This window comes from Pseudarthrobacter quantipunctorum (assembly GCF_045291495.1).
GTDB lineage: Bacteria > Actinomycetota > Actinomycetes > Actinomycetales > Micrococcaceae > Arthrobacter > Arthrobacter quantipunctorum.
In genome coordinates this window covers 623,406-680,776 of the sequence record NZ_CP148033.1, presented here as the reverse complement: position 1 = coordinate 680,776, position 57,371 = coordinate 623,406, and the positions used below count along the sequence as shown (strand labels likewise).

Below are 57,371 nucleotides of genomic sequence, written 5' to 3'. Positions count from 1 at the left end.
GTCCACGATGCGGGTGGCCGTATCAAGGTCGCCGTTGGCCGCCGCGGCCTGGGCCCGCCGGGCAGCTGTGGCCTTCTCGCCGGCGCCAGCCAGCAGGGCCTCGTCGTAGAGCTGGTACGCCAGTGCGGGATCGCGTTCAAGCGCCTTGTCCGCCGCATTCTCCAGCTCGGTTGCCACCCGCGGATCGGCAAGTCCGGTGCGTGCCAACTCCCGGGCAAGATCGCCCAGCGGCTGCCCGTTGGCCGCGTAGACGCCCACCAGCTCCCGCTGGAGCGCATGCACCTTGGTTGTAGGGGCGACCGAGAGCAGCGCGTGCCGGGCCGGTCCCACCACGGCACCGTCAGGAGTCAAGAGGCCTGATGACTCTGCCCGGTGTACCAGGGCGTCAAGGCCCTCCCCGTTTCCATCGATCTTGCGCTGCAGGCCTGAAGGCAGCGGTCCCGGGAGGGCAAAACCCACGGACAACGCCAGCAGCAGTTCCCGTACTGCCGCGTTCTCACCGTTGAGCTGGCTGGCCATGAGTTCTGCGCCTTGCAGCGCCGGCCCCGGATGGTTCGGCTCCGGATGGCGGAACGCGGTGTTCTGCGTGTGGGGCTGGTAGCTGACCATGTCAGGCCGCCGGTGCCGTGGTGGCCGTGGCTGTGTCGGTAGCCGTCTCCGTGCCGGACAAACCGGAGCCCAGGGACTCCTCAGCTGGGGACGTGAACCCGCTGGTGCCTGTCGGTGACGCCGATACCTGGACCGTCGGCGAAGGGGAAGCCGTGAGATCCCGCGACTTCGAACCCTTCACCGGTTTAAGCCATCGGCCGGATTCCGTCGGTGTGGCTGCCGTGTCCGTTGGCGTGGGCTCCGCCGTGCTGGAGTCGCGGGTAGGTTCCGGCGTGCTGGAATCCGTTGAAGAAGGTGTCGGTGTTTCGCTGCCAGATTCCGTGGGGGAAGGGCTTGCTGTGCCGGACTGATCGCCGGAATCCGTGGGGGACGTGGTTGTCGTATCGCCAGTGGCCGGCGTGCCGGTGGACGTGGCTGTATCCGTAGGCGTCCCAGTGGTCGCCGTATCCCCTGGCGCCGGGCTGCCGGTGTCGCCTGCCGCGGCAGCGCTGGTGGAGGGTCCTTCGGAGGCGCCCTTCTCGATGGCCCGGATGGACGCCACCTTCCCGTCCGCCAAAGGGCCTGGTGCCTGGGAGGCAGCGGCCCGCTGCATGCCCGGCTCGATGCCTGCCACCGGGATCTGGACATCTCCGGCGGCGCCGGCCCCGTTGCCGCCGTCACTGTTGCCGCCGTCGCTGTTGCCGCCTCCTGCGGACCCGGTGGCGGGGACCGCGGGCCGGTCGTTGGAAGCCCCGGCCGGCGGGACGAACACCGAGGTCAGGCTGTTGAATCCTGCCGGGCTCTGGGCTGCGGTGGCAGTAAGGACGGTCAACAGGACGGCGGTGGCCGCCACAGCAGTAAGCCGCACCCGCGGTTTCGGCCCGTGTACTCCGCCCTTGTCCCCCTTGCCCTGGCTAAGGGCTGCTGCCGCCAGGGAACCCGGGGCAGGAGTGGGGTTCCGGGACCAGCTGGCCAGCCTCAGCGGCGCCTGCGCACGTTCCGGGGCCGGGCTGGGAACAACGTCATCTGAAGCGTCAGCTGAAGATTCCGCCGCAGCAGCAATAGCCGCCCGTCCCAGCACCGCGGACACGGCGGCGCCCATGCAGATGGAGGACTTGGGGTCTGCGTCCACCGCGATGGGACGGTCAAGCTGTTCCGAGATCAACTGGGCAACAAGGGGGATCCGGGAGGACCCGCCAATCAGCAGCACGGCGGTGAGGTCCGCCGGCTCCAGGCCGAGCTGCCCCAGCGATTGTTCCAGGGCATCCACGGTGTCCCGGACGGGGTCTTCGATCAGGGACTCGAACTCGGGGCGGACCAGGCGTATCTGCTGCTGGATCCCGGGCAGGAGTACGGAGATGTTGGCTTCGCTGTCGCTGGAGAGCGCTTCTTTGGCTTCAACGCACTCCCGCCGCAGCCGGGAAAGTGCGGCCAGCACTCCAGGGCCGGCCGGGTCCAGCGCGGCCAGGGCGCCGTCCGTATGGTCGGCCACATAGCGGAAAAGGGCGGCATCGAAATCGGCGCCGCCCATGTGTTCAAAGCCTTCCGGTTTCCCCAATAGTTCAAACCGGTTGCTGGCCTCTTTGCGGAGGACAGCGGTATCGAAGGTTCCGCCGCCAAGGTCGTAGACGGCGATGATGCTGCCGTCCTCCACGCGCACCTGCGACGCATAATGGAGGGCTGCGGCTTCCGGCTCGGTCAGGAGGGTGACGTTCCCAAGCCCCTTGGCGGCGAGGGCGTCCTTGATGAGGGACGTGCGGTGGAAGCCCCAGGCAGCGGGGTACGTCAGGATGATTTCCGACGGCGGCGCCCCCTGGCGTTCCTCCGCCCGGTCTGCCACCCAGCGGGCCATGGTTGCGAACACGTCCTCGGCGGCGAGGGACAGCGTGCCCACGGAGATCGGCACGGCGTCGCCCACCCGGCGCTTGAATTCCCGCACAACCCGCCCGGGGGAATCCAGGCCGCGGCGTTCAGCGGCCTCCCCCACCAGGACGGATCCGTCGTCGGGGTAAAAAAGAACAGAGGGTACCGAGGTTCCACGGAGTCCCAGCGGCAGGCACTCGGGAGAAGAAGCTCCCTGGTCAAAACGGGCTATGGCAGCAGCTGTGAAGCTGGTTCCCACATCAACGGCGAGAACGTAGCTCATGGGTACCTCAGGAAAAACTGTTGTTCCGCCAGCAAACTTCATCACGGGCGCACGAAACCAAAGTAGCATTACCGGCTGACCGGGAACAGCCCTGTTGCTACATCGATTTTATAGATGCCCCCTGGCGCGCGGGGACCTTCCAGAATCCCTGCTCAGAGGCCTGAATACGAGTGGAGCCCGTTGAAGAACTGGTTCACGATGGTGAAGTTGAAAACCACGCAGAGGTAGCCCACGATCGAAAGCCAGGCAGCCCGCGTGCCGGTCCAGCCACGCGTTGCGCGCGCGTGGAGGTATCCGGCGTAGACAACCCAGATCACGAAGGTCCACACCTCTTTGGTGTCCCAGCCCCAGAACCGTCCCCAGGCCTTTTCTGCCCAGATGGCGCCGAACATGAGGGTGAACGTCCAGCCGATGAAGGCGATGGCGTTGATGCGGTAGGACAGGTTCTCCAGGCTCAGCGCGGACGGCACCAGGCGCATGAAGCCAAGCTTGTCCGCACCGCCGGCAGCCGCCGTCTTCTGGCGGTGGGACTGGACCAGCTGCAGGGCGGACATCGCGAAGGTCAGGGTGAAGAGGGCGGAGGACAGCACGGCGATGGACACATGGATGATCAGCCAGTAGCTCTGGAGGGCGGGAACCAGGTGCCCCACGGGGGTCCAGTAGGCCACGGACGCGGCCACCAGCATGATGATGGCCAGGCCCACCACGAACGTACCCAGGAAGCGGAGGTCGCGGCGGACCAGCACCAGCAGGAACACCGCCACCGCCACGAACGCGCCGGTGGTGAGGAACTCGTACATGTTGCCCCAGGGCACCCGGCCGGCACCCAGCGCACGGGTCACCACGCCGGCGGCGTGGATCAGGGCGCCGAGGATGGTCAGGGCCACTGCCACGCGTGCGGGCGCGCGGCGTTCCGCGGCATAGCGCATGTCGGCGTCGGCGGTGATGGCTCCCCCGGCACCCGCGCTTGGGGCCTTGGTGGTGGACGACGACGGCCGCTCGGCCCTGCCGGCCGGCCCGCCGAGGTGCGTCCCGGCGTCGGCACGGGAGCCTTCAGCTGACGCAGCGCGTTCCCCCATCCCGGCTGCCACCGGAATCTTGGCCCCGCCGTGGGCCTGGCCTGCTTCGGAAGCCTGGGCCGCTTTGAGGTCGATAGCGCGGAGCGCCCTGCTGCTCTTGGCCAGGTCCCAGGCGAAAGCGATGAAGGCGACGGTGTACGTGCCGGCCGCCAGCAGCATAAAGAGCTCGCTGTACTGGCCCATGGTTTCGTTGATTCCGTACGGCATTACTGGTCCTTTTCGGGCCCGGTGGGGCCGGCTGGGGTGGTGACTGGGCCTGTGGTTGAGGCGGTTCCGGTGCTATTGTCCCCCGGGCTGCCGGGAGTTTCCTGTGAGGTCCGGGGCGGGCCCTGGCCAGGATCCAGCTGCCACTCTTCGGTCAGCAGCTTGCGGAGGGCTGCAGCTTCGCCGGCGAGCCGGTGGTCCTCGCCGCGGGCCAGGAGCCCGTACTCGACCATGGTGCGGCCGTCCTCGTGGGTGCCGGTACGGACCCACACGCGGCGGCGGTTGACGTAAAGCGACAGGACCAGGCCGGCCACGGCCAGCAGCGCGAAGATCAGGGCATAGAGCTGGCCGGGATTGTGGTGGATGTCCACGCCGATGTACCGCTTGACGCCGTCGAAGCTGATGGTGCCCTTCCCGTCAGGGAGGGTATAGCTGGTCCCGGGAGAAAGGGTGATGCCGCCGGCGTCCAGGTTGCGGGCGTTCAGCGGGGTCAGGTCCTTGACGTCCAGTTCGAAGACGTTCTGCGGCGCTCCGTCATCCAGGCCCAGGTCCCCGTAGTACGAGTTAAGCGTCAGCTGCGGATTGAAGAGTTCCGGGTCCCCGCTGAAGGAGACCCCTTCATCGCTGACGAACGCTGTGGGCAGGAAGAACCCGGCGAAACCCAGCTGGTCGGGCGCGGCGTCCGGGACCTTGATCACCACCGAGGAGTAGTAGTTGTCCCCCTGCAGCTTGGCCACCACGGGACCCTGCATGGCCACGTTGCCTGCGCCGTCCCGGATGGTCACCACGGGGGCGTAGCCGTTGCCGGTGAGGTAGATGCTGGTGCCGCCCAGGGTGACGGGGTCGTTGACCTTGAGGGTTTCCTGCTGCGCCGGGGCGTCCGGGTTTTCCTTGGTGGTCACTGCGGCGGAGAAGTCGATGGGCTGGCCAAACTTGCCCTCGGACTCGCGGTCGAACGTGATGTCGAACTTGTCCAGCTGGATGGAATAGGGCTGCAGCTGGCTGGACTGGAAATTGGTGCCGGGGGTGAACTGGTCATAGCCCACCAGGGTGTTCACGAAGGTGTCGCCCTCCACCAGGATCCGCTGGCCGCTGTAGCCGAACAGGCCGCCGATGGCCACGGACACCAGCACGCCAATGAGGGACGTGTGGAAGACGAGGTTGCCCACTTCCTTGAGGAAGCCGCGCTCGGCACCCAAAGACGGCCGCGCGCCGTCGTCGTCCCTGACCTCGACGCGGTAGCCGCGCTTCTTCAGCAGCCCGGCGGCGTTGTGGATGGCGTCCGACGCCGGGATCCCGGCACCGGCGGGAATGACCAGTGTGCCGTACTCGGGAAGGCGGGAGAGGCGTTTGGGGGTGCGCGGCGGCTGGGACCGCATCGCCTTGTAGTGGGCGATGGCGCGGGGTACCACGCAGCCAATCAGGGAGATGAACAGCAGCAGGTAGATGGCGGAGAACCAGGCCGAAGAGTAGACGTCGTACAGCTGCAGGGTGTCCAGCAGCTTGCCGTAGTCCGGGTTGTCCTTGATGTACTGCGTAACCACCGACGGGTTTGCCGGACGCTGCGGGAACAGCGAGCCGGGAACGGCGGCAACAGCCAGGAGCAGCAGCAGGAAGAGCGCCGTGCGCATGCTGGTCAGCTGGGTCCAGGCCCAGCGCAGCATCTCCTTGGGACCCAGGGCGGGCAGCGCGGCGTCGGCCTTGGCCTCTGACACCTTGCCGGCGGCCGGGTTGGAGGATTTTTTCTCTACGTTCACGCGCTCGCTCATCAGATCGGCAACTTCACATCGGTTTGGAACCAGTACTGCAGCTCGGTCACCCAGGTGCCCCAGACGCCGCTGGCCATCAGCAGGCCCAGCACCACCAGGATGCCCCCGCCGGTGCGCTGGATGGCCAGCCGGTGCTTGCGGAAGAACGCCATCACGCCCATCCCGCGGCGGACCGCCAGTGCGATCAGCAGGAAGGGTATGCCCAGGCCCAGGCTGTAGACGAAGGCCAGGAAGGCGCCCTTGGCAGCGGAGGATCCCCCGGAAAGGCTCAGCAGCTGCACGGCCGAGTAGGTGGGGCCAATGCACGGGGCCCAGCCCAGCCCGAAAGTCAGGCCCAGCAGCGGCGCTCCCCAGAGCCCGGCCGGCGGCCTGGCCGAGATTTTGGCGTCGCGCTGCAGCCAGCTGAAGCCGCCCATGAAGACCACGCCCATCACGATCACCAGGATGCCCAGGACCTGGGTGATCCAGGCGTTCTGGGAACCCGTGATGAGGGTCCCCAACTGGCCGAAAGCGCCGCCCAGGAGGACGAAAATGACGGAAAAACCGAGGACGAACAGCCCGATTCCCACCAGCATCCGGCCGCGCTTCTGCTTCTGCAGGTCCACGCCGCTGAGTCCCGTGACGTAGCCCAGGTATCCGGGGACCAGGGGCAGCACGCATGGAGAGAGGAAGGAAACCAGTCCGGCCAGCAGGGCCACCGGGATGGCAAGCAGGAGCGAGCCGTTCAGGATGGCTTCGGCAAAGGGGCTGTTCACGGTCCGGACCGCCGCTACTCTGCCACGGCGGCAGCGATGAGGGCCTTCAGGGTGCCTTTTTGGACTTCGCCCAGGACACGGGAGGCCACGCGGCCCTGCTTGTCCAGCACCAGGGTTGTGGGGACCGCGCCCGGCGGGACCAGCCCGGAAACCGCCAGGAGGACACCGCCGTCCTTGTCGTCAAAACTGGGGTAGGTCAGGTTGAAGGTCTTTTCGAAGGCCTCGGCGGTGGCTTTCTCGTCCCGCAGGTTGACGCCGTAGAACTGCACGCCCTGGTCCTTGAACTCCTGGTGCAGCTCTTCGAGGATGGGGGCTTCCACCCGGCACGGGGCGCAGGCGGCGAACCAGAAGTTCAGCACGGTCACCTTGCCCTGGAAGTCAGCCGGGGCCACTGCCGTGCCGTTGAAGAGCGTGCCGTTGACCTGGACGGCCGACTTGCGGTCCGCCGCGGCGAACTCAGTGACGGATCCGTCCCCGGCGACATAGTTCTTGTTGTCTCCGGCCTTCGCCTGCTGCGCAAGGGCATCCTCCTGGGCGCAGCCGGACAGGCCCAAGGTCACAGCAGTCAGGACCAGGCCGCCGGCAGCCAGCAGGCTGCGGCGGGAGGTCACGAAATTACTGTCGGTCACAACTAGGCTCCAGGGGTGCTGGACGCACCCGGAAGAAGGGAAGCGGCCGGTTCGCTGTACTGCACGCGCAGGAGCGTGCCGGCGTCGTCGAACACCAGGGACGTGATGGACGTCAGGGTGCATTCGCGTTTCCGCGGGTCATGCCACAGCGGCTTTCCCTCGGCGCTGAGGCGCGTGGCCCAAATGGGGAGCTGGTGGCTGACCATGATGGCCTCAGGCCCCTCCGTTCCAAAGTCCCCGGCTGCCAGCTCGATGGCGCGCAGCCGCGCGTCCTGGACAGCTTCCATGACCCGGGACGCCTGGTTCTTGTACGGCTCGCCCCAGGAGGGCCGCAGGGGGTTGACCAACCGCGGCCAGTGCTTCGGGCGGCGCAGCTCGGCCTTGGTGACCTTCATGCCCTCAAAGTAGTTCTCTGCCTCGATGATCCGCTCGTCCGTGTGGATCTGCAGCTTCAGGGCGTCCGACGTCGGCCGGGCAGTTTCCTGCGCACGGTCCAGCGGAGAGGCGGCCAGGTAGGTGATCCGGGCACCGCCGGCGGCGCGGCGACTGAAGTGCTCGGCGAGCGTACGCGCCATCTCCTGCCCCAGTTCGGAGAGGTGGAATTCGGGCAGCCGTCCGTAGAGAACGCCGTCGGGATTGTGGACCTCGCCGTGGCGGAGCAAATGGACAGTGGCTTGGGGCATGTTTACCAGTTTCTCAAAGATGGCGTGCGATCCGAAATCTCCCGGCGAAGCTTCTACAAAGAGTAGAACTGAAGTTTTTGAAGAAATGTTCCGAAGCCGGGAACAAAACATGCAAATGCATGTTTATACTGGATGCAGCAGTTAGTTGAGACTTCAACAGATGAAGTTTCAACAGCAACCCGCCAATACGCATACACAAGGAGCATCACCATGGCACTTCCCGCAGACGTCACCACCGGCACCTGGACCCTGGACAACTCACACAGCGAGATCGGCTTCACGGTCCGCCACGCAGGCATCAGCAAGGTCCGCGGCCAGTTCACCGAAGCCGCCGCCACCCTGGACCTCCCCGAAGACGTCACCGGCGCCAGGATCAACGCCACCATCAACACCGCCAGCTTCGATTCCGGCGACGTCAACCGCGATGGACACGTCAAGGGCGAGGACTTCTTCGACGTGGAGAAGTTCCCCGAAATCTCCTTCGTCTCCAACGGCCTCGTGGCCAAGGGCAACAGCTACGAACTGACCGGCGACCTGACCATCAAGGGTGTCACCCGCCCCGTCACCCTGGAGACCGAGTTCAACGGCGTGGCTGTTGACCCCTTCGGCAACACCCGGGCAGGCGTTTCCGCCGAGACCACCATCAGCCGCAAGGACTTCGGCCTGACCTGGAACGCCATCCTGGAGACCGGCGGCGTCCTGGTCAGCGACAAGGTTGCCATCAACCTCGAACTCGCCTTCATCGCTCCCGCGGCATAATTCCTTCCCGCTCCGGCACCCCGGCCCTGGACTCCCGCAGTCCGGTGCCGGGGTGCCGTCCTTTAAGCGCACTGGGACCCGCGGGGTTTACAGTGAACGCCATGAGCCACTCTCCCAGCGGACCGCGGAACGGTTTCGCCGAGCTGTTTTCCGTTACCGCCCGGCCCACCGAGATTAAGGTCTCGTTCTGGATCTGGTTTATAGGCGGGGTCCTTGCCTTGATGGGCGGGCTCCTGGGGATGCTGGCGTCCCTGGTGCTCTTTGCCGCCGCGCCCGCGGCCGCTGCAGCCGTCGTCGCACTGATGCTGCTGGGCGCTGCCGTGGGCGCCGCGCAGATGGTTTTAGCGGTCAAGATGAAGGCCGGCCGGCAGTGGGCGCGGGTCGCCCTGACGGTGCTGGCCGGGATCACCCTGGTCCTGGCAGCGGTTAATACGGCGGCAGGCATGGGGCAGGGCGCCGGAAACTGGACAGCCTTCCTTATCAGCCTGGCAGCAGCGGTCCTTCTGTGGCTGCCAAATTCCCAGGCATGGTTCGCAGCGGTTTCGGGCCGGAATACCTCTTCCGAATGACCCACAAGGTGCCTGCCCGGGGGTACGGTGGACTTAAGTGATGCTGGGGGTAGGGGACAGGACCGAGCCCGGCGACCTACCTGGAACCCGACACGCAAAAGGACCGCCCATGAGCACTCCCCCCGTCCCGCCTCCCGTTCCCAACGATCCCGAGTCCGGCGGCGAGACTCCGCGCTACGGCCAGAACGCACCCCAGTATGGCCAAAACCAGCCCCAGTACGGGCAGCAGTCCGGAACCCCGCAGTATGGACAGAATGCCCCGCAGTACGGGCAGAACCCGCCGCCGCAGTACGGCCAGAACCCGCCGGCGCAGTACGGCCAGTCCGGCGCTCCCCAGTACGGCCAGCAGCCGTATGGCCAGTCCCCCTACGCGCAGTATCCGTCCGAGCAGCCGCAACCGTCCGGCAGCACTGGCGTTCCCCAGATGGTCAACATCTCCTTCTGGCTGCTGATCGCCTCCGCCGCGATCTTTGTCATTTCGATGCTGACCGGCCTGACCACGCTGGACGATCCCATGTTCCGCGACGCCTTTGAGACCCAGATCGAGGGCAGCGGGGCGGGAGTGACGTACGAGGACATGAAGGGCGTCATCGCCGGAACCCTGGTGGTGTTCGCCATCATTGGCCTGGCCCTCTACCTGCTGGTGGCGTTCTTCGTCCGCAAGGGCAAGAACTGGGCACGGATCCTGGGCACGGTCTTCGCGGCACTGTCCATCTTCGGCCTCTTCGGCCCGCCCAGCTTCGCAACCATCGGTACGCTGCTGGGGATTGCGGCCATTGTGTTGCTCTACCTGCCGGCCTCGGCTCCGTATTTCCGGCGCCAGCAGCCGTTCGCCAACCCTTACGGCGGCAACATGGGGAACCCGTACGGCCGGTAACTCCAGCACTCCCACCCTTCGGGCGTGGGCACCGGGACCAGCCGCTGACGGAATCTAGGCGGTCTGCCCCGGGGCCTGCGCCCGTTGTGCGTGGTAGGCCAGGATCTGCAGTTCCGTTGCCATGTCCACCTTGCGGAGGTTCACGCCCTCCGGGACCTGGAGCATGATGGGGGCGAAACTCAGGACGCTGCGGACCCCGGCCGCCACCACGCGGTCGCACACATCCTGGGCCACCGAGGCGGGAAGGGCCAGGACCACCATATTGGCCCCGGTCCGGTGCAGCACCGTTTCCAGGTCCGCCACATCGCTGACGCGCAGCCAGCCCACCTCGTTGCCCACCACCATCTGGTCAGCATCAAAGATGGCCACGACGTCGAAGCCCCGGGATTCGAAGCCTCCATACCGTGCGAGGGCCTTGCCAAGGTTGCCGGCGCCGACGATCGCCACTTTCCAGTCGTGGGTGAGTCCCAGTGCAGCCGCGATGTGCCGGCTCAGGTACTGCACCTCGTAACCGACTCCGCGGGTGCCGTAGGAGCCCACGTGGGAGAGGTCCTTGCGGAGCGTTGCAGAGCTGACGCCGGAGGCCTCGGCAAGGGATTCAGAGGAGACCCGCTCCACTCCCTCTGCCAGGAGTGTATTAAGGGCACGCAGGTAGAGGGTCAGCCGGGCCACTGCAGCGGGCGGAATCTGTTTGGCTGCCGTGCCCGCAGGTCCCGGCAGGTCCGGGACAGCCTGGGGGGTTGAATCCAGCGAAGCCACCAGCCCCTCCCTCGCATCGCGTTGTGACTCCACTCTAGGGCCCAACCGGCAATGCCATCAAAGCAGGAGCCACCGATGCGGAGAAGACTCGGGACCGCGCCATATCGGGTGCTGCTCCCCTACTGTGCCATGGCCCGCTGGAGCACGCGTCCCAGCCGGGCTTCATCGATTTTCCAGAAATCGCGCTGCACCCCGTCCACCAGCACCACCGGAATTTCCTCCGCATAGCGTTCACGGAGTTCCGGCTGGTTGTCCACCAACTCCTCGCTCCACTCAAGTCCCAGCGAAGACGTAACCCGGCCGACGGCGTCGCGCGCGTCTTCGCAAAGGTGGCAGTCTGCCTTGGTGATCAGGACAACGCGGGGTGTGGCCATGCCTTAACCGTAGCCCCGTTCCCACGGCTCCCGCGACGCCGGGCCCGTGGGAACAAGGCTAAACGGGGATTGAACAGCGGATTGACTAGACTCGACTGCATGCCCGAGGAGAAGTACGTTGCCGTAGTCACCAAGCCGGTTGCTGCGCCGCAACCGGGTGAGGCGGCGTTCTTCGATGTGGACAACACCCTGATGCGCGGGGCCAGCCTCTTCCACGTTGCCAGGAAGATGCACCAGCGCGGGGCGTTCACCATGGCCCAGGCTGCCGGCTTCGCGTGGAAGCAGTTCAAGTTCGTGGCCCGCGGGGAGAACATGGACGATGTCCATGCCGTCCGTGACTCCGCACTGACGCTGGCCGCAGGCATAACGGTGGATGACATCAAGGCGCTCGGCGAAGAGGTCTACGACGAGATGATCGCCTCCCGCATCTGGCCGGGCGCCAAAGCTCTGGCGGAGCAGCACCTGCGCGTGGGCCGGCGGGTGTGGCTGGTGACCGCCACACCTATCGAGGTGGCCACCGTGATCTCCACCAGGCTTGGACTGACCGGCGCCCTGGGGACCGTAGGCGAAATTTCCGAAGGCATGTACACCGGGCGCCTGGTGGGTGACATCCTGCACGGTTCGGCCAAGGCGGTTGCCGTCCAGGCCGTGGCCGATGCCGAGGACCTGGACCTCAGGCGCTGCTGGGCGTACAGCGACTCCTACAACGACATTCCGCTGCTCACCCTGGTGGGCCACCCGGTGGCCATCAACCCGGATGCCCGCCTGCGCCGGCACGCACGGGACAACAACTGGCCGGTCTACGATTTCCGGTCCGGCCGGCGCGCGGCCACCTTCGGCCTCAAAGCCGCAACGGCCGGCGGCGCCGTCTACGGGCTCTGGAAGGGCTTCGCCCGCATCCGCGGCCCGCGCATCTAGCTCCACCGCCGCTGGTTCCACCGGCCACCCCGACCCCCGTTACCAAGCTTGTTTGCGCATCCGAACCTTCAAGGCGCGGATCCGCGAACAAGGCCAGGAAACCCCGGTCACACCCCATCCAGCACAAAGAAAATGCCCGCCGCCTCGGAAGGCGACGGGCATTTCTGCGCTGTTCGAAGTATCTCTACTTCTTGTTGCGGCGCTGGTGACGGGTCTTGCGAAGCAGCTTGCGGTGCTTCTTCTTGGCCATACGCTTGCGACGCTTCTTAATAACTGAACCCACGTAAGTTCCTTACAAACTAGATGCAGTACCTGTCTGATGGAAATTGTTCGTGGACAGAGCTACGAACTGAACAACTGACAGATTCTTACAATGACGTAAAACGTTCCTTAACAGGGTACCGCTTCCGGGAGGCGGCTACGGACAGCTGCTCAGGCCGTCTCGGTGTGACCGTCCACTACGGCACCTTTGAGGTACTGTTCGACGGCTTGTTCCGGAACCCGGTAGGAGCGGCCGAAGCGCACTGCCGGCATCTCGCCGGAGTGCACCAGCCGGTACACGGTCATTTTGGAGACGCGCATGACCTGGGCTACTTCAGCCACGGTCAGGAACTTCGCGTTGGAGAAGTTCTGTTCTGCCGACATTTCCCTATATTCCTTTGCTGACGGATGGACAACAGTGACCCCAGGTACGTGCCAATGCGGTGTTCCGATGCTGAGCCATCCACCAACCACCTATCTAGATACTCTAGATGTTCCTGTGGCAGAAGTGAAAGTAGTAGATCCCCCTATTTCGCTTCCCGCCGCTTGCGCGCGGAGGCCGCCAGCTGGTCCAGGACAGATACCGAAACGTCCCAGTCCATGCACGCATCGGTGACGCTCTGCCCGTACACCAGCTCGGCCCGGCCGGCCGCGTGCTCTGCAACATCCAGGTTCTGCGCTCCGCCCACCAGGAAGCTTTCGAGCATGACGCCGGCAATCGCCTGCGCGGACGTGCCGCCGTCCTCCAGCTGCGCACCGATCTCCAGGGCCACCTCCGCCTGCCGGTGGTGGCTCTTGCCGCTGTTGGCGTGGCTGGCATCCACGATCAGGCGCGGGTTCAGCTGCTTGCCGGCAAGCGTGGCAGACGCCGCCCCGACGTCGGCAGCAGAGTAGTTGGGTCCCTTTCGTCCGCCGCGGAGGATTACATGGGTGTCCGGGTTTCCGGCGGTGGACACCAGCGCCGCCCGGCCGTCACCGTCAATGCCGAGGAAAGACTGGGCCGCAGCCGCTGCACCGCAGGCGTCGATGGCCACCTGGAGGTCGCCGTCGGTCCCGTTCTTGAAGCCGATGGGCATCGACAGTCCGGACGCGAGCTGCCGGTGGATCTGGCTTTCGGTGGTGCGCGCCCCGATGGCGCCCCACGAGATCAGGTCGGCCATGTACTGCGGGCTGATGGGCTCGAGGAACTCGGTTGCGGTGGGGAGGCCCAGGGCGGTCACCTGCTGGAGGAACTGCCGGGCGGTGCGGAGTCCAGTGACCATGTCGTGGCTGCCGTCCAGGCGGGGATCGTTGATCAGGCCCTTCCAGCCCACGGTGGTGCGGGGCTTTTCGAAGTACGTCCGCATCACGATCAGCAGGTCTTCCCTGTGCTTCTCGGCCTGGCTGACCAGCCGGCGGGCGTACTCCAGCCCGGCTTTGGGATCGTGGATGGAGCAGGGCCCCACAATCACCAGCAGGCGGTCGTCCACGCCGTCCATGATGGCCCGGACTTCATCGCGTCCGCGTTCGACGACGTCCGCCACCCGGGCGTCCAGCGGGAGTTCCGCGATGAGTTCGGACGGGGTGGGCAGCGCCGTGAATTCGCTGACGCGCAGGTTCGAGGTCGACTTGGCCGCGGCTTCAGTGCGGGAGATGCCGGCGTTGGCGCTTGCGGGGGCTGTTGCGGTGCTCATGGTGGGGTCCTGTTCCAGATGGGAAGCGGGCCCGGATCAGAACCCGCCGGAGAAACGGCGAAGGGCAGAGAATGATCTCTGCCCTGTTGGCTCTGAAGGAAAGTTGGATGCGTGTCAGTTAGACGCAGGCCCCTCCAGAGCCAACGAAAAATACGCATACCAACGGTTTGTCATGCCATGAACCATAACCGCAGGTTCCGCGGATTGGCAAAACGGTTACGTTGCGTCACGGGACAGGCTCGCCACCAGCTCTGCATGCTTCCGGTCCGTGAGGCGGTACCAGTACATGATGCCCACGGCCGCCAGGACCAGGGCGCCGGGAAGCAGTCCCGCCGCGGCCCTGATGGCAAGGGTCGCGGATTCCGGCTGCCCCGCCGCACCCGAGGCGTAGCCGCCCCAGGCCAGGCAAAAGGCCACCACTCCGGCACCGAAGCCCATGCCCAGCTTCCTGGTGGCCGCCAGGAGCGCGTAATTGATGCCCTGCACCCGGACCCCGGTCTTCCACTCGCCGTATTCCACGGTGTCCGCAATCAGGGCCCAGGTGACAATGCTGACCGACGCGGACGCAAGCAGTCCCAGCACCAGGCCTGCCACGCCAAGCAGGGGCACTTCGGCGGGGGCCAGGAAAACCAGCACACCGCCAACGGCACCAAGGCTGGCGCCGGCGCTGTACACGGCACGCTTGCCCCAGCGCGCCACCGGACGCGGAATGAGGACCGCCAGGGTGAGCGTGATGACCACCTGCGCGGCGGCCATGAGGGGGAACAGGTCCACCCGGGACAGCACATCCCGGAGGTAGTAGAACTGGGATGCTCCCGTGGCGGATGTGCCGGTGACAAAAAGCACCGAGCTGACGCAGAGGATGACCAGCGGCGAGTTGGCCTTCAGGGCCGCCATGCTCTGCCTGAGGGTGATCCTGGGGACGCTGCCGGGAACCTGCTCCACGCAGGCGGCACCCGTAAAGGCGTAGAGGGCAGAGCCCACGACGGCGAACGTGATGGTCAGCCAGGTGAAGACTTGCTGCATGTCCTGCCCGGCCCCCAGGAGCGGCGCGATGAAGAAGCCCAGCGTGGCACCAACGGAGAGTCCGCCAAGGGTCCGTGCACCGCCCAGCCGGGCGCGCTGCGTGGCGTCCTGCGTCATGGCCCCCACCAGGCAGCCGTAGGGAACATTGACCATGCTGTAGGCGATGCACACCAGGCCGTACGTGCAGTAGGCGTAAAGCAGCTTCAGGGACGGATCGGCATCCGGGACATGGAAGACGGCCACGCTCAGCAGGAGCGGGATGAAGCCGAACATCAGGAACGGCCGGAACTTGCCCCACCGCCTGCTGTGGACGCGGTCCACGATGCGCCCGGCGGCGATGTCCGTGAACGCGTTGAAGACCCGCAGGAGAAGCAGCAGGGTCCCCGCGGCTGCCGCCCCGATCCCCGCAACATCCGTGTAGTAGACGAGCAGGAACATGTTCCCGGTGCTGATGATCATGCTGTTGGCGGCATCGCCGGCGCCGTAGGCAAAGACGCTGAGCCTGCTGAGTTTCTTCATCACTTCCTGTTTCCGCAGGCCGGGAAACCGTTTTCTCCAGCCTGCAGAAGGAACTTACCCCAAAATCTTCCGCAGAAACAGCAGCTGGCGGATCCAGTGGTGTTCCTGGCCGCCCTCGTGGTTGTTGAACCGGTACACCTCGATCTCCTTGTCCGCACCGGTTCCGGAGGAGCCCGCCGTTCCAGAGCCGTAGGCGTTGAAGCTCGCAAAGACCGTCGACGGCGGGCAGATGTCGTCCATCTGGGCGGCGGAGTACAGCGCAGGGGCTGTTGCCCAGCGGGCCAGGTTGACGCCGTCGAAATAGCGCAGGACGGCGAGCGCGGCGTCGTACCGGTCCCGGTGCCGTGCCAGGAACTGGGCGATTTCCGGGTACGGCCCGCGCGGTGTGATGTCGATGGCCCGGGGAAAGTCCTGGAGGAACGGGACGTCGGGCAGCGCGGCGATGACGCCGTCGAGCCTTCCGGCCGCCAGGCCCGCAGTGGCCACCACGATGCCGCCGCCCTGGCTGACGCCGGCCAGCACCACCCTGGAGGGGTCGACGGCGGGGTGGGACTGGGCGGCTTCCACGGCCCGGAAGGCGTCCACGTACACCCTGCGGTAGTAGTAGTCCTCTCGGCTTCCGAGGCCGCGGGTCATGAGTCCGGCGTGGGCGACGTCCCCGGCGGAGGGGTGCGGGTCCGGTGTTTCACCCAGTGTGCCGCCGTAGCCCTGGCCGCGGGTGTCCATGATGAAATGCGCGTACCCGGCCTGGGCCCAGCGGGTGTCCTGGTTGACCAGCCCGCGGCCGCCCGAGTAGCCAACGTACTGGACCACCACCGGCAGCGCCGCCCCCGCTTCCCTGTGCGCCGGGAAGTGGAACCAGCCCCGGACCGGAGCGCCGCCGTACCCTGCGAAGGTGACGTCGAAGGTGTCAATGACGGAGAGGTAGTTGTCCACCGGCTCAAAACTGGCATCCAGCGGGAAGGCACGGGCTTCCCTGATGGTGGCATCCCAGAACTGGCGAAGGTCCTCCGGGGGCGTCACGTCCGAGGAGTACGAGCGGAGCTGCGCAAGCGGGAGGTCGAAGAGCGGCATGGGTTATCCAATCCTTTCGGTAGGCGCGCTGCGGTGGGCGCTGTAGGTGAGAACTGCGGGCTTTCCTGGTTCAAGGTGCGCTTCCCGGACGGCCGATCCATACCGGACCAGGACTTTCCCCGGCGCCTGCGCGGCGAGGGTTGCCTGCACCAGCCGCCCGTCCTGCCAGTCCAGGTCCACTTCCACCCCGGGCCGTGCGCGGAACCGCCCTGCCCGGCCGACGGGCAGTTCGGCGGGCAGGGCGGGAAGCAGTTCTATCTCGTGCAGCCCGTCCACGGTGCGGTGGCTCTGGACCAGGCACTCGGCCAGACCAGCCACGTACCCCAGGTTGCCGTCGATCTGGAACGGCGGGTGCGCACCGAAGAGGTTTGGGTACAGGCCTCCGCTCTGGCCGCCGCGGGGTGTGTCCATGTCCCGGAAGTAGAGCCGGAGGAGGTCGCTGACTTTTCCGGGCTGGCGCAGCCGGGCGCGCAACAGGATCTTCCATGCCAGCGACCAGCCGGTGGCTTCATCGCCCCGGCCGTCCAGGCTGGCCCGGACGGCCGCTTCGAGCCCTGGGGTGAGTGGAGTGTCCCCCGGAAAGGCGAGGTAGAGGTGGCTGACGTGCCGGTGCCCGGGTTCCCACTCCTCCGGATCATCAAGCCACTCGCGGAGCTTTCCGCCGCGTCCGGGTGCCGGTTCCGGAAGCCGGGGCAGGGCCGTGCGGGCTGCGGAGGCCACGGGATCGTCCTCCAGGCCGAGCTGGCGGGCAAGCGCGTCCAGCATCCTGAAAACATCGCCGATGAGGGCCAGGTCCATGGTGGAGGACCGTGCGGCGGCTCCCTGAACCCGGCTGCCGGAGGACGGGCCTGGGGCGGCGAATGTGTTTTCCGGGGACGTGGAGGGGATGGTTCCCAGCGAGCCGCCGGGGAAATCAACCAGGAGGTCCAGTGCGAATGCGGCGGCGCCGCGGATGGCGGGCCAGGCTGTGTCCCGGGCAAAACTGTCCAGGGCGAAACTGTCCGGGGCTAAAGTGTCCGGGGCGAAAGTGTCCGCATCCGCGGAACTGTCCGTGCCGCCAAACTGCAGGTGCTCCCACAGATGCCGCACCAGCCACAGGCCCGCCATGGGCCAGTACGCCCACTCCGGCGAATGGGACCCGTGGCCCACCGGTTTCGCATATGCCCACAGGTCCGAGTTGTGGTGCACGGCCCAGCCGCGGGCGCCGTAGTACTCCCGGGCAACGGCGGCCCCGGTGACCTGCATGGCCCCGATGAGGGCAAAGAGCGGTTGCGCGCACTCGGCCAGGCCTGTGGGTTCCGCGCCCCAGTAGTTCATCTGGAGGTTGATGTTGGTGGTGTAGTTGGAACTCCAGGGGGCCGGCAGTTCGGCGTTCCAGATCCCCTGGAGGTTGGCCGGCACTCCCTGCCAGGCCGTCCCCTGCCGTGAGCCGGCGGGGCCGGACCGCGAGCTTGAAATCAGCAGGTACCGGCCGTAGTTGAACAGCAGCGCAGCCAGGCCCGGGTCGGCCGCCAGCGGGCCATCGGGGTGGGCGTTGGCCGCCAGCAGGCGCCGGGCCGTGTCCCCGCCCTCCCGTGCCGGAACATCGAGCTCCAGCCAGGCGGCCCGGTAAAGCCGTGAGTGACTCTCCTCGTGGCGGTCCTGGAGGGCAGCCCGCCCGGACGCGCGGGCCTGGTCCACCATGGCACGGGCGGCGGCCGCTGCGGTGGCAGCGGTGCCCTGCGGCTGGCGGGCCAGCCCAGCGAAGGTGGTCTCGGTGGTGAGGTAGATGTCGGCGCGACGGACGCCGGTGGCGGCCAGGACGCCGTCGTGCCCTGCCGCTTGCCTGGCTTCGCCGGCTGGTACTTCCCCGGACCGCCCGTCATGCTCCCAGGCGGCCGCCACTGCCCCCTGCATGCTGAGGGACCCGTCCTCCGAGTACTCCACCACGCCGCCGTCGTGCGCGGGGGCGGCGTCGGAGGGCAGTTTCAGCTGGAGCGACAGGCTTCCCGCTTCACCGGTGCGGCGGAGGATGCGGAGCGGGGAGTCCAGGCGCACCGCGAGGTCGAGCCCCTGCGGCGCGTCCGTCCGCAGGGAGACCACGAGCACTGAGGGGTTATGGCTGATGAATGCTTCCACGCGGACGTGGTGGCCGTCCAGGCTGTACGTGTTGGTGCTGAGGGCGCGGGCAAGGTCCAGGCCGCGGTGATAGTCCGACGGCGGCCGTGCGGGGGCGCCGCCGTCTCCCCTTTCGCCTGCTGCCGGGTCTGATGCGGTGAGTGACGCCGTGAAGTGGAGGTCGGCGAACGGGAGGTACGCCTGCGAGTGCCGGTGCTGCAGCCCTTTGAGGGTTTCGGCGGCGCCGGCGTAGTCGCCGGAACCGATCAGGCGCCGGCTTTCGCCAAGGATCCGGTCCGCTTCCTCCCGGCTGAAGACTGGCTCCCGGTCCTGGTTGTGCGGCGATCCGGACCAGGCGGACGAGTCGTTGAGCTGGAACCGGTGTTCCATTGCGCCGCCCGACTGGCTGCCCCCGAACACCATGGCACCAAGCCTGCCGTTTCCCAGGGGAAGGGCTTCCAGCCACTGGGCGGCAGGGGCGTCGTAGGCGAGGAGGTGTTCTGGGGGCATGGGTTCAGATCCTAGGGCCGGCCGGGGAACAAGGGAAGGTCAGGCCACACACTGAACAGCGGCTACAACCGCGAGAGTTCCGGGACGAACACCTGCAGGTTGTGGCTTTGCACCACCAGTGCACGGAGTTCGGCCAGTCCCCCGGAGGCTGCCCCGGCGGCGCGCGCCTGCACCAGGACGTTGCCCAGCGCGGTTGCTTCCACGGGCCCTGCCACCACTTTCTTCCCGGTGACGTCCGCCGTGAGCTGGCAGAGCAGCCTGTTTTGCGAGCCGCCGCCCACCACGTGCACCACGTCCACGGTCCGGTCAGCCAGGCGTTCGGCGTCCCGGATGGTGCGGGCGTAGCCTGCGGCGAGGCTGTCCATGATGCAGCGGGTGATGGTGGCGGGATCGTCAGGCAGTATCTCTCCGGTGCGCCGCACTGCCGCCCGGATGCGTTCAGGCATGTTGTCCGGTGCGATGAAATAGGAATCGTCCGGGTTGATCTGCGGTCCGCCCGGCGGGAGTGCGGCCGCCGCGGTGAGCAGGGCCGTGAGCTCGGGCCGGAACCCCTCCTGCGCCCAGGTCCGCTGGCACTCGCTCAGGAGCCACAGCCCGCCCATGTTCCGGAGGTACCGGATGGTGCCGTCCACGCCGCGTTCGTTGGTGAAGTTGGCCTCGCGGCTGGCTTCGGTAAGGACGGGGTGCTTCAGCTCGAGGCCCACCAGGGACCAGGTGCCGGAGGAGATGTACGCGAAGTTTTCCCCGCCGTCGTCTGCTGTCGCAGGCACTGCGGCGACCGCCGAGGCGGTGTCGTGCGAGCCGACAGCCACCACGCGGGTGTCCTGCCGCAGGCCCACCTGCGCTGCGATTTCAGGCAGGAGGGTGCCCACGGTTTCGCCGGGCTGGATCAGCGGCGGGAACAGGTCCTTCCGCAGGCCCAGCGCGCTGAGGAACTCGGTGGCCCACTCCCCCGCCACGGCGTCGAACAGCCCGGTGGTGGAGGCGTTGGTGGCCTCGGTGCGGCGCTGCCCGGTGAGGAGGAACGCGATCAGGTCAGGGATCAGGAGCGCGTGGAGGCCGTCCAGGTTCTTCTCGCTGGCGAGCTGGTAGATGGTGTTGAACTGCAGGAACTGCAGCCCCGTGGTCCCGTACAGGCGTGCGGGGTCCAGTTTCCGGTGCACGGGTTCCACGGCGGCGCGGCTGCGGTCGTCCCGGTAGCTGAACGGCTGGGCGACCAGTTCTCCGGCTTTGTTGACCAGGCCGTAGTCCACGGCCCACGTGTCGATGCCGATGCTGGCTACCTGCTCGCCCTGGGCAGCGGCGACGGTGGCTGCGGCTGCCAGGCCCTTGAGCACCTCGGCGAAGAGGGCGTCGAAGTCCCAGCGGAGGCCGCCGTCGATCTCCACTACGGCGTTGGGGAAGCGGTGGACCACCTCCAGTTCCACGATGCGTTCACTGCTGCCCGTGCCGGCTGTGTGGACGCGGCCCAGGATGACCCGGCCCGAGGAGGCGCCAATGTCGACGGCGGCGAACACCGTACCGCCGTCGACATTCGAAACGTTCCCGCTCATCGGAGGAAGGCTGCGGCCACTCCGGCGTCCACGGGGATGTGCAGGCCGGTGGTGTGGGACAGTTCGTTGCTGGTGAGCACGGCGGCGGCGTTGGCCACGTGCTCGGGCAGGACTTCGCGCTTGAGCAGGGTGCGCTGGGCGTAGTACTCGCCCAGTTTCTCCTCGTCCACCCCGTACACGGCGGCGCGCTTGGCGCCCCAGCCGCCGGCGAAGATGCCGGAGCCGCGGACCACGCCATCGGGGTTGATGCCGTTGACGCGGATGCCGTGCTCGCCCAGTTCCGCTGCGAGCAGCCGGACCTGGTGGGCCTGGTCTGCCTTGGTGGCGGAGTAGGCGATGTTGTTGGGCCCGGCGAACACGGAGTTCTTGGAGGAAATGTAGATGATGTCCCCGCCCAGGCCCTGGGCAATCATGACCTTCGCGGCGGCCTTGGCCACCAGGAACGAGCCCTTGGCCATGACGTTGTGCTGCAGGTCCCAGTCCTGCTCGGTGGTTTCCAGCAGCGGCTTGGAGATGGACAGGCCGGCGTTGTTGACCACCAGGTCCACGCCGCCGAACGCCAAGACGGCTGCGTCGATCGCTGCGGCCACCTGCGCCTCGTTGGTGACGTCGGCCTGGACACCGATGGCAACGTCCGGGCCGCCGAGCTCTTCGGCCACCTTTTCGGCGTTCTCCAGGTTCAGGTCGGCGATGACAACGCAGGCGCCTTCTGCAGCGAGGCGGGTGGCGATGGCCTTGCCGATGCCCGATGCCGCTCCGGTGACCAGGGCGATGCGGGTGGCGTGGGACTTGGGCTTGGGCATCCGGGCCAGCTTGGCTTCCTCCAGCGCCCAGTACTCGATCCGGAACTTCTCGGATTCCTCGATCGGGGCGTAGGTGGAGATGGCTTCGGCGCCGCGCATCACGTTGATGGCGTTGATGTAGAACTCGCCAGCCACGCGGGCCGTCTGCTTGTTGGCGCCGAAGGAGAACATGCCCACGCCGGGAACCAGCACGATGGCCGGGTCCGCGCCCCGCAGGGCAGGGCTGTCCGCATCCGCGTGGCGGCTGTAGTAGGCCTGGTAGTCCTCGCGGTAGTCCGCGTGCAGCTCGTGCAGCCGCGCGATGCAGTCCTCGACCGAGGCGCCGGCGGGCAGGTCCAGGATCAGCGGCTTGACCTTGGTGCGCAGGAAGTGGTCCGGGCAGGAGGTGCCCAGTGCGCCCAGGCGCGGGTGCTCGGCGGCTTCGAGGAAGTCCAGGACGACGGCGTCATCGCTGAAGTGCCCCAGCTGCGGCTTGTCCGTGGAGGCCAGGCCGCGGATCACCGGTGCCAGCGCTGCGGCTTTGGCGCGGCGCTCGGCTTCAGGCAGGGCTGCGTAGCCGGGGAGCTTGGGCCCGAAGGGTTCGGCCTTGCCGTTGTCGCGGATGTACTTCTCGGCCTGCTCGATGATCCAGAGCGAGTTCTGCTCTGCTTCTTCGGACGTGGCGCCCCAGGCGGTGATGCCGTGCCCGCCCAGGATGGTGCCGATGGCCTGCGGGTTGGCGTCCTTGATCGCGGCAATGTCCAGGCCCAGCTGGAACCCGGGCCGGCGCCAGGGCACCCAGACCACCTTGCTGCCGAAGATCTTGGTGGTCAGCGCCTCGCCGTCCACGGCCGTGGCAATGGCGATGCCCGAGTCCGGGTGCAGGTGGTCCACGTGCGCGGCGTCCACCAGGCCGTGCATGGCGGTGTCGATCGACGGGGCTGCGCCGCCCTTGCCGTGCAGGCAGTAATCGAACGCGGCCACCATCTCGTCTTCACGCTCAACACCCGGGTAGACGTTCTTCAGCGCGTTCAGCCGGTCCAGGCGCAGCACGGCGAGATTCTCCGCCTTCAGCGTGCCCAGGTCCCCGCCGGAGCCCTTGACCCACAAAAGCTGGACGTCCTCGCCCGTCACCGGGTCCTTCTCGGTGCCCTTCGCGGAGGTGTTGCCGCCGGCGAAGTTGGTGTTCCGTTTGTCCGCGCCCAGGCGGTTGGAACGGGAAATCAGGTCTTCAACAGTCTTGTTGCTCATAACTAATCAGGCGCCCCATCCGGCTTGCTGGCCGCCCACGCGGTCCTCGTTGATCTTCTTCTGGTAGCCGCTGGCCTTGAACGCCGCCAGCGGGTCTGCGGGCAGCCCGCGGGATTCACGCCACTCGGCCAGGACCGGCCGGACGTCCGTGTAGAACGCGTCGTTGAAAACTGCGTTCGCTGCCAGGACATCCCCTGCCCGCTGCGCTTCGTTGAGTGCGGCCGTGTCCACCAGCAGGGCGCGGGCGGTCATCTCCTGGACGTTCAGGACAGAGCGGATCTGGCCCGGGATCTTTTCCTCCAGGTTGTGACACTGGTCCAGCATGAGGGCTACGCCCGACTCTTTGCCGAAGCCGCCGCCGCGGATCACCTCATGCATAATGCGGAAGAGCTGGAAGGGATCCGCGGCCCCCACGATGAGGTCGTCGTCGGCATAGAAGCGCGAGTTGAAGTCAAAGGAGCCCAGCTTGCCCAGGCGCAGCAGCTGCATCACGATGAACTCGATGTTGGTGCCCGGCGCGTGGTGGCCGGTGTCCAGGCAGACGAACGCCTTCTCGCCCAAAGCCAGGGTCTGCGCGTAGGACGTGCCCCAGTCCGGAACATCGGTGTGGTAAAAAGCCGGCTCGAAGAACTTGTACTCCAGCACCAGCCGCTGCTCGTCGCCCAGGGCGGCGTAGATCTCCTGCAGCGACTCGGCCAGGCGGTCCTGGCGGCCGCGCACGTCATCCTGGCCCGGGTAGTTGGTCCCGTCCGCCAGCCAGATCTTGAGGTCCTTGGACCCCGTGGCGTGCATGATCCCGATGCACTCCAGATGGTGGTCGATCGCCCGCCGCCGCACCGCCTCGTTGGACGAGGTCAGGGAACCGAACTTGTACTCATCATCCTGGAACGTGTTCGAGTTGATCGTGCCCAAACCAACACCCAGCCCGGCCGCGTACTCCTTCAGGGCGGCGTAATCATCCACCTTGTCCCACGGGATATGCAGCGCAACGGTGGGGGCCAGCCCGGTCAGCTCGTGGACCTTCGCCGCATCCGCCAGCTTCTCCTGCACGGTCCGCGGGGTGCCGGGAGTGCCGAACACCCTGAACCGCGTCCCCGAATTTCCATAAGCCCACGAAGGGACCTCGATGGCAAGCTCCTCGAGCCTGCCCAGCGCCGTTGCTACGTCATTCATGATGGTTCTTTCCGGTGTTGTCATGCTGTGGTCTGTGTTCGCCCCGCTGCTGGAGCTGGTGCCCGCCAGTTTGGCGGCGTTATGCGGTGGAGGGTTCAGCCGCCGCCAGCTGGCTGTCAAGGTTGAAGACTTCTTCCAGGACCTGGAACCCTTCATCGGGAGCCTGGTCCGGGTTTTCCGGGTTCTCAAAAAGAGTGGCCATTTCCGCCTGCCAGCGGGCGTTGACGTCCGTCAGTGCCATGCGTGCCCGGACGGCATCAAAGTCGTCACATTCCAGGTAGCCCACCAAAAGCCCGTCTCCGGAGAGGAACAGGGAGTAGTTGTTCCACCCGGCGTCCTTGAGCGCGCGGAGCATCTCCGGCCACACGGCGGCGTGCCGGCGGCGGTACTCGTCAATCATGGCCGGCTGGACCGAGGAGCGGAAACACACCCTCATCTTTGGTTCTCCTGAAATCGCGAATCTTTGAATCGTTTCATTGTTACGATTCAAAGTACTCTTGAATCTGAGTAGGTGTCAAGCATTTCTGTCCGCGGTATGTAACCGGGGCTCAATGCATGCCACACGGAGCAGCAGCACGGAGAATTATGAACCGCTCAGCGAGTATCAAGGACGTCGCCAACCATGCCAGCGTGGCCGTGGGGACGGTGTCCAATGTGCTGAATTACCCGGACAGGGTTTCCCAGCGGACCAAGGACCGCGTGCTAAAGGCCATCGACGAGCTTGGCTTCGTCCGCAACGACGCCGCCCGCCAGCTGCGCGCGGGGCACAGCCGCACTATCGGCCTGATTGTCCTGGACGTAGGCAACCCGTTCTTCACCTCAGTGGTGCGTGCGGCCGAGGACGCCGCCGCCCTCCACGGCAGCGCTGTCCTGCTGGGGGACAGCGGCCACGACGCCGCCCGCGAGGCAAACTACATAGACCTTTTCCAGGAACAGCGTGTCCAGGGCCTGCTGATCTCACCAGTAGGCGATGTCACCGAACGGCTGGACCTCCTCCGCGAGCGCGGCGTGCCCACTGTCCTGGTGGACCGGCTGGCTGACGAGGCAAAGTTCAGTTCCGTTGCAGTGGACGACGACGCCGGCGGATACCTGGCAGCGCGGCACCTGCTGGACACCGGCCGCCGCCGGCTCGCCTTTGTTGGCGGCCCCACCTCCATCCGGCAGGTGGCCGACCGCCTCCAGGGCGCCCGGCGGGCTGTCAAGGAGGAGTCCGACGCAACGCTGGAGGTGCTTGAGTCCGAGGGGCAGACCGTGCTGGCCGGGCGCAGCGTGGGCAATTCGCTGGTGGAACGGGGCCGTGAAGGGCTGCCGGACGGCATCTTCTGCGCCAACGACCTCCTGGCACTGGGAGTGATGCAGTCGCTGACCATGACCCACACGTTCCGCATCCCGGAGGACGTGGCGCTGATTGGCTACGACGACATCGACTTTGCCGTCTCCGCCGTAGTTCCGCTGTCCTCCATCCGGCAGCCCACGGAGGCGTTGGGACGCACCGCCATCCAGCTCCTCGCCGAAGAGGTGGAATCCCAGAACCCGACGCACCGCTCGGTAGTCTTCACGCCGGAGCTTGTGGTGCGTCAGAGCACGAACGCCGGCTAATTGCCGGCCTGCAGCCACTTCATGGACTCAGTCCGGGAAGTGAAGAAGCGGGTGGGACACGGCGGGATATGCACGCCCAGGAAGAAGTTGGCCATGATCCGGTCCACCGGGCTGGCGCCCAGCAGCGCGATGCGGTCCGCGGCGCAGGGGATGGAAAACACGGAACGGGCCGCCCGGGTGACGTTCTCGGTGGTGGCCATGTCCACAAGCATGGGATAGGTCTGCTCTCCCGCGATCCGGTTCACGGCCGCCATGGCAGCCTGCGCGTCCTGGAGCTCTATCCGTGCGCTGGGTTCCCAGATGAGGTGGATGACGCCGTCAGAACGCAGCTCCACTGTCCCCTTGCCGCCGTCGAAAGTTAAAGGCTCCAATCCTGCTTCCTTCCTTGAACAATTCCGATGACTTGAACAATCCCGATGACCTGAACAAACGCAATGGCCTGAGCGGACCCGCACGACCCTCCTATCATGCCGCAGCAGTGGCGGTGCCGGCTCCGGATTCCTCCGCAGGCCTGGTCCTCGCGGCAAAGATGGCACCTGCCCTTGTGGGCGGCAGGCAGCAGAAGCAAGGATTGGTTATGGATGACGTGCGGTGCGCTGCCAGGGACCTGCTGCGGCGGAAGGACCGTGGCCTGATGGATCTTTGGATCCTGTACTGGAACCACGGCGGGCGTTGCCACCCCTTCGAATTTGACGCCTTTGTCCACGAGGTGCTGCCTGTTGACTGGTTCGACCTGGACACTTTGGCGGTTGCTGTAGAGGAACTGGCACTGGAGAGAATAGCCTGATGGATGCCCGCTTCAGTTACACCTGAGCAGCACCGGCTGCTGAGATCCTGGCTTGGCCCCTTCATGGTGGTCAAGGACTACTCCTGGCCCCTGCAGGACACCTCCGTGCTCCACGTTTCCACGCCCGACGGCGGGAGCTTCATCGTCAAGGCGAGCACCACCAGCCACCACATCCGGCGGGAGATCGCTGCCCTCGCTCCGGGCTTGCCCGGCCTCCACGGTTCAGCCCCTGTGCTCAGGCAGGCTTCGGTCAAGGCCGGAATCCTGGTCACCGAGTTCCTGCCCGGCACGTCGGTGGAGGGAACCGCAGCCGAGTACCAGCCCGGGACGTACCGCCAGGCCGGAGCGCTCCTGGCGAAGCTGCACCGCCCGGCCGGGACCTCCGCCGATTACGCGAAGAAGCTCGCCTACCAGACGCAGCTGCTCATCCGCTCGGCCGAAGGACTGGTGGCCGCCGATGTGTGCGCCCGTGCCGAGCAGGAGCTGGCCGGACTGAAACCGGGCCCTGTGGAGCTGGTGACCAGCCACGGTGACTACCAGCCCAGGAACTGGCTGGTAGACGGCGGCAGGATCAAAGTCATCGACTTCGGCCGGGCGGACGCCCGCCCCTGGGTCCATGACCTGGTCCGCCTCACCCACCAGCAGTTCCTTGGGCGGCCTGCCCTGGCGGAGGCCTTCTACAGCGGGTTAGGCAAACAGCCCGGGAGCTCCGACGCCGGGCTGTGGCAGCTGGAAAACCTGAACCAGGCCCTGGGGACCGTGGTGTGGGCCCATAAAATCGGGGATGCCGCCTTCGAACAGTCCGGAGTGGAGCGGCTGGAGCGGATACTGGCGGGCTAGGACCTCCTGCGAGGATGGAGCCATGGAATTCAACCGGCTGCTGCAGATCCGGCGCATCTATGCCCAACCCGCTGCACTGGAACTGCCCCGGGGCAAGGACATCGTCCAACGCTGGCCGGACGCCGACGTCGTGCTTGTTGACAGCCACTGGAACATCCCGGAGCTGCACGGGGAGGAAACCAACGTGCCGCGCTGGTCCCGGATCAAGACGGAGGCGCTGGTCCTGGGCGTCAAAACGGCGCTGTCCGTCAAGCCGAACGGCCGGTCTGCGGACTTCATTGCCCCTTCAACAGCTAACGGCTGCGCCATGGCGTGTGCCTACTGCTACGTGCCGCGGCACAAGGGCTATAGCAATCCGGTGACCGTGTTCGCGAACATCGACCAGATTTCCAGGGCCCTTGAACGGCACGTGACCCGCCAGGGCATCAAGCTGGAGCCCAACCAGTGCGACCCCGAGCTCTGGGTGTACGACATCGGCGAGAACAGCGACTGCTCGGTCGATGCCCTGATCAGCGACAACGTGGAGGATCTGGTGACGCTCTTCCGTGACCTGCCCACCGCCAAGCTGTCCTTTGCCACCAAGTACGTCAACCCGGCGATGCTCGGCTGGGACCACGGCGGGCACACCCGGATCCGGTTCTCCCTCATGCCCGCGGCGCTGGCGAAGTCCATTGACGTCAGGACCTCCCCCGTGGCTGACCGCATGGCTGCCATCAATGACTTCGTTGCTGCCGGGTACGAGGTGCATGTGAACTTCTCCCCCGTCATCATCACTGACACGTGGCTCAGCGACTGGGAGGAAATGCTGCGCCAGCTGGACCGAACCCTCAGCCCGGCCGCAAAAGCCCAGCTGGCGGCGGAAGTCATTTTCCTGACCCATAACGAGCGGCTGCACGAGGTCAACCTCGGCTGGCATCCGCAGGCCGAGGACGTGCTGTGGCGCCCGGACCTCCAGGAGTCCAAGGTCTCCTCCAACGGCTTCACCAACGTCCGCTACCGTTCGGGAACCAAGGCACGCTACGTGAAGCAACTGACGGCGCTGATCGAAAACATCGCGCCGTATTGCCGCATCCGCTACGCGTTCTGAGATTGCCGGCGGACACCGGCCACCGGCGTGGCACCGCGCTAGACTGATCCCATCATGACCGGCGCCCGTCCCCGTCTTCTTGCCTGGTTCGTCGCCCTGGCGACCTGCCTCGGAGCCTGCACGCCCGCCGTCGGCATCGATAATCCTCCCACCGGGCAGGCGGCTCCAGCCTCCCCCGCGCAGCCAGCCCCTACCTCCCCTGCACCGCCCTCCGCAACCGGCCTTGCCCTTGCGCCCCAGGAAGCCGCCACTCCGGTTCCCGCCGCCACAGCCACACCCACACAGCCGCCGGCCCCCGCACCACCTCCGGTCCCCCAGCCTTACGCGCTCAACCTCTACCAGGAGGGGGACTTCGTGCCGCAGTACACCTTCGACTGGTGCGTTGCGGCGAGCATCCAGATGGCACACAACCTGATTGACGACACCGGCGGCGGCACCTGGGCGGATTCCACCCAGCAGGGCGAACTGTGGGAGATGGCACGGGCCCGGTCCTCCAACTCCTTCAACGGCGCCAACCCCCTCGGCTGGGCACAGGTGCTGACGGAAGTGGGCATGGGGCCGTACAAAGTTGTCAGCATCGCCGATTACGGGTCTGCCCTCCAGACGGCGGCCCGCGCCATCGCGGACACGGGCCGGCCGGTGGGGCTGGTCATGTGGAGCGGCCGCCACGCGTGGGTGATGAGCGGTTTCGAGTCTGTGGGCGATCCCGCCCAGTTCCCGGAGTTCACGGTCACCGGCGTCCGCGTGCAGGACCCGCTCTACCCGCACGGCAGCGAAAAATGGGGCCCGTCGCCCGAGCCCAACAGCCTGCTGGCCCCCGAGCAGCTGGCCACCCAATTCGTGGTCCGCGAACCGCGGCGCTGGAGCAGCGACCTGCCGGCCGGCTACCTGCTGGTGCTGCCGGTGGCCGGGGCCTGACCTGCGGCAATTGCGGGCGGGGCCCGAAGGAATACCTGCCGTATACGGCCGGGCAGGGCGGGTACGGCTGCCCGCCACCGTATAATTTCAGCATGCCGATCACGCGCCTGCACCCAGGCAGCCACGCCCAGCCGTCCGAACGCGAGCACTGCGGGAGCGGTCTGTGAGCGGCGGCCTCGTCGCCCTGCTGGACGACGTCGCAGCCCTGGCCCGCATCGCGGCTGCCTCGGTGGACGACGTCGCAGCCGGAGCCGCCAAGGCGGGGGCCAAGGCCGCTGGCGTGGTCATCGACGACGCCGCAGTCACCCCGCAGTATGTGTCCGGCGCGGACCCGTCCCGCGAACTGCCGATGATCAAGCGGATCTTCTGGGGCTCGCTCCGGAACAAGCTGCTGATCATCCTGCCGGCACTGCTGCTCATCAGCGCCTTCCTCCCGTGGGCCATCCCGTTCATCCTTATGCTGGGCGGCACGTACCTGTGCTTCGAAGGTGCCGAGAAAGTCTGGCACAAGCTCCGCCGGGACCACTCGGACGAAAAAGCGCCGGCAGTCGAACGGGGTCCGGAGGCGGAAGCCAAAGTGGTCAAGGGCGCCATCACCACCGACTTCATCCTGTCCTGCGAGATCATGGTCATCTCCATGAACGAGGTGGCCGCGGAATCCATCTGGGCCCGGGCCGTCATCCTGGTGGTCGTGGCCCTCGCCATCACGGTGCTCGTGTACGGGGCGGTCGCACTGATCGTCAAGATGGACGACATCGGCCTGCACCTGGCCGCCAAGGAATCTGCAGCCTCCCAGCGCTTCGGCGAACTGCTCGTCAAGGGGATGCCCGCCGTGCTGGCCGCCATCACCCTGATCGGCACGGTCGCCATGCTGTGGGTTGGCGGCCACATCATGCTGCAGGGAGCCTACGACCTCGGCTGGCACCTGCCGTATGACCTGGTCCACGCCCTTGAAGCTCCGGTCGCCGGAATCGCGGGTATCGGCGGCCTCCTGGCATGGCTCGTTAACACCCTTTGCTCAGCCGTCCTGGGACTTGCCTGGGGCCTCGCCGTAATGGCTGTCCTGCACCCGCTGCTGAAGGCCCTGCCGTTCGGCAAGGAAAAGGGCCAGCACGAGGAAGGCGACGTCCGCGCCGAACTTGCCGGCTACCGGCCGACGAAACACAAGGCGGATCCCGCTCCCTAACCGGACTAAAGCTCCTCCACCACCAGGTTCCGGTACGCCGCCCGGAGCGGGGCCATCTGCCGGAAGCCCAGGTAGCCGCCGCCCAGCACGGCAGCGCCAGCGGCAGGGGCAGCGGCAGGGGCAGGGGCAGGGGACGGATCGTGCCACTCAAAAAGCGGCAGCCCGTTGATGGTGAAAGCCACCCGCGGCCCATCCTTCACGACTTCCATCCGGTAGAAGTCCAGAGCGTCCCCAGCCGGGGGCAGCGGATCGGCTCCCTGCGCCACCAGTTCAAACCCGGCGCTCTTGCGCAGGTTGCAGGTCCGGAAGGCCCGCTCGGACTCGTACTTGTGCCGGAAATAGGACACGTGCAGGGCATCGATGTCCCCGGAATGGTACTGCGGGTAGAACCCCGTCCGCGGTGCCAGCGCACTGGAAAACAGGTCCAGCCCGCCGTGTCCCCGGGCGGCGAAGAAGAGCATGGCCAGGCCGGGTTCCTCCAGCGGCAGGAATTCCCAGCTGATCCGGATGCCGTCCGGAAACTGCACCGGGCACCAGAACGTCCAGTGCGCGTGGTCCCCGAATTCCGCATCGTCCAGGGAACCGGACAGCTCCAGGGCGCCTTGGTGAGTCCCCAGTCGCAGCGGCCCTTCCGCCACCCAATCCCCCACGTCCGCCGGGGACGTGAGGGCATTGCTGTACAGCACCTTCGCATCCAGGCCGGACGTACCCACCTAGCCTCGTCCCGCCGTCGTGCCTACCAGGCCTCCGGGCACCAGCCCCAGCTCCTGAAGCCGGGCGGCAACGTGCCCCGCCACCAGCGCGGCCCCCTGCTGGGAGAAGTGGGTGTTGTCCGCCAGGCCGTCCGGCCAGTGCGCGTGCGAGCCCGGCCCGAAGTGGCAGAAGAGCGCCGCCGATTCCTCCCGGCCCAGCTGCAGGTACAGCCCGCGGGTCCACGCGTTCAGGTCAATGACCGCCAGCCCGAGCTCCAGGCCGATCTCCCGCACCACCTCCGGGTAGTCCTCCAGGCTCTGTTCAAGGTCTTTTTGCCCAGCAGCAGCGCCCGACGACGGCCGGTCCGGGAAGTGCCTGCGCTCCACCGGGGTGCAGAGTACAGGCAGCGCCCCCAGGTTCCGCACTTCCTCCGCCATGGTGCGCAGGTTGGCGGCGTACCCGGTCCGGGCCGCAAGGTGCTGCCTCTTCTGGTCGTTGTGGCCGAACTGGATCAGTACCAGGTCCCCCTCCCCGGCTTCCGCCAGCAGGCTGGCCCACAGCCCCTCGTTCCGGAAGGACTCCGTGCTGGCCCCGCCCTTGGCGAAGTTGTGCACCGCCGCCCAGGTGTACGAATGCGGGGCAAGGTGCGCTCCCCAGCCGCTCATGGGGTACTCGTGCGTGGGGCAGGTTGCCACCGTGGAATCTCCGGCGAGCAGGATTTTCATGCTGTGCTTTCTCTCGTGGTGCAGGCTCAGCCCTTGACGGAGCCGATGAGCATGCCTTTGGCGAAGTGCTTCTGCAGGAACGGGTAGAAGATGAGGATGGGCAGGGTTGCCACCACGATCACCGCGAACTTGATGCCCTGTTCGGGCGGGATGTAGTTCGGGTCCACGTTGCCGGTGCCGAGCAGGTCCGAGGACGCCGTGACCTGCCGCAGGTACATCTGCAGGGTCCATTTGGAGTTGTCGGAGAGGTAGAGCAGGGGCGACATGAAGTCGTTCCAGATGCCCACGGCGTAGAACAGGGCGAACGTGGCCAGGACCGGTTTGGACAGGGGCAGCAGGATCCGCCACAGGATGCCGATCTCGGTGGCGCCGTCCATCTTGGCCGACTCCTCAAGCTCGGCGGGGAGCTCCTGGAAGAAGTTCTTGATGATGATCAGGCTGAACGGGTTGATGGCCGCCGGCAGGATCAGCGCCCAGTAGGAGTTCAGCAGGCCCAAGTCCTTGACCAGCAGGAACGTGGGGATCATGCCGCCGGAGAAGACCATGGCGAAGACCACCAGGGACAGGATGACCTGCCGGCCCCGGAGGGTCTTTTTGGCCAGCGGGTAAGCCATGGTCACGGTGAACGCGAGCTGGACCAGGGTTCCAACGGCGGTGACCAGGATGGTGGTCACCAGCGCCCTGGTGAATGCGGGGGTGGAGAAGATGTATTCGTAGGAGCCCAGGGTGAACTGTTCAGGCCAAACGAAGAACGCGCGCCGGGTGATTTCGGCCTCGTTGGCGAAGGACCCGGCGATCACGTAGATGAACGGCAGCAGCGTGATGATGCCGATCAGGGACAAGAAAACGTAGTTCGCGGCGTCGAAAATCCGCCCGCCGGTGGTGTTGTGTATCTTCATTAGAACAGTCCGCTCTGGTTGAAGCGCTTGGCCAGGGCGTTGGTGCCGAAGATCAGCACGATGCCCACCAGGGATTTGAAGAGCCCCACGGCGGTGGAGTAGCTGTAGGCGCCCTGGGTGATGCCCACGAAGTACACGTAGGTGTCGAACACGTCAGCCACGGACCGGTTCAGGGCATTGGTCATCAGGTAGATCTGTTCGAACCCGGTGTTGAGCATCTGCCCGATGGCCAGGATCAGCATCACGATGATGGTGGAACGGATGCCGGGCAGGGTGATGTGCCAGACCCTGCGGAACCGGCCGGCGCCGTCAATGATGGCGGCCTCGTACTGGTCCTGGTCCACGGTGGCCAGGGCTGCGAGGAAGATGATGGTGCCCCAGCCGGTGTTCTTCCAGATCTCCTGCAGCACGATCAGCGGCCGGAACCAGTTCGGATCGGAGAGGAAGTCGATGTTGGTGCCCATCACGTTGTTCAGGAACAGGAACAGCGGGCCGAAGTCCAGGGCGAACAGCAGGAAACTCAGCGACGCCACGATGGTCCAGGACAGGAAGTGCGGGATGTAGACGAGCGTCTGGACGGTGCGCTTGAGGATGGAAAGCCGGACCTCGTTCAAAAGCAGCGCCAGGACGATGGTCAGCGGAAAGGCGATGCCCAGGTTCAGGAACGCCAGGATCAGGGTGTTGCCGAGCAGCCGCGGGAAGTCCGGGTTGGAGAAGAAGTCCTGGAAGTGCTGGGTTCCCACCCACGGGCTGCCGTTCACGCCCAGGAACGGGACGTAGTCCTTGAATGCGATGGACACACCGTACATCGGGGCGTAGCGGAACACCGCGAAGTACACCACCCCCGGCACCAGCAGCAGGTAGAGCCACTTGTAGTGCGCGAAATGGACGGAGAATTTACCCCGCGGGACCTTTGGCGGCTTGCGCGGCCTGGAGCTCTTGCCCGCATCCGTCCCGGGGCCCTGGCCGTGGCCGATGTTCGAGGCCAGTGCGTCTGTCAGCTGTGACATTCAGGGCCTCCTTTCTGGAAGTGGTGGTGGGTCCTGCAACGGCGGGCTCCGCAGCGAACATGCGGAGCCCGCCGGTGCGGGCGGGACTGTTACTTGTTGTCCTGCCAGAGCTGGTTGATCTCTTCCTTCACCTTGTCGCCGCCGCTGGTGTTCCACAGCTTGATGGCGTCCTTCAGCCCCTGCTCATCGATCTGCCCGGCAAGGTACTTGATCCGGGCATCCGCCACGATGTTGTCCAGCTGCGCACCCTTGGAGACGTAGGTGGCGGACACGTACGGGGCAGCCGGGTTGTAGACGGCGCTCTTTAGGTCCTCTGCCATCACTTCCGTGCGCTTGTCGAAGACCTGCTGCTCATATTCGGTGGGCTGCTTGACCGGGTAGAAGGTGTTGCCCCCAACGTTCATGCCGAGCTGTGCGTAGCTCTTGATGTCCGTGCTGACGGTCTTTGATTCCTCGGTTTCGGGCTTGATACTGGCAGCTTTGCCGTCCTCAACGGTGAAGTTCACGCCCTCGATTCCGTTGTTCAGCAGGATGGCCACCTCCTTGCCGTTCATGGTGTTCAGGACTTCCAGCACCTTGTCCAGCTCAGCCTCGGTGCGGACGCTCGATTTGGGCACGGCGAGGAAGCCGGAGTAGCCGTCGGTGGGGTGGGCGTGCAGTTCGCCGTCGGGGCCTTCGAGGTTGCCCACGAAGCCCACCTTGTTCTCGTAGTTGTTTGGATCCGCCTGCTTGAACAGGTTGACCAGGACGCTGACGCGGGAGTCGACGTCCACGATGATGCCGCCCTTGCCATTGAAGAACGGTTCGTTCCACTTGGTGCCGTCAAAGGTGGCGAAGTCCGGGTTGATGAGCTTTTCGTCCACCATCTTCTTGACGAACCGGTTGGCCTCGAGGAACTCCTCCGTTTCGAAGCTGGGGATCAGCTTCCCGTCCTTTTCGGTCCAGCGGTTTCCGGTGCCGTACCATTCCTCGATGATGTCGTAGGGGCTGTTGGTGCCCAGCGCACCCCACTTGGGGATGGTGATGCCCCAGGTGTCATCCTGGCCGTTGCCGTCCGGGTCCTGCTCGGTGAAGGCCTTGGCCACGTTGTACAGGTCCTCGGTGGTCTTGGGCGCCTCGAGGCCCAGCTTGTCCAGCCAGTCCTGGCGGAACATCACGGCGGCGCGCATCGGGGCGCGGCCGCGGAACACGCCGTACACCTTGCCATTGATGCTGGCGTTCTGCTGGATGTCCGGGAAAGTGGTCTTCAGGTTTGGGTAGTCATCGAGTTTGTCCGTCAGGTCCCAGAATGCCCCGGCTTCGGCGTTCTTGACGAACCCGGGGGTCTTTCCCTGGATCACCATGATGTGCGGGATCTCGGAGGAGGCAAGGGTGATGTTGGTCTTGTCCTCGTAGGACGCGTTGGGTGTCCACGTGATGTTGATGTCCTTGCCGGTGAGCTCCTCCAGTTTCTTCTGGACGGCACCGTCGGCACTGGGCGGCTGGGCCTCGAGGAACGGCGCCATGATGGACACGGTGCTGAGGTCCGCTGCCGGGGCCTCGCCTCCGCTGCAGGCTGTGAGGGACATGGCCGTGGCCGTAACGACGGCGGCGGCCAGGGAGAGTTTTCTGCGGATCATGGTTTTCCTTTTCCACTTCTTCGGGGTTTTGTTGGTCAAGATTGTTGATGGGATGTGTTGATACGTTTCAAACGAGTGGGGTAAGCGGAGGAAGGCAAGCAGCGGAAAGGCCGACGGCGCCTTCCGGACTTATGCGCGCCCGCGGCCTCCCAGGCGTCAGGCCACCGAGGCCGCCGGGAGGGAGCCCTTCGCTCCAGGGTTGTCCGCCCCTGCCACTGAAGCCCCGGCCACCGATTCATCATTTGCGGTGAAGAACCGGTCGCACAGCCAGCCGGTGGTAAACAGCCAGGCTCCGATGCTGAAGAACGGAACCAGGCCCGGGACCGTGGTGCTGGCATAGAACGCCGCCGCGGAAATGAACAGCAGGATGACCGTTCCGGCGAGGTGGCGGAAGGCGAAGCGTGAAGACACCAGCAGGTACTGGGCGAGGGGCAGCTCGTACCTGGCATACAACGGGAAGAGGTAGCAGGTTGCGCCGGCCAGAAGGATCGCCGCCACAAAAATGCCCGCCGCCACCAGCTGCGAGAACAGGTCCCCGGATGCGGAGAAATAGTTCCAGTTCATGGACAGCGCCACGGCCACTCCCATCACGGGCAAGGCGAGCGCATTGGCCCGGCCGAAGTTCCGGAAGTAGTCCGAAGTGAAGCTGCGGAACAAGGGCGCCGCGTCGCCCCGGGCACGCTTCCGCACGGCGATCTGGGCGGCCCCTGTTGCAGGGCCTGCGCCAAGGACACCCACGCCCAGCAGCGTGAAGAGGATCCACAGCAGGTTCAGGCAGGCAATCCAGAGGAGGGTGTCAAAGAACGAGTAAGCCCGGGCACTGAACGATCCAGACAGCATGGCGCAGCTCCCTTCATTTCTCCATCGTTGCAGAGGCGAACGCGGAAGTGTCCCGCATCACGCCGGTAATCGGTTTCTCGAAAATCTAGACGCAGACCAATGGCCAGGTCAAGCAAAATTTTGAATCGTTACACAGCTGGACTCTTGGGAATGCCATGGCGCACACTAAATGGTGGAAAGCGCTTGCTGGAGCTCGCACGCGCCTTATGCAACTGCGCCCTGCGGGGACGGAAACGGAGAACCATGGCAACGCCAACCGGCACCCACAGCCCGGATGCCCCGGCCGGATCAGCAGCAGGAAAAGCTGTCGCTGGTGCCGCCGCCGGTGCTGCGGCCTCCGCGGCCGTCGGTGCTGCGGCCGCCCGTGTTGCCCTGGTTGGTGTGCACGGCTTCGGCACCCACCACCTCCGCAACCTTGACCGCCTCCAGGCGGCAGGCGCCGTCGAACTCGTTGCGGTGGCCGACCCCCAGCCGCCGGCAGCCGGCTCCGTCCCGGACTCCGCAATGGTCTTCCCGCGAATAGACGAACTGCTGTCCGCAACACAGGCCCTTGATCTGGTGATTGTGGCCACGCCCATCCAGACCCACGCCCCGCTGGCACTTGCCGCTTTGCGCACCGGCGCGGACCTGTACCTGGAGAAGCCCCCGGTGGCGTCCCTGGCCGATTTCGACCGGCTCTGCGATGCCGCCGCGGCGTCCGGCAGGAGTGTGCAGATCGGCTTCCAGAGCCTGGGCTCGCACGCCCTGCAGGCCATTGAAAACCTGGTGGCGGCCGGCACCCTTGGCACGCTCCAGGGCATTTCGGCAACCGGCCGGTGGGTCCGGGACCGGGCCTACTACAAACGCTCGCGGTGGGCCGGGAAGCGCAGCATCAACGGCGTGGATGTGGTTGACGGCGTGGCCACCAACCCCCTGGCGCACGCCGTGGCAACAGCGCTGAGGATCGCCGGTGCCCGGACCACCGCCGATGTGGCGTCCGTGGAGACCGAACTGTACCGCGCCAACGACATCGAGTCGGACGACACCTCCGTGATCCGCATCCGCACGGCCTCGGGCCTGCCCATCACCTGCGCCCTGACCATCTGCGCTTCCGAATCGGTGGAACCCTACGTAACACTGCAGGGCTCGGCCGGAACAGCCGTGTTCCACTACACCGAAGACCGCCTGACCGTTACCACGGCGTCCGGCACCACCGAGGAGACGTACGGCCGCGAGGACCTCACCGAAAACCTGCTGGCCCACCGCAGCTCCGGATCCTCGCTGATCAGTCCCCTCCTGGACAGCGGTGCCTTCATGCTGGTGCTGGAAGCGGTCCGGACCGCCCCACTGCCCGCGCTCATCGGTGATGCCCACGTCCGGTGGGAGGGCGCCGGGGAAGCAGCCCACGCCGTCGTGATTGACATTGAGGCGGCGCTGGAGCGCGCGGGGCGGGAGCACGCAACGTTCAGCGAGCTGGGCCTGCCGTGGGCAACATCAGCCCCCTGCACCTTCAGCATGCCGGCTTCCTGATGCACCCGCAGCCCACAGGGATCGCCGCACGCGCCACCACAATCCCCGAAGCGCAGGGCCAGCTGCACGCGGTCAACCTGCTGACGGAAGGCCTCGCCGAATGCCTTACGGCCCCCGCGCGGCCAGCCTTCAGCTGGCAGCTGGCCCAGCCGGATGGCGCTGAGCCGGCGCGGGCCCTGCAGACCGGCTACGAGGTCACGGTGGAGGACTCCCAGGGGCTCAAGTTCTGGAGCTCCGGGCCGGTCCCCTCCCCCGCACAGCGCGGCGTCCCGTATGGCGGGCCAGCGCTCGACGACGACACGGACTACGCGTGGCGGGTGCGGGTCCGCGACGCCGCAGGGGTACCCGGGGCATGGTCCGCGGCACAGCCCTTCAGCACCGGGCTCTCGGCCCCTTCCTGGCAGGCCGACTGGATCCGGCGCGCACCCGGCGGCCGCGCACCCCTGGAAATCCTTGGCGGCGCCCTCCGCGTGGCTGGCTCACCCTTCCTGCCGGTTCCCTGCCCGCCTGCCCACACCTTCCGCATCGAAGCCCGCGTCCGGCCGGTCATGGGGTGGGCCGGACTCATCCTTCGCAGCAGTGGCGCCGGCACCGGCCTGCTCCTGGAGCTCAACACGGCCGGGGAGGTGGTCCTCCGGCACGCTCCGGTGTGGGAGATTCCCGCCGCGGCCGTCCCGGAAACCACCGTGCTGGCCAGGGCCCGGGCGGAACGGACGCTGGATATCCGCCAGGCCCGGTTGCCCGGCAAGGACCTGGTGCCCGGCTCCTGGCAGGACCTGCTGGTCACGGACGACGGCCACACCATCACCGTGTCCCTGGATGGCGTGCAACTGCTGGCACTGCAGGAGCCCGCAGCTCCCGGATCTGCCGGGAAGCTCGCCCTGCACCAGGGCCCCAGGAGCCAGGCCGAGTACGCGTCGCTGCGCATCGGCAGCGCCTGCCAGGACAGCGCCAGCCAGGACAGTGCCGGCGCCGTCCTGCTGGACCACCGCTTCGACGCCGGCGCGGACCAGGCCCGGGCCTGCCTGGCGCACTGGGCCCGCACCACGGCGCACCGCCAGCCGGACGAGTGGACGCTGTTCCGGACCACCCTGCAGCTCACCGGCACAGTGCGCCGGGCGCGGCTGTTCGTTGCGGCAAACCACCACGCGCAGATCTCCCTGGCCGGCACCTCCTGCCTGGCAACAACCTCTTTCGGCTACCCGGGCGAGGGCTATTACGACGCCGCAGACGTCACCGGCCTGCTCGCCGCCCAGCCCCCAGGCGCAGCCGTTCCCCTGACGGCCCTGCTGCACTGGTACGGCCCGGGCCAGGGCCGCGCCGCCGGACTTCCCGGCCTCCTGGTCCGCATCAGCGTCCAGTACACGGACGGCCGCCGCGATTCCTTCTGTTCCGGGCCCGAATGGTCAGCCGGCGAGGCGCCGTACCGGCAGTCCGGCTACCGCAATGACGAGGGCGATCCCGTGGAACACCTGGACGGGCAGGCCGCCGGTGCCCTGGCCGCCGCGCCGGCTTCCTCCTCTGGTGCTTCTTCTTCGTCCGAGGACCTGCCGCCCGCCATCAGCTGCGGCCGCCACCCCGCACCTGAGTTTCCCGCGCTGCACCCGCGCCGGACCTTCCTGGCCGGTGGGTTTGTTGCTCCCAAGGCCTTCCTGACCGCCGACGACGGCACCATGGTGGCGGACTTCGGCCAGGTTCTTCCCGGGCGCCCGGAGGTGGACTTCAGGGACGGGGTTCCCGGCCGCACCGTGATGATGCGGGCCGGCTACGCCCTCCGGCCGGACGGCCGGGTGGATGCCGGAAAGACCGCAAGCCAGAACACGGACATGTCCTTCCCGTACACCCAGTCGGCCGGCCCCCAGCAGTACAGCGCCACGGTGCACCTGGGTTTCCGTTACCTCGAGCTTCCCGGCGTGGAGGCCGCCGAGGTTTCCAGGGTTGGGGCCGTGCTGGTCCATGGCCGCCATCCTGCCGAAGGAAGCTTCATTTCCTCAGACGAGGCGCTGAATGCCGTCTTCACGCTGCTGCGCGATTCAGCCCTCTACGGTGTCCAGGAGCAGTTCGTGGACACGCCCACCCGGGAGAAGGGCCAGTTCCTGGCGGATGCGGTGAACATTTCCTACGCAACGATGGCCCTTTTCGGCGAGCACGCCTATACGGCCCAGGCGCTGCGGGAGTTCGCCTGGTCCGCCGTCCGCTACTGGTCCGAGGGGCAGGACCGCGGCCGCTACAACGCCGTGTACCCCAACGGCGACGGCAAGCGCGACATCCCGGACTTCTCCCTCATGGTTCCTGAATGGGCCGAGGAGCACCACCTGCGCACCGGCGACCTTGGCCTGGTCCGGGAACTGCTGCCGCACCTTCGCAACACCGCGGACTACGCGCTGCGGTACGTTCCGGCAGAAGGGCCGACGGCGGGACTGGTCACCCGGCTGGGCGGCGGTTCCGGCCCCTACCTGCACGGCATCGTGGACTGGCCGGAACCAGGCCGGTTCGGCTACGACATGGAGTGCGCCGCGAAGACCACCGTCAACGCCCAGGCCTATTCCGCGCTGGTCTCCACGGCCCGGCTCTGCAGCCTCGGCGGCGAGCCCGATGCAGCCATCCGCTATGCCTCCTCCGCCCGCCGGCTGGCCGACGCAATCCGCACCCGCCTGCGCGTGGACGGGGTGATGGTTGACGGCCTGCATGCGGACGGCACCCTCAGCTCCCACGCCTCCCAGCACGCCACGTCCTTCCCGCTCTCCCTGGGCATCACCGCTCCGGAATTCGCCGCCACTGATGCACGGCGAATCGCCTCCTTGGGGATGAAGCAGGGGCCGCTGACCGTCCACCGGCTGGTGCGGGCGCTGCTCTCCCAGGGACTGACGGACGCGGTGCTGGACCTCCTGACAAACAAGGACCAGCCCGGCTGGGCCCGGCTGCTGGAACGCGGCGCCACCTTCACCTGGGAGGCCTGGGACCTGGTGGAGGGAACGGACTACAGCCAGTCCCACGCGTGGTCCGCGTCGGTGGCCAAGGAGATCCTGGACCACCTGCTCGGGGTCCGGTTCAGCTCCCCCGGAGGCTCGGAGCTGCTGATCGAGCCTCCGCTGTGCCGGTTAAACCATGCCCGCGGCACGGTGCCCGTCAGCAACGGCTGCGTGGAAGCCAGCTGGGCCAGGGAGGGCAGCCAGATGCGGCTTGAGTGCACGGTCCCTCCGGGCACGACGGCAGTTGTCCGGCTGCCCGCCGGCAAGTACTCGGTTGCCTCCGGGAGTGAAGGAACGACGACGGAGGCCGCCGTCGTGCCCTTCGCTGAGGGTGCCGCGACCGCACGGACGAATCCCGACGGCGCCGCGACTGACAGCGCGGCCAAGCTTGACTTCCGCATCCACCCCGGCACGTGGATATTCACGCCGCAGGCGTAGCCGCCTGTAGGCCCAGGAGACGCGAGATGGCATTCCGCGGCAATGTCTGCGGGGAACATTGCCGTGAATGCCATCTCGCGGGGTCACGCCCGTGGGTCAGAGGAGCGCGCTCTTGGCCTCGTCCATCGCCTTCTTTGCCGCGTCCTGCGGGGACAGCCTGTCGAAGTGGACTTCCAGGGAGTAGCGGGTCAGGGCTTCAACGGCAGCGCTGCCGCCCGCTGGCGGAACCGGAGCGGCGTCGCCCAGTTCGCTGGAGATCTCGTCAATGAACCTGGCGGTCTTGGCATCGGCCGGGGTGAGCTTGGAGACCACAGCCGCACGGATGTCGGAGTTGGCGGGGATGCCGCGGTCGGCCAGTCCGATCTCGCCGGCCGTGGCGTTGTTGGTCACGAAGTCAATGAACTTCTGCGCCTCGGCGGGGTGCTTGGTCCGGGAGCTGGCGGACCAGAACATGGAGGACTTGTAGAACTGCTGGGCTTCGGATGCCTTGCCCTCCACGCTCGGCGGGCGCCGGATCTCCAGGTCCTGGCCGGAGGCTTTGCTCAGGGCGCCCAGCTGGTTGGACCAGTACATGTTCATGGCGAACTTTCCCGTGGACAGGCCCTGCTGGTCGATCGAGGCGGTCGCGTCTTCGGTGATGACTGACGCCGGCGGCACAGCCTTGGAGTCGCGCATCCTGGCCTGGTATTCGTACCACTCGGCCAGGTCCGATTCCTCGAACCCCAGCTTGCCGTCGCTGGTAAACAATGACTTGCCGTGCTGCCGGAACCACAGGTTGGCCGCGGCGTCGGAATTGACCTGGCCACTGCCCCACACCTTCTCGCCACTAGCTTTGGTGATAGCCGCGGCCGTGCTGTCCAGGTCGTCCCAGGTCCAGGTCTTGTCATCGGGAAGGGCCACGCCGCTGGCCGACACCAGGGCCGGGTTCGCCATCACCACCATGGCGTTCACGCCACTGGTCACGGCGTACTGCTTGCCGTCCACTTTGCCGGAGTCCGCCACGGGCTGGTCGAACTTCGAAAGGTCCACGTCCTTCAGCTCGAGCAGGGCGCCGCGCTCGGAGTACTCACCCAGGTAGGCGGCGTCCATCTGGATGATGTCCGGGGCATCCTGTGAGGCCACCTGCGTGGCGAGTTTGTCCCAGTAGCCGGACCAGTCGCCGTACTCACCCTCGATATTGATGTTGGGGTTCTCCGCCTCGAAGGCTTCAATCAGCTTCTCCGTCATCTTGTGCCGCACGTCGGAGCCCCACCAGCTGAACCGCAGGGTCACCGGGCCGTCCGACCCGGCTTCCGGCGAACTGCCGCAGCCGGTGAGGACCAGGGAGAGGGCGGCCGCTGCGGCGGCAGCTTTGGGCAGCAGGGACTTTTGGGCGCGAAACATCATTGTTTGTCCTTTGGCGCGGGTTGCTGGGACCTGAAAGAAACCGGTTTCCCACAGCCTAGGTGTGAGCTGGCGCACGCGTCAAGGCTTGCGGAAGACCGCGCTTACGTGAATCCGCAGCCGGCTGGGGAGGCCGGCAGTCAGGCCTGCGTGTTACGCGTCCTGCGCCCGTGCCGCCACAGCAACAACCCGATCACGAGGGCTGAGAGCATGCCCAGCCCGCCGGTGGCCACCAGCCCGGTACGCACTCCGAACTGCTCCGTGAGCCAGCCGGCCAGGAGGCCTCCCAGCGCGTGCCCGCCAAGCAGGAGGGGAAGGTAGAGGGCCATGACGCGGCCACGGATCTCCGGCCCGGCCTCGAGCTGGACGGCGGTTGCCGCGCTGGTCAGGAACAGGAGGGTCATGAACCCCACCACCACCAGCATCACGGTGAACAGGATGAGGTTGGGCATCAGGGCCGCCACCAGCTGGGAGAGGCCAAAGAGCCCCGCAGCGGCCACTATGCCTTTCCTGCCCAGGCTGCGCAGCCGGGCGGCCAGCAGTGCACCGGCCAGTGCCCCGATGGCACTGACGGTATTGAACAGCCCGAAGCCTTCCACGCCGTTGTGCCACACCCGTTCGGCAAAAGCTGCCAGAACCACGGGGCCGTTCATGCCGAACATTCCCAGGAGTCCGGCCAGGGCTATGACCAGCAGCAGCGACGGCCGTTCCCGGACGTAGCGGAAACCGGCCAGGAGCTGGCCGCGCCCGCGGGCCGCCCGGATGCTGGGATGCAGTTCGGCGGGGCGGATGGCAGCGATCAGCAAGAGCACCAGCAGGCAAAGCGCGGAGTTCGCCGCGAAGGCTGCGGCAGATCCCGCCTGGGCAATGACCACGCCGCCCACGGCAGGGCCTGCCATCGCTCCAAGCTGGCCGATGGCGTTGTTGAGGCCGATGGCCGGCCGGAGGTGGGCGTCGCCCACCACTTCATTGACGAAGACCTGGCTGGCCGGCTGGTTGATGGCCGACGTGACACCCAGCGCCACACAGCTGGCATAGACGGCCCAGACGGTGATGGTTCCGCTCGCGGCCCATGCGGCCAGGCCCAGCGCAAGGACGGCGATGACGGCCTGGCAGCACAGCATGATCCGACGTTTGGGAAACATGTCCACCAGCAGGCCGCTCAGGGGTCCCACCACCAGCATCGGAAGGAACTGCAGGGCTACGGCCACTCCCACGGCAGCGGGACTGCCGGTCAGCTGCAGCACAAGCCAGTCCTGCGCGAGCCGCTGCATCCAGACGCCCACGCTGCCGGTGAACACCAGTGCCAGGAAGAGGCGGTAGTTCCGTTGCGTCAGGGGCTGGTACCAGGCCGGCTGGTTTGTGGGAGTGCGGAAGGACTGCTCTGAACGCTGGCGCTCGGAAGACACGACGGACTCAACTCAATAGCGGGCGGATGGTGTGCTTCAGGCGCGGCGGGCGCGCAGTTTGACGGCCGCAGCGGCCAGGATCAGGGTGCCGGGGACCACCACGAAGAGGGCGGCCAGCATCCAGACGAACACCACGGCTCCGAAGAGCGCGGCGGCGAGCAGGAGGGACCCGCTCCAGTCCTTGAGGGACAGGGCCTGGCCGGTCTCGAGTGCTGAGCGCCAGGCGGTGCGGGCATCCGTGGGGGCGCCGGCGAAATCGGACCACGCTGCGGCACTGCGCAGGAGCACAATCGCGGCGCCGGCGGCAAGGACCAGGGTGGCCGGCAGCACCACTTCCCGGCCCGGGAGCTGCCCCACCCACGCGAGCAAAAGGTTAAGGACAATCACGACGGCGGCTGCCGCCGTCGTGATTCCAAGCTTCCAGCTGCCTGGCAGGGCAGCCTTGAAGGTGCCCCAGAGGCCGCGGACGGAATCGTCCCGGCCCGAGAGGTGGCGCTCCAGATGGGCGATCCCCGCCGCATAGGCGGCGGGGATCGTTACCAGCGGAAGGGACAGCACCAGCACCAGCACCCCTGCCAGCAGGGTCTCGGAGAACAGCGCGAAGCGGTTGACCGGGACGGGTTCGTGGTGGTTGGGGGCGGGTGTGGTGCTGTCCATGACGCTCATTTTCTGTCTCGTTTGTCCGTCAGCCCTTGAGGCCCTGGGTGGAGACGCCCTCAACAATGTACCGCTGGAACACCAGGAAGAAGATCAGCACCGGCAGCAGGGCCAGCACGGACATGGCGATCATGGCGCCGTAGTCCGAGGACTGGGTCTGGTCCACGAAGAGGCGCAGGGCCAGCGGCAGTGGGTACTTGTCCGGGGTGTTCAGGTAGAGCAGCGGGCCCAGGAAGTCGTTCCAGCTCCAGATGAAGGAGAAGATCGAGGTGGAGATCAGGGCCGGTTTCATCAGCGGAAGCATGATGGAGGTGAAGATCCGGACATGGCCGGCGCCGTCGATCCTTGCCGCTTCATCCAGCTCAGCCGGGAGGTTGCGCATGAACTGGACCATGAGGAACACGAAGAACGCGTCGGCGGCGAGGAACTTGCCGATCAGCAGCGGTACGTAGGTGTCCACCAGGCCGAGCTGCTGGAACACGATGTACTGCGGGATGATCACCACGTGGAAGGGCAGGAGCAGGGTGGCGATCATCATGCCGAAGAAGATGCTGCGGCCGGGGAACTTGATCCTGGCGAATGCGTACGCTGACACGGAAGCCGAGAGGATGGTTCCCACCACGGCGCCGATGGCCAGGATCAGCGAGTTGGTGAAGAACTGCAGGGTGGACACCCCGCCGATGCCGTCCATGGCCGTGACGAAGTTGTCGAAGCTGAAGTTGTTGGACCACAGCGAGGTGTTGGAGCCACCAATTTCGGAATTGGGCTTGAACGCGGAGGCGATCATCCACAGGCCCGGGTACAGGACCACGGCCGTAAGGGCGAGGGCCACCGCGTGGAAGGCGGTGCTCTTGGCGCGCTTGGTCCCGGCGGATTCAGATTTGGGGTTGTAGTGTGCGAGTTCTGCGTCCGGGAGGGACTGGGTGGGGGTTGCCGTGCTTGTCATTTTGCATCACCGCTGTAGTGGACCCAGGACTTGGATGTGCGGAAGAAGATCAGGGTGATGATGCCGACGACGATCACCAGGAGCCAGGCCATGGCCGAGGCGTAGCCCATCCGGAAGTCGCTGAAGCCCCGCAGGTACAGGTAGAGGGTGTAGAAGAGGGTGGATCCGGCAGGGCCGCCTTCACCATTGGAGATGATGTACGCCGAGGCGAAGATCTGGAACGCATGGATGGTTTCCATCAGCAGGTTGAAGAAGATCACCGGGGAAAGCATGGGCCAGGTGATGTTGAAGAACTTCCGCACCGGGCCGGCACCGTCCATGGAGGCCGCTTCGTAGAGCTCGCCCGGGATCTGCTTGAGGCCGGCGAGGAAGATCACCATCGGGGCACCGAACTGCCACACGGTCAGCAGGATGAACATGGGCATGGTCATGGCCGGGTTGCCCACCCAGCCGCCCAGGTTGATCCCGAAGAAGGACAGGCCCTGGTCCACCGGGCCGGCGTCGCCGAACATGGCCTTCCAGACGATTGCGATGGAGACGGACGCGCCGATCAGGGACGGGGCGTAGAAGGCCGAGCGGTAGAACCCCTGGCCGCGGCGCTTGCTGTTCAGCAGCATGGCCACTGCCAGTGCGGCGGCGAGCTTGAGCGGGGTACCGAAGACCACGTAGCTGACGGTCACGCCCACCGACTGCAGGAACCGTTCGTCCTGGAAGAGGGTGGTGTAGTTGTCCAGGCCGATCCACTTGGGAGGCTCGAACAGGTTGTAGTTGGTAAAGGAGAGGTAGAGCGAGGAAATCATGGGCCCAACAGTGAGGGCGATGAATCCCAGCAGCCAGGGCAGCAGGAAGGTGTAGCCGGCGCGGGCATCCGCCCCCCGCTGCCGCGATTTGCGCGGCTGCGAGGGGGCGGACGACGACGAGCGCCTGCTCAGTGTTGGGCTTTGAGTCACGAGTTCATTCCGTCAGTCACGAAAGCTTGGGCAGGCAACGAGCCTGATCAGGCGTTCTGCTTGATGAGGTCTTCGGCTTCCTTGAACCATGCGTCGGCGGCGCCGTCGATGGTGAGCTTGCCGTAGTTGAGGTCCGAGGCAACGCGCTTGAAGGATGCCTCGAGGGTGCCGAAGCCGACGATGGGCGGCTCGGGGGCGTCCTTGAGGTACTGCTCGATGGACTTCTCGTAATCCACCACGAGCTTGTCCGTCCCTTCGAAGGTGGTCCCGTCCCGCTGGGTCTTCGAGGCCGGGACACCGCGGGAGGTCTTGAAGATCTGGCCCACCTCGGGGTCGTTGACCATGAAGTCGATGAAGCGGGCAGCAGCGTCCTTGAACTTGGTCTTGGCGCTGGCCACCATCAGCATGGAGGGCTTCAGGAACAGGCCCAGGTTGTCGGGGTCGTCAGACGGGACCGGAGCAAGCTTGAGTTCCTTGGCGCCGCTGTCCGCAAGGTAGCCGGCCATGAAGTTGTCCCAGGTGACCTCGGTGGCAGTGACGTTGGAGCCGAACGGGGACTTGGGGGCGAGCTGGGTGACGCGCTCTTCGGAGACGATGGCCGGGGTGCCGCGGAGGGCAGCGGTCTGGTTCCACCACTTCTTCAGGTCGTCCTTGGTGAAGCCGAGCTTGCCGTCCTCGGTGAAGGCCTCGATGTTGTTCTGGCGCAGCCAGATGTTGAACATCCACCAGACGCCGGTGTAATCCGTGCCGCCGAAGATTTCGCCGTTGCTCTTGGCGCCAACCTCTGCCAGGAACTCATTGAATTCCTTGTAGGTCCAGGAGCCGTCCGGCTCCGCGATGCCCAAGGAAGCGAGCTTGGCGGGGTCGTAGTAGACGGCGAACGCGTTGGTGCTGGTGGGGATGCCGTAGGTCTTGCCCTTGATCTGGCCCGAGGGCAGGAGGGATTTCTCGAACGCGTCCGTATTGATGTTCACGGTGCCCAGGTCCAGGAGCTGGTTCCGCTGGCCGTAGTCACGCAGGTAGGACAGGTCCCACTGCATCACGTCCGGCAGGCCACCGCCGGCAGCCTCGGTGGCACGCTTCTGCCAGTACCCGGCGAAGTCGGTGAAGTTGCCGTTGACCTTGATGTCCGGGTTCTTCTCCTCGAACAGGGCGATGGCCTTGCGGGTACGCTCGGCACGGTCATCGTTGCCCCACCACGTGTAGTTGATGGTGACCGGGTTCTCCGCGGAACCCGTTTCTCCAGCGCTGGTGCTGGATCCCGTGCCGCACGCGGCCAGTGCTGCGGCAGATGCGGTGCCGACAGCCACGGTGGTGAGGAAATGCCTTCTGTTGATCATGGGAGCCTCCTTGCTCAGTGTGTGCAACCCCCGATCTCACCTACAACGAAAGTAGTGAGCTGGCTTACACGGCTTCTGAAACGATACAATATCCCCATTCCCGGAAATGGGCAAGCGTTTTCCAAGCGGCTGGTTTCCACTGCTCGTTAATTCACCCACAGACAAAGGAGTCCCATGACCAACCAGGTAAACCCAGGCCCGGCCAGCGTTTGGAGCAACATCGAAGGCATCGCTTTCGGCGGCGACTACAACCCGGAGCAGTGGCCCGTCAGCGTGAGGCTGGAGGACCTGGAGCTGATGCAGGAGGCCGGCGTGAGCTTCCTCAGCGTCGGCATCTTCTCCTGGGCGCTGCTGGAGCCTGCGGAGGGCCAGTACGACTTTGGCTGGCTGGACGAGGTGATGGACAACCTGCACGGGATTGGCGTCAAGGTTGCACTGGCCACCGCCACCGCCGCTCCCCCGGCGTGGCTGGTACGCAAGCATCCGGAAATTTTGCCGGTCACGGCTGACGGAACCACGCTGGGACCGGGGTCGCGGCGGCACTACACGCCGTCGTCGGCCGTTTACCGCCAGTACGCCGCAGGCATCACGCGTGTGCTGGCAGAGCGGTACAAGGACCACCCCGCCCTGGCGCTGTGGCACGTGGACAACGAACTGGGCTGCCATGTTTCGGAGTTCTACGGTGAAGAGGACGCCGCCGCGTTCCGCCTGTGGCTCGAGCGGCGGTACGGGACCATCGGTGAGCTCAATGCTGCCTGGGGCACAGCGTTCTGGTCGCAGCACTACGGCTCCTTCGAGGATATCCTTCCTCCCGGCGCCGCACCCTCCACGCTGAACCCCGGCCAGCAGCTGGACTTCCAGCGGTTCAACTCCTGGGCGCTGATGGATTACTACCGCAGCCTGGTTGCGGTCCTTCGGGAAGTCACCCCCGCAGTCCCCTGCACCACCAACCTGATGGCTTCCAGCGCCACCAAGTCCATGGACTACTTTGACTGGGCCAAGGACCTGGACGTCATTGCCAATGACCACTACCTGGTGGCGGCAGATCCTGAACGGCACATCGAACTCGCGTTCAGTGCGGACCTCACCCGCGGCATTGCGGGAGGTGACCCGTGGATCCTGATGGAACATTCGACGTCGGCCGTCAACTGGCAGCCGCGCAACCAGCCCAAGATGCCCGGTGAAATGCTGAGGAACTCGCTGGCGCACGTGGCACGCGGCGCGGATGCGGTGATGTTTTTCCAGTGGCGGCAGAGCTTTGCGGGCTCGGAGAAGTTCCACTCGGCCATGGTCCCGCACGGCGGCCGGGACACCCGGGTGTGGCGCGAGGTGGTTGATCTGGGAGCTGCGCTCCAGCTGCTGGCGCCGGTCCGCGGCTCGCGGGTGGAGTCGCGCGCGGCCATCGTGTTCGACTACGAGGCCTGGTGGGCCAGCGAAATTGACTCCAAGCCGAGCGTTGACGTGCGGTACCTGGACCTGCTGCGGGCGTTCCACCGCTCACTGTTCCTGCGGGGCATCTCCGTGGACATGGTGCATCCGTCGGCACCGCTGGAGGGCTACGACTTGGTCCTCGTGTGCACGCTGTACGCGGTGGCGGATGAGGCTGCCGCCAACATTGCGGCTGCCGCCGCCGGCGGTGCGACAGTCCTCATCAGCTATTTCAGCGGAATTACTGATGAGCAGGACCACGTACGGCTGGGCGGCTACCCGGGCGCGTTCCGGGAACTGCTGGGCGTCCGCGTTGAGGAGTTCCACCCGCTGCTGGCCGGATCACAGCTGAAGCTAAGCGACGGCACGGTGTCCTCGATCTGGAGCGAGCATGTGCACCTGGACGGGGCGGAGGCAATCCAGACGTTCACCGGGTACCCGCTGGAGGGCGTTCCTTCCCTGACCCGGCGGGCAGAAGGCAACGGCGCTGCGTGGTACCTGGCCACCTTCCCCGACCGTGACGGCATCGAGTCGCTGGTGGACCGGTTGCTGGCGGAGTCGGGCGTCTCGCCGGTCGCTGACGCCGATCCCGGAGTGGAACTGACACGCCGGCGCTCGGCCGACGGCGGCAGCTTCCTGTTCGCCATCAACCACACCCGGACTGCGGCAACCGTGCGGGCTTCCGGCATGGACATGCTCGCCGGCGAACGGTTCAGCGGCACCGTTGAAGCCGGCAGCGTTGCGGTGATCGCGGAGGACTGAGTCTCCGGTTCATGGGGCGTCGCACAATGTTGCGGCGCCCCGCGTGTGCTGCCACCGCACCCGGAACGCGCCCATTCACCGGAACGCGCCCATTCAAATGCTTAGGCGCGAAGGCGGCGCCTCGCGTAATTGCCTCGCGGCCGGGACAAGCGCCGCTGCTTCCGACTGCCGTACGGCCGCTGGGTGTGCGCGTTTTCCACATAGCCTTTTGGGCCGCGGGTCAATGTCACACCCTGCTGGAAAACTTTACTCATGGGAGCGGTTCAGGGGTTGGCAGGGGCACCGTCAACAGTGCAGGCGGCGGGAAGCCCCGCTGCGCTGCCTGCGGCCGGCACGTCAGCTGGTGTCGTTGCGCCGCCGGTTCAGGGTGTCCTGTCCGTTGCTGATATCTCTCGCGCTTTGGCTTCGATTACGGCCGCTGCTGATGGTCCGGGGATGATTGATCAGTTGCGGGAGCTTGAGGATCTGAAGGCGCTGGCCGCTGCGAAACAGGCCCGGATTACTGTGGCTTTTGATCTCTCCCAGCGGCGGGAGCAGGCAGCGGCCGGCGTCCCGGCTAAGGAACAAGGCGCCGGCGTTGCCGCGCAGGTCGCGCTGGCGCGCCGGGAGTCCCCGGCCCGCGGCAGCCGGCTCCTGGGACTGGCCAAAGCCCTCGGCACCGAGATGCCCCGCACCCTGGCCGCCCTGGAGTCCGGGCAGCTGAACGAATGGCGCGCCACCCTCATCGTGAAGGAAACAGCGTGCCTGTCCGCCGAAGACCGGTGCGCCGTGGACGAGGAACTCGCCGCCAACACCGGAACGCTTTCAGGATGCGGGGACCGGTCAGTCATTGCCGCCGTGCGTGCGGCGGCCTGCCGGCGGGATCCGGGCTCCGTGGCGAAACGGGCCAGCCATGCGGTGAATGAGCGGACCGTGAGTCTTCGTCCGGCGCCGGACACCATGGCCCGTCTGACCGCACTGCTCCCGGTCGCCCAGGGCGTCGCCGCCTACGCCGCCCTGGCCCGCCACGCGGACACCGTCCGATCACACGGGGACGACCGGTCCAGGGGCGCGATCATGGCCGACCAGCTCGTTGAAAACATCACCGGAACCCCGGGAGGGGTTAACAGCATCGAAGTCCAGCTCGTCATGACCGACCGCACCCTCTTCCAGGGCGACAGCGAACCAGCCCGCCTCGCAGGCTACGGCATCGTCCCCGCCGAATGGGCCAGGAAAGCAGTCCGCGCCGGCGCAGCAGGGACCGGCGTCAGGGATCGCAGTGATATCGATATCTGGCTCCGCCGGCTCTACACAGCCCCCGGAACCGGAGAACTCCTCGCCATGGACTCCAAAGCCCGGCTCTTCCCGCCCGGCCTCCGCCGGCTCCTCCAGGTCCGCGATGACACCTGCCGCACCCCCTACTGCGACGCGCCCATCCGCCACCACGACCACATCACCCCCTGGCACCAGGACGGCCCAACCACCAGCGCTAACGGCCAAGGCCTCTGCGAAGCCTGCAACCACACCAAAGAAACACCCGGGTTTACAGCCAGGCCGGCTCCTGGACCCAGACACACGGTGGAACTCCAAACCCCCACCGGCCACACCTACCACTCCACAGCACCACCCCCACCCGGCACCGCTTTTGATAAAGGCGGATCGGGCGCATTAGCGGGTAGTGCTGCTGCCGTCGCTACGGGTCCGCCGCTTTATGTGGCTTCCCCCGCCAACGCGGGCCCGTCCTGCGGCGACCCCGAACCAACCATGCGGGGAACAGCAGAATGTCCCAGCCCAAGGAAACACGGCGTCCAGGTCCTCGGCCGCGTTGTTGCTCGCCCGCCCCTGGTTGTACCGCACCGGCCCCTGGGAGTCCGGCCCCCGCCTGCAGCAACGGCACCGCCGTAGTCCTACCGGTGCAGCTTTAACCCCCGCAGCCTTAAACAGCTCCGTCCCGGAAGGAACCAATGGTTCCCGCCGGGACGGAGCTGCCACCCGCCGTCGGACGCTCGGAGTGGAGGAGGCGTCCACCCAAACTGTCCGGAGCCGTGTTGGCGGTGTGAGGACTAACTGCTGATTGCCGACTTCATTTCGTCGTGGGCCTTCTTGCCTGCCTCGTCAGTGGAGAGCCGCTCGAAGAGAACCTCGGAGGTGTACCGCTTGATGATTTCCTGGATCGCGCCGGCGCCCTTCGGCGGCGGCGCGGGTGCCTCGCCGAGCTCGTCCTTGATTTGGTCGATGAACTTGACCACCTTGACGTCAGCCGGGGTCAGCTTAGATTCGATGGCTGCGCGGACTTCGGAGTTCGGGTATACACCGCGGTCTGCCAGGAGGGCCTCGCCTGCCTTGACGTTGTTGGCCAGGAAGTCGATGAACTTGGCGGTCTCCTCAGGGTGCTTCGTGCGTGAGGAAGCGGACCAGAACTGCGAAGCCTTGTACCAAAGCTCTGCATCAGCGGAGGACCCGGTCTTCGTGGGGAACCGCAGGATCTTCAGGTCACTGCCGGAAGCCTTTTCCAAAGCCGGGGCCTGGTTGGACCACCAAAAGGCCATCGCATTCTTGCCGGTGGCCAGGCCGCTCTGGTCCAGTGGGGCGGCCTCTGCCTCAATAACCTCGGATGCGGATGGGACTGCCTTCTTTGCGCTGAGCTCCTTGAGGAACGCCCACCATTCGGAAATGTCGCTGGGCTCAAAGCCCAGCTTTCCGTCCGAGGTGTAGAGGGACTTGCCGTTCTGCCGAAGCCAGACGCCCAGGGAAGCTTCGTCCGTACCGTACGCTGCGGCGCCGTAAGTGCCATCTGGGGATTTCTCGGTGACCTCGGCAGCGATGCGGCCAAAGTCCTCCCAGGTCCACGTTGAATCGTCCGGCATCGCAACACCCGCGGCCTCAAACACCGCAGGGTTGGCCAGGATGGTGGCTGCGTTAATGCCGGCGGCGATACCGGTCAGGCCGTCCTCGCTCTTGCCTGCGTTCAGTGCGGCCTCATCGAGCTTGGAGGTGTCGATCTCATACTTGGACAGGTCCAGCAGGGCACCCCGGCTTGAGTATTCAGTGATGTACTTTTCGTCCATCTGGATGATGTCCGGAGCGTCGTTGGCGGCAACCTGGGTGGCCAGCTTGTCCCAGTAACCGCTCCAGTCGCCGAACTCCGGCTTGATCTTGATGTTGGGGTTCTCAGTCTCAAACTGCTTGATGGCTTCCTGGGTCAGCTGGGCGCGTTTGTCGCCGCCCCACCAGGAAAACCGCAGTTCAACAGGGCCATCGGCGTTCTGCGGCGATGATCCACCGCCGCATGCGCTAAGGGCCATAACGACGGCGGCCGCGGCCGCAACGACGCCCGTCTTGCGGATGCGGCGTGCTGCGCCGGGGGAAGGCGACTGTGCCGGTTGCCGGGCAGCAGACGCAGGGCGGGAAAAGAGCTGCACTGGTAACTCCGATCTTCTTTGATCCAGATGCTGGGGACTAATGCACTGACAGGGATGAAACGCGAAAGCGCTTTCTACATGTAATAGTACAAGTACGTGACTTGTATTACAAGATGTTTGGCCGAGTCATTCCGGACGGCCTTTTTCTGGGTGGCCTGCTCGGGGACGGCTGTTTCTGGATGACGTCGGAAGGCGCCCACCAGAGCGGCACGCCCCAGCCCGGCACGATCCCAGCCCGCAATATTTCCGGACAGCCGAACGGCCCGCCACCAGGACGGGCCGTTCGGTTGGTACTGCCGGCTACTGGCCGCCAGCGGAGAAGTCCAGGAATTGGACCTACTTGATGCCGGTTGTCGCGATCCCCTTAATGAGGAAGCGCTGGCCAAAGAGGAACACCAGGAAGACTGGCAGGAGCGAGACGATGGACATTGCGAACAGCGATCCCCAGCTCGTGGCTGACTGCGAATCCACGAAGGCCCTCAGCGCCACCGGAACGGTGAACATGTCCGGGTCCGTCAGGTAGATCAGGGCGCCGAAGAAGTCGTTCCAGGTCCAGATGAAGGTGAAAATGGTGGTGGTGGCCAGCGCCGGAACCATCAGCGGCAGGATGACCCGCAGGAAAATGCGCGGATGGCCTGCGCCGTCGATCCTCGCAGCCTCGTCAAGCTCCCGCGGAATGCCGCGGATGAACTGCACCATCAGGAAGACGAAAAATGCCTCGGTGGCCAGCAGCTTGGGCACGATCAGCGGCCAGAAGGTGTTCACCCAGCCGATCTGCGAGAACAGGATGTACTGCGGAACGATCACCACGTGGAACGGCAGCATGATGGTCAGCAGCATGATGCCGAACAGCAGCTTCTTGGCGGTGAACTGCAGCCGGGCAAATGCGTAGGCCGCCATGGAGCAGGAAATCAGGTTGCCCAGGATGGAGCCGATAACCACAATCGCCGAGTTGATCATGTAATGGCCGAAGGGGTGGGTCAGGGCCGACCAGCCGGAGGTGTAGTTGCTCATCTCCAGGCTGTTGAGCCAGAGCCCGGGTTCGCGGAAGATCAGCTCGTTGGGGCGAAGCGATGAAACAACCATCCAGAGCAGCGGGTAGATCATCAGGCCGCCGGCAAGGATCAGGATGCCGTGCTTCATCAGGGACTTTCCGCGCTGGGCCCGGCTGAACGCCAGGGTTCCACGGGACTCGCGGGGCTTGCGGTGGTTCGTAGGCTTGCCGGCGCCTCCGGACTTCTTGTCCGGGGTGGGCAGCGTCTCCAGCTTAGTCGTCATAGAAAACCCAATACTTAGAAGCGATGAAGTTGATGGCGGTGAATACGCCGATGATCACCAGCAGGACCCACGCCATGGCTGACGCGTAGCCCATGTCGAACTGGCCGAAGCCCTTCTGGTAGAGGTACAGCGTGAAGAACATCGTGGAATCCGAGGGGCCGCCGTTGCCGCCCGAGACGATGAACGCTTGGGTGAACGACTGGAAGGATCCGATGATCTGCAGCACCAGGTTGAAGAAGATGATCGGGCTCAGCATCGGCAGGGTGATCCGCCAGAACTGCTGCAGGGTGGTGGCGCCGTCAACCCTCGCTGCCTCGTAATACATGTGCGGGATCTGCCGGAGGCCGGCCAGGAAGATGATCATGGGAGCGCCGAAGGTCCAGACGTGGAGCAGGATGATGGACCCAAGCGCCGTGCTGGGGTCCGAAATCCATCCCGGACCCTGGATGCCGAACATTGCCAGGACCTGGTTAACCAGGCCCGTAGTACCGAAGATCTGCTTCCAAAGGATGGCGACTGCCACCGAACCGCCCAGGAGGGACGGCAGGTAGAACACCGAGCGGTAGAACGGCAGACCGCGCAGGCCCTTGTCCAGGACCAGGGCGATCAGGAGCGCCACGGCGAGCTGGAGCGGCACGCCAACAAACACGTACGTGAAGGTCACGCCCAGGGAGTTGTGCAGGCGTGCGTCACTGAGCATCCGGGTGAAGTTGTCCAGCCCCACCCATTCCGGCGGCTGGAGCAGGTTGTAGTCCGTGAAGGACAGGTACAGGGACATGACCATGGGGCCGATGGTGATGGCAACGAGGCCCACCAGCCACGGCAACAGGAAGATGTACGCTGCCTTGTTGTCCCGGCCGTTGGCCTTCTTCTCGGCGGCAGTGGCTTTGCCCTTGCGCCGGGTTATGGAGCTGAGTTCGCTGATGGCGCTCACTGTTGCCGTCCCGTTCGTGTCGTCAGGCCCGCTGCTGCCGGCATTCCAGCCGGGCGCAGCGCCCTGGGTATGTGCTTAGCGGCCATGTGGTCTCCTTTGGTCATCGTGGCCTCCACGTTCTTGGTATCGCCTGGGCGATAGGTGCGCTCCCGTTCCGGAGGGCTGTCCGCCGGAGTTTCGGCGGTTCCCACCACTGCGGGAGGTGCGGATTGAAAAAGCGGCTCCGTACCAAAGTAAACGGTTTCTTGACTCCTGTATAGCCCTTTGTTAGTTTTTGAGAAAACGCTTTCTGTTGTACACGTCACTACGAATACAACCACACCACTTAAGGGGCAGGACAATGCGGTTACGTCTCAGGAAATCAGTTATGGGGGTTGCAGGCGCAACAGCTGCCCTGGCCATGGTTCTTACGGGTTGCGGCAGTAATGCGGAGGCCGGGAAAGTGGGGACGGTTGAAGATCCAGTGACCATCCGTTTCGCCTGGTGGGGCAACGATTCCCGCGCCAAGACCACGCTGGAAGTCATCAAGGACTTCGAGGCTGCGAACCCCACCATCAAGGTGGAGGGCGAGAACACCGAGTTCAGTTCCTACTGGGACAAGATGGCCACCCAGATCGCCGGCGGCACCACTCCGGACGTGTTCGCCATGAGCGGCGCCTACCCCAGCGAGTACGCAAGCCGGGGTGTGCTCCTGGACCTGGATGAGGTCAGGGACCAGTTGGATACCTCCAAGTTCGCTGAAGGCACGGTGGACCTGGGCAAGATCGAGGGCAAGCAGTACACCATCACCGCAGGCGTGAACTCCATGTCCATGGTGATAGATCCCAAGGTTTTCGAGGCAGCCGGCGTTGAGCTGCCGGACGACGAAACCTGGACCTGGGACGACTACGCCCAGATCGCCGCCGACATCACCAAGAACTCCCCGGCGGGAACCTTCGGCACCACTCCCATGTCCAACGACTCCTTCCTGGCGGTGTGGGCACGCCAAAGCGGGGAGGAGCTCTACACCGATGACGGCAAGAAGCTGGGCATCAGCGAGGACACCGCCACCGAGTGGTTCGAGCTCAACAAGAAGCTCATGGAAACCGGCGGTGCGCCTTCCGCCTCACAGACCGTGGAGGACGGCTCCGCCCAGCCCGAAATGACACTGATGGGCCAGGGCAAACAGGGCATGAAGATCTCCTGGAGCAACCAGATGAACTCGTACTCCGGTTCGCCGCTGGTCATGATGAAGATGCCGGGCGAAAGCAAGACGCCCGGCGCGTGGCTGCGCTCCTCCATGGAGTACGCCATTTCCTCCAAGTCCGCGCACCCCAAGGAAGCCGCCCTCTTCATCAACTACCTGGTGAACAACGTGGACGCTGCCACCAAGATCAAGAGTGACCGTGGCATGCCTGCCAACACCGAGCTCAAGGCTGCCATCACTCCGCTCCTGAAGGAATCCCAGCAGAAGGAAGCGGAGTACCTGGACCGCATCGCGGAGATGGACATCGAGCCGCCGCTGCCGTTCCCTGCAGGTTCCTCGGCCACCATGGAGGTCCTGAACCGGTTCAACACGGATGTCCTGTTCGGCAAGATTTCTCCGCGGGACGCCGCCAAGGGCTTCATCCAGGAAGTCAACTCGAACCTGGGCTGACCAACGGCCGGTTCAGCCATCACAACAACATCCCGAACAGGAGGCAGGCCAGTGACTGAAAGCAGCGGGCCCGTCAGGCCCAGCGCCATCGCCGGCT

51 protein-coding genes (2 of these 51 cut by a window edge) are annotated in these 57,371 nt (G+C 66.0%); 16 read left to right on the top strand and 35 right to left on the bottom strand.

The features are described from left to right. The 7 genes from WHH00_RS03090 to WHH00_RS03060 form a co-directional block, all read right to left on the bottom strand. Window positions 1–609, bottom strand: partial view of a LuxR C-terminal-related transcriptional regulator gene (locus WHH00_RS03090; RefSeq protein ID WP_406636432.1) — the start only. 1,470 nt of this gene lie to the left of the window's left edge; only the first 609 of its 2,079 coding nucleotides appear in the window; it begins with the start codon at window positions 607–609; its stop codon lies beyond the left edge, outside the window. A 1-nt stretch (window position 610) separates the two neighbouring features. Continuing rightward, entirely contained in the window at window positions 611–2,734 is a 2,124-nt protein-coding gene (locus tag WHH00_RS03085; protein WP_406636430.1) for an Hsp70 family protein, read from the bottom strand. 152 nt (window positions 2,735–2,886) lie between these two features. Continuing rightward, entirely contained in the window at window positions 2,887–4,020 is a 1,134-nt protein-coding gene (gene ccsB, locus WHH00_RS03080; RefSeq protein WP_406636428.1) for a c-type cytochrome biogenesis protein CcsB, read from the bottom strand. Then, window positions 4,020–5,786, bottom strand: a complete 1,767-nt coding sequence (locus tag WHH00_RS03075; RefSeq protein ID WP_406636426.1) for a cytochrome c biogenesis protein ResB — start codon at window positions 5,784–5,786, stop codon at window positions 4,020–4,022. The genes ccsB and WHH00_RS03075 overlap by 1 nt, the downstream gene beginning before the upstream one ends. Beyond that, on the bottom strand, window positions 5,786–6,541 hold the full coding sequence (locus tag WHH00_RS03070) for a cytochrome c biogenesis CcdA family protein (protein ID WP_406636424.1): 756 nt from the start codon (window positions 6,539–6,541) through the stop codon (window positions 5,786–5,788). Before WHH00_RS03070 ends, WHH00_RS03075 begins: the two co-directional genes overlap by 1 nt. 14 nt (window positions 6,542–6,555) lie before the next feature. After that, window positions 6,556–7,170: a TlpA family protein disulfide reductase gene (locus WHH00_RS03065; protein WP_406636422.1), complete on the bottom strand. Its 615-nt coding sequence runs from the start codon at window positions 7,168–7,170 to the stop codon at window positions 6,556–6,558. A 2-nt stretch (window positions 7,171–7,172) separates the two neighbouring features. Continuing rightward, window positions 7,173–7,853 (bottom strand): histidine phosphatase family protein, encoded by a 681-nt coding sequence (locus tag WHH00_RS03060; protein WP_406636420.1) that lies wholly within the window; start codon window positions 7,851–7,853, stop codon window positions 7,173–7,175. Between the two features lie 210 nt (window positions 7,854–8,063). Here WHH00_RS03060 and WHH00_RS03055 point away from each other — a divergent pair, with 210 nt between their 5' ends. From WHH00_RS03055 to WHH00_RS03045, 3 genes are all read left to right on the top strand, one after another. After that, window positions 8,064–8,612 carry a YceI family protein gene (locus WHH00_RS03055; protein ID WP_231453921.1) on the top strand — a complete coding sequence of 183 codons (549 nt, stop codon included), beginning with the start codon at window positions 8,064–8,066 and terminating at the stop codon, window positions 8,610–8,612. A 101-nt stretch (window positions 8,613–8,713) separates the two neighbouring features. Further along, window positions 8,714–9,181: a hypothetical protein gene (locus WHH00_RS03050; protein WP_406636418.1), complete on the top strand. Its 468-nt coding sequence runs from the start codon at window positions 8,714–8,716 to the stop codon at window positions 9,179–9,181. 109 nt (window positions 9,182–9,290) lie between these two features. After that, window positions 9,291–10,058 (top strand): hypothetical protein, encoded by a 768-nt coding sequence (locus tag WHH00_RS03045; RefSeq protein WP_406636416.1) that lies wholly within the window; start codon window positions 9,291–9,293, stop codon window positions 10,056–10,058. Between the two features lie 54 nt (window positions 10,059–10,112). Here the strand turns inward: WHH00_RS03045 and WHH00_RS03040 are convergent, their stop codons facing one another. Then, window positions 10,113–10,817 (bottom strand): redox-sensing transcriptional repressor Rex, encoded by a 705-nt coding sequence (locus WHH00_RS03040; protein WP_231453924.1) that lies wholly within the window; start codon window positions 10,815–10,817, stop codon window positions 10,113–10,115. A gap of 119 nt (window positions 10,818–10,936) precedes the next feature. Then, window positions 10,937–11,191, bottom strand: coding sequence for a glutaredoxin family protein (locus WHH00_RS03035; protein ID WP_406636414.1), 255 nt, complete (start codon window positions 11,189–11,191; stop codon window positions 10,937–10,939). Between the two features lie 99 nt (window positions 11,192–11,290). Here WHH00_RS03035 and WHH00_RS03030 point away from each other — a divergent pair, with 99 nt between their 5' ends. Beyond that, window positions 11,291–12,109 carry an HAD family hydrolase gene (locus WHH00_RS03030; protein ID WP_406636412.1) on the top strand — a complete coding sequence of 273 codons (819 nt, stop codon included), beginning with the start codon at window positions 11,291–11,293 and terminating at the stop codon, window positions 12,107–12,109. A 184-nt stretch (window positions 12,110–12,293) separates the two neighbouring features. Here the strand turns inward: WHH00_RS03030 and WHH00_RS03025 are convergent, their stop codons facing one another. From WHH00_RS03025 to WHH00_RS02980, 10 genes are all read right to left on the bottom strand, one after another. Further along, on the bottom strand, window positions 12,294–12,392 hold the full coding sequence (locus tag WHH00_RS03025) for a 30S ribosomal protein bS22 (RefSeq protein WP_003792170.1): 99 nt from the start codon (window positions 12,390–12,392) through the stop codon (window positions 12,294–12,296). Window positions 12,393–12,541: 149 nt separating this feature from the next. Then, a complete protein-coding gene (locus WHH00_RS03020; RefSeq protein WP_066278759.1) occupies window positions 12,542–12,754 on the bottom strand; it encodes a helix-turn-helix domain-containing protein in 213 nt (70 codons plus the stop codon). Window positions 12,755–12,897: 143 nt separating this feature from the next. Next, window positions 12,898–14,043 carry a 3-deoxy-7-phosphoheptulonate synthase gene (locus WHH00_RS03015; protein ID WP_406636409.1) on the bottom strand — a complete coding sequence of 382 codons (1,146 nt, stop codon included), beginning with the start codon at window positions 14,041–14,043 and terminating at the stop codon, window positions 12,898–12,900. Between the two features lie 216 nt (window positions 14,044–14,259). Then, window positions 14,260–15,588, bottom strand: coding sequence for a glycoside-pentoside-hexuronide (GPH):cation symporter (locus WHH00_RS03010; protein ID WP_406636407.1), 1,329 nt, complete (start codon window positions 15,586–15,588; stop codon window positions 14,260–14,262). A 54-nt stretch (window positions 15,589–15,642) separates the two neighbouring features. Next, the gene (locus WHH00_RS03005) at window positions 15,643–16,662 is read right to left on the bottom strand and encodes an acetylxylan esterase (protein WP_406636405.1); all 1,020 of its coding nucleotides are present in this window, start codon (window positions 16,660–16,662) and stop codon (window positions 15,643–15,645) included. Between the two features lie 3 nt (window positions 16,663–16,665). Next, the gene (locus tag WHH00_RS03000) at window positions 16,666–19,269 is read right to left on the bottom strand and encodes a glycosyl hydrolase family 95 catalytic domain-containing protein (RefSeq protein WP_406636403.1); all 2,604 of its coding nucleotides are present in this window, start codon (window positions 19,267–19,269) and stop codon (window positions 16,666–16,668) included. 62 nt (window positions 19,270–19,331) lie between these two features. Then, on the bottom strand, window positions 19,332–20,822 hold the full coding sequence (locus WHH00_RS02995) for a rhamnulokinase family protein (protein ID WP_406636401.1): 1,491 nt from the start codon (window positions 20,820–20,822) through the stop codon (window positions 19,332–19,334). Next, window positions 20,819–22,855 carry a bifunctional aldolase/short-chain dehydrogenase gene (locus tag WHH00_RS02990; RefSeq protein ID WP_406636399.1) on the bottom strand — a complete coding sequence of 679 codons (2,037 nt, stop codon included), beginning with the start codon at window positions 22,853–22,855 and terminating at the stop codon, window positions 20,819–20,821. The genes WHH00_RS02995 and WHH00_RS02990 overlap by 4 nt, the downstream gene beginning before the upstream one ends. 6 nt (window positions 22,856–22,861) lie before the next feature. After that, the gene (gene rhaI, locus WHH00_RS02985) at window positions 22,862–24,028 is read right to left on the bottom strand and encodes an L-rhamnose isomerase (protein WP_406636397.1); all 1,167 of its coding nucleotides are present in this window, start codon (window positions 24,026–24,028) and stop codon (window positions 22,862–22,864) included. Window positions 24,029–24,107: 79 nt separating this feature from the next. Next, a complete protein-coding gene (locus WHH00_RS02980) occupies window positions 24,108–24,464 on the bottom strand; it encodes an L-rhamnose mutarotase (RefSeq protein WP_231453933.1) in 357 nt (118 codons plus the stop codon). A gap of 149 nt (window positions 24,465–24,613) precedes the next feature. On the opposite strand from WHH00_RS02980, the gene WHH00_RS02975 reads away from it, so the two are divergent. Then, a complete protein-coding gene (locus WHH00_RS02975; RefSeq protein WP_406636394.1) occupies window positions 24,614–25,627 on the top strand; it encodes a LacI family DNA-binding transcriptional regulator in 1,014 nt (337 codons plus the stop codon). On the opposite strand, the gene WHH00_RS02970 is transcribed toward WHH00_RS02975, so the two are convergent. Next, a complete protein-coding gene (locus WHH00_RS02970; protein WP_350002877.1) occupies window positions 25,624–25,998 on the bottom strand; it encodes an STAS/SEC14 domain-containing protein in 375 nt (124 codons plus the stop codon). The genes WHH00_RS02975 and WHH00_RS02970 overlap by 4 nt on opposite strands. Window positions 25,999–26,030: 32 nt before the next feature. Between WHH00_RS02970 and WHH00_RS02965 the strand changes: the two genes are divergently transcribed. The 5 genes from WHH00_RS02965 (at window position 26,031) to WHH00_RS02945 (ending at window position 30,445) form a co-directional block, all read left to right on the top strand. Beyond that, a complete protein-coding gene (locus WHH00_RS02965) occupies window positions 26,031–26,414 on the top strand; it encodes a hypothetical protein (protein WP_406636392.1) in 384 nt (127 codons plus the stop codon). 3 nt (window positions 26,415–26,417) lie between these two features. Next, the gene (locus tag WHH00_RS02960) at window positions 26,418–27,254 is read left to right on the top strand and encodes a phosphotransferase (protein ID WP_406636390.1); all 837 of its coding nucleotides are present in this window, start codon (window positions 26,418–26,420) and stop codon (window positions 27,252–27,254) included. Between the two features lie 22 nt (window positions 27,255–27,276). Beyond that, complete coding sequence (locus WHH00_RS02955) at window positions 27,277–28,341, top strand: spore photoproduct lyase family protein (RefSeq protein WP_406636388.1); 1,065 nt, start codon at window positions 27,277–27,279, stop codon at window positions 28,339–28,341. Window positions 28,342–28,395: 54 nt separating this feature from the next. Next, a complete protein-coding gene (locus tag WHH00_RS02950; RefSeq protein WP_406636386.1) occupies window positions 28,396–29,259 on the top strand; it encodes a hypothetical protein in 864 nt (287 codons plus the stop codon). Between the two features lie 163 nt (window positions 29,260–29,422). Further along, complete coding sequence (locus tag WHH00_RS02945; protein WP_350002888.1) at window positions 29,423–30,445, top strand: DUF808 domain-containing protein; 1,023 nt, start codon at window positions 29,423–29,425, stop codon at window positions 30,443–30,445. A gap of 5 nt (window positions 30,446–30,450) precedes the next feature. Here the strand turns inward: WHH00_RS02945 and WHH00_RS02940 are convergent, their stop codons facing one another. From WHH00_RS02940 to WHH00_RS02915, 6 genes are all read right to left on the bottom strand, one after another. Continuing rightward, window positions 30,451–31,158: a DUF1961 family protein gene (locus WHH00_RS02940; RefSeq protein ID WP_406636383.1), complete on the bottom strand. Its 708-nt coding sequence runs from the start codon at window positions 31,156–31,158 to the stop codon at window positions 30,451–30,453. Further along, window positions 31,159–31,863: a rhamnogalacturonan acetylesterase gene (locus WHH00_RS02935; protein ID WP_406636381.1), complete on the bottom strand. Its 705-nt coding sequence runs from the start codon at window positions 31,861–31,863 to the stop codon at window positions 31,159–31,161. 26 nt (window positions 31,864–31,889) lie between these two features. Further along, window positions 31,890–32,762: a carbohydrate ABC transporter permease gene (locus WHH00_RS02930; RefSeq protein ID WP_174181887.1), complete on the bottom strand. Its 873-nt coding sequence runs from the start codon at window positions 32,760–32,762 to the stop codon at window positions 31,890–31,892. Next, window positions 32,762–33,772 (bottom strand): sugar ABC transporter permease, encoded by a 1,011-nt coding sequence (locus tag WHH00_RS02925; RefSeq protein WP_231453943.1) that lies wholly within the window; start codon window positions 33,770–33,772, stop codon window positions 32,762–32,764. The genes WHH00_RS02930 and WHH00_RS02925 overlap by 1 nt, the downstream gene beginning before the upstream one ends. Window positions 33,773–33,861: 89 nt before the next feature. After that, entirely contained in the window at window positions 33,862–35,391 is a 1,530-nt protein-coding gene (locus tag WHH00_RS02920; protein ID WP_406636379.1) for an extracellular solute-binding protein, read from the bottom strand. Window positions 35,392–35,547: 156 nt separating this feature from the next. Next, the gene (locus WHH00_RS02915) at window positions 35,548–36,231 is read right to left on the bottom strand and encodes a YesL family protein (RefSeq protein ID WP_406636377.1); all 684 of its coding nucleotides are present in this window, start codon (window positions 36,229–36,231) and stop codon (window positions 35,548–35,550) included. A gap of 243 nt (window positions 36,232–36,474) precedes the next feature. On the opposite strand from WHH00_RS02915, the gene WHH00_RS02910 reads away from it, so the two are divergent. Next, complete coding sequence (locus tag WHH00_RS02910; protein ID WP_406636375.1) at window positions 36,475–37,740, top strand: Gfo/Idh/MocA family protein; 1,266 nt, start codon at window positions 36,475–36,477, stop codon at window positions 37,738–37,740. Continuing rightward, the gene (locus WHH00_RS02905) at window positions 37,695–41,150 is read left to right on the top strand and encodes a family 78 glycoside hydrolase catalytic domain (RefSeq protein WP_406636373.1); all 3,456 of its coding nucleotides are present in this window, start codon (window positions 37,695–37,697) and stop codon (window positions 41,148–41,150) included. Before WHH00_RS02910 ends, WHH00_RS02905 begins: the two co-directional genes overlap by 46 nt. A gap of 96 nt (window positions 41,151–41,246) precedes the next feature. On the opposite strand, the gene WHH00_RS02900 is transcribed toward WHH00_RS02905, so the two are convergent. The 6 genes from WHH00_RS02900 to WHH00_RS02875 form a co-directional block, all read right to left on the bottom strand. Next, complete coding sequence (locus tag WHH00_RS02900; RefSeq protein ID WP_406636371.1) at window positions 41,247–42,536, bottom strand: ABC transporter substrate-binding protein; 1,290 nt, start codon at window positions 42,534–42,536, stop codon at window positions 41,247–41,249. Between the two features lie 137 nt (window positions 42,537–42,673). Then, window positions 42,674–43,942: an MFS transporter gene (locus tag WHH00_RS02895; RefSeq protein WP_406636369.1), complete on the bottom strand. Its 1,269-nt coding sequence runs from the start codon at window positions 43,940–43,942 to the stop codon at window positions 42,674–42,676. Window positions 43,943–43,978: 36 nt separating this feature from the next. Next, the gene (locus WHH00_RS02890; RefSeq protein WP_406636367.1) at window positions 43,979–44,608 is read right to left on the bottom strand and encodes a Poxvirus protein I5; all 630 of its coding nucleotides are present in this window, start codon (window positions 44,606–44,608) and stop codon (window positions 43,979–43,981) included. A 19-nt stretch (window positions 44,609–44,627) separates the two neighbouring features. Beyond that, window positions 44,628–45,545 carry a carbohydrate ABC transporter permease gene (locus tag WHH00_RS02885; RefSeq protein ID WP_406636365.1) on the bottom strand — a complete coding sequence of 306 codons (918 nt, stop codon included), beginning with the start codon at window positions 45,543–45,545 and terminating at the stop codon, window positions 44,628–44,630. Further along, window positions 45,542–46,495, bottom strand: a complete 954-nt coding sequence (locus tag WHH00_RS02880) for a carbohydrate ABC transporter permease (protein WP_400514946.1) — start codon at window positions 46,493–46,495, stop codon at window positions 45,542–45,544. The genes WHH00_RS02885 and WHH00_RS02880 overlap by 4 nt, the downstream gene beginning before the upstream one ends. Window positions 46,496–46,542: 47 nt before the next feature. Next, window positions 46,543–47,835 carry an ABC transporter substrate-binding protein gene (locus WHH00_RS02875; protein WP_406636363.1) on the bottom strand — a complete coding sequence of 431 codons (1,293 nt, stop codon included), beginning with the start codon at window positions 47,833–47,835 and terminating at the stop codon, window positions 46,543–46,545. 174 nt (window positions 47,836–48,009) lie between these two features. Here WHH00_RS02875 and WHH00_RS02870 point away from each other — a divergent pair, with 174 nt between their 5' ends. Further along, window positions 48,010–50,025, top strand: a complete 2,016-nt coding sequence (locus WHH00_RS02870; protein ID WP_406636361.1) for a beta-galactosidase — start codon at window positions 48,010–48,012, stop codon at window positions 50,023–50,025. A 435-nt stretch (window positions 50,026–50,460) separates the two neighbouring features. After that, complete coding sequence (locus WHH00_RS02865) at window positions 50,461–51,909, top strand: DUF222 domain-containing protein (protein ID WP_406636359.1); 1,449 nt, start codon at window positions 50,461–50,463, stop codon at window positions 51,907–51,909. 158 nt (window positions 51,910–52,067) lie between these two features. Here the strand turns inward: WHH00_RS02865 and WHH00_RS02860 are convergent, their stop codons facing one another. The 3 genes from WHH00_RS02860 to WHH00_RS02850 form a co-directional block, all read right to left on the bottom strand. Then, window positions 52,068–53,426: an ABC transporter substrate-binding protein gene (locus WHH00_RS02860; protein ID WP_406636357.1), complete on the bottom strand. Its 1,359-nt coding sequence runs from the start codon at window positions 53,424–53,426 to the stop codon at window positions 52,068–52,070. A gap of 336 nt (window positions 53,427–53,762) precedes the next feature. Then, entirely contained in the window at window positions 53,763–54,704 is a 942-nt protein-coding gene (locus WHH00_RS02855; RefSeq protein WP_102975962.1) for a carbohydrate ABC transporter permease, read from the bottom strand. After that, window positions 54,694–55,638 carry a carbohydrate ABC transporter permease gene (locus tag WHH00_RS02850; protein WP_251422783.1) on the bottom strand — a complete coding sequence of 315 codons (945 nt, stop codon included), beginning with the start codon at window positions 55,636–55,638 and terminating at the stop codon, window positions 54,694–54,696. The genes WHH00_RS02855 and WHH00_RS02850 overlap by 11 nt, the downstream gene beginning before the upstream one ends. Window positions 55,639–56,005: 367 nt before the next feature. Here WHH00_RS02850 and WHH00_RS02845 point away from each other — a divergent pair, with 367 nt between their 5' ends. Next, window positions 56,006–57,274, top strand: coding sequence for an ABC transporter substrate-binding protein (locus WHH00_RS02845; protein WP_406636354.1), 1,269 nt, complete (start codon window positions 56,006–56,008; stop codon window positions 57,272–57,274). Window positions 57,275–57,325: 51 nt separating this feature from the next. After that, window positions 57,326–57,371: the 5' end (the start) of an acetylxylan esterase gene (locus tag WHH00_RS02840; protein ID WP_406636352.1), read on the top strand. It continues 1,124 nt past the right edge of the window; 46 of the gene's 1,170 nt are visible here — the first part of the coding sequence; its start codon is at window positions 57,326–57,328; the stop codon falls past the right edge of the window.

Coding starts and splice junctions, on each gene's coding strand:
- WHH00_RS02875 (WP_406636363.1), bottom strand. CDS start 47,835: ATGATCAACAGAAGGCATTTCCTCACCACCGTGGCTGTCGGCACCGCA.
- WHH00_RS02980 (WP_231453933.1), bottom strand. CDS start 24,464: ATGAGGGTGTGTTTCCGCTCCTCGGTCCAGCCGGCCATGATTGACGAG.
- WHH00_RS02870 (WP_406636361.1), top strand. CDS start 48,010: ATGACCAACCAGGTAAACCCAGGCCCGGCCAGCGTTTGGAGCAACATC.
- WHH00_RS03060 (WP_406636420.1), bottom strand. CDS start 7,853: ATGCCCCAAGCCACTGTCCATTTGCTCCGCCACGGCGAGGTCCACAAT.
- WHH00_RS03015 (WP_406636409.1), bottom strand. CDS start 14,043: ATGAGCACCGCAACAGCCCCCGCAAGCGCCAACGCCGGCATCTCCCGC.
- WHH00_RS02990 (WP_406636399.1), bottom strand. CDS start 22,855: ATGAGCAACAAGACTGTTGAAGACCTGATTTCCCGTTCCAACCGCCTG.
- WHH00_RS02885 (WP_406636365.1), bottom strand. CDS start 45,545: ATGACAAGCACGGCAACCCCCACCCAGTCCCTCCCGGACGCAGAACTC.
- WHH00_RS02925 (WP_231453943.1), bottom strand. CDS start 33,772: ATGTCACAGCTGACAGACGCACTGGCCTCGAACATCGGCCACGGCCAG.
- WHH00_RS03075 (WP_406636426.1), bottom strand. CDS start 5,786: ATGAGCGAGCGCGTGAACGTAGAGAAAAAATCCTCCAACCCGGCCGCC.
- WHH00_RS02910 (WP_406636375.1), top strand. CDS start 36,475: ATGGCAACGCCAACCGGCACCCACAGCCCGGATGCCCCGGCCGGATCA.
- WHH00_RS02900 (WP_406636371.1), bottom strand. CDS start 42,536: ATGATGTTTCGCGCCCAAAAGTCCCTGCTGCCCAAAGCTGCCGCCGCA.
- WHH00_RS02950 (WP_406636386.1), top strand. CDS start 28,396: ATGACCGGCGCCCGTCCCCGTCTTCTTGCCTGGTTCGTCGCCCTGGCG.
- WHH00_RS03035 (WP_406636414.1), bottom strand. CDS start 11,191: ATGGCCACACCCCGCGTTGTCCTGATCACCAAGGCAGACTGCCACCTT.
- WHH00_RS02890 (WP_406636367.1), bottom strand. CDS start 44,608: ATGAGCGTCATGGACAGCACCACACCCGCCCCCAACCACCACGAACCC.
- WHH00_RS02960 (WP_406636390.1), top strand. CDS start 26,418: ATGCCCGCTTCAGTTACACCTGAGCAGCACCGGCTGCTGAGATCCTGG.
- WHH00_RS02915 (WP_406636377.1), bottom strand. CDS start 36,231: ATGCTGTCTGGATCGTTCAGTGCCCGGGCTTACTCGTTCTTTGACACC.
- WHH00_RS02955 (WP_406636388.1), top strand. CDS start 27,277: ATGGAATTCAACCGGCTGCTGCAGATCCGGCGCATCTATGCCCAACCC.
- WHH00_RS02855 (WP_102975962.1), bottom strand. CDS start 54,704: ATGACGACTAAGCTGGAGACGCTGCCCACCCCGGACAAGAAGTCCGGA.
- WHH00_RS02845 (WP_406636354.1), top strand. CDS start 56,006: ATGGGGGTTGCAGGCGCAACAGCTGCCCTGGCCATGGTTCTTACGGGT.
- WHH00_RS03085 (WP_406636430.1), bottom strand. CDS start 2,734: ATGAGCTACGTTCTCGCCGTTGATGTGGGAACCAGCTTCACAGCTGCT.
- WHH00_RS02995 (WP_406636401.1), bottom strand. CDS start 20,822: ATGAGCGGGAACGTTTCGAATGTCGACGGCGGTACGGTGTTCGCCGCC.
- WHH00_RS02920 (WP_406636379.1), bottom strand. CDS start 35,391: ATGATCCGCAGAAAACTCTCCCTGGCCGCCGCCGTCGTTACGGCCACG.
- WHH00_RS03000 (WP_406636403.1), bottom strand. CDS start 19,269: ATGCCCCCAGAACACCTCCTCGCCTACGACGCCCCTGCCGCCCAGTGG.
- WHH00_RS02975 (WP_406636394.1), top strand. CDS start 24,614: ATGAACCGCTCAGCGAGTATCAAGGACGTCGCCAACCATGCCAGCGTG.
- WHH00_RS03030 (WP_406636412.1), top strand. CDS start 11,291: ATGCCCGAGGAGAAGTACGTTGCCGTAGTCACCAAGCCGGTTGCTGCG.
- rhaI (WP_406636397.1), bottom strand. CDS start 24,028: ATGAATGACGTAGCAACGGCGCTGGGCAGGCTCGAGGAGCTTGCCATC.
- WHH00_RS03050 (WP_406636418.1), top strand. CDS start 8,714: ATGAGCCACTCTCCCAGCGGACCGCGGAACGGTTTCGCCGAGCTGTTT.
- WHH00_RS03010 (WP_406636407.1), bottom strand. CDS start 15,588: ATGAAGAAACTCAGCAGGCTCAGCGTCTTTGCCTACGGCGCCGGCGAT.
- WHH00_RS02930 (WP_174181887.1), bottom strand. CDS start 32,762: ATGAAGATACACAACACCACCGGCGGGCGGATTTTCGACGCCGCGAAC.
- WHH00_RS03005 (WP_406636405.1), bottom strand. CDS start 16,662: ATGCCGCTCTTCGACCTCCCGCTTGCGCAGCTCCGCTCGTACTCCTCG.
- WHH00_RS02935 (WP_406636381.1), bottom strand. CDS start 31,863: ATGAAAATCCTGCTCGCCGGAGATTCCACGGTGGCAACCTGCCCCACG.
- WHH00_RS03020 (WP_066278759.1), bottom strand. CDS start 12,754: ATGTCGGCAGAACAGAACTTCTCCAACGCGAAGTTCCTGACCGTGGCT.
- ccsB (WP_406636428.1), bottom strand. CDS start 4,020: ATGCCGTACGGAATCAACGAAACCATGGGCCAGTACAGCGAGCTCTTT.
- WHH00_RS02865 (WP_406636359.1), top strand. CDS start 50,461: ATGATTGATCAGTTGCGGGAGCTTGAGGATCTGAAGGCGCTGGCCGCT.
- WHH00_RS03055 (WP_231453921.1), top strand. CDS start 8,064: ATGGCACTTCCCGCAGACGTCACCACCGGCACCTGGACCCTGGACAAC.
- WHH00_RS03045 (WP_406636416.1), top strand. CDS start 9,291: ATGAGCACTCCCCCCGTCCCGCCTCCCGTTCCCAACGATCCCGAGTCC.